The sequence below is a fragment of the bacterium genome, from assembly GCA_036524115.1.
Classification (GTDB): Bacteria; JAUVQV01; JAUVQV01; order JAUVQV01; family DATDCY01; genus DATDCY01.
The window spans coordinates 1-41,513 of the sequence record DATDCY010000077.1 but is presented as its reverse complement, the minus strand read 5'-3'; the positions used below and the strand labels follow the sequence as shown (position 1 = coordinate 41,513).

The 41,513-nt window shown below is 70.6% G+C and carries 39 protein-coding genes; 20 read left to right on the top strand and 19 right to left on the bottom strand.

The features are described from left to right. On the bottom strand, positions 1-635 hold a 635-nt coding region (locus VI078_03815; GenBank protein ID HEY5998412.1), incomplete at its 3' end, for a QueT transporter family protein. Between the two features lie 145 nt (positions 636-780). Between VI078_03815 and VI078_03810 the strand changes: the two genes are divergently transcribed. The 3 genes from VI078_03810 to VI078_03800 are packed head-to-tail and all read left to right on the top strand — an operon-like array spanning position 781 to position 3,889. Continuing rightward, positions 781-1,353, top strand: coding sequence for a rubrerythrin family protein (locus tag VI078_03810; GenBank protein HEY5998411.1), 573 nt, complete (start codon positions 781-783; stop codon positions 1,351-1,353). Further along, a complete protein-coding gene (locus VI078_03805) occupies positions 1,338-3,038 on the top strand; it encodes a 2-oxoacid:acceptor oxidoreductase subunit alpha (GenBank protein HEY5998410.1) in 1,701 nt (566 codons plus the stop codon). Before VI078_03810 ends, VI078_03805 begins: the two co-directional genes overlap by 16 nt. Further along, entirely contained in the window at positions 3,038-3,889 is an 852-nt protein-coding gene (locus tag VI078_03800; protein ID HEY5998409.1) for a thiamine pyrophosphate-dependent enzyme, read from the top strand. Before VI078_03805 ends, VI078_03800 begins: the two co-directional genes overlap by 1 nt. On the opposite strand, the gene VI078_03795 is transcribed toward VI078_03800, so the two are convergent. After that, entirely contained in the window at positions 3,886-5,583 is a 1,698-nt protein-coding gene (locus VI078_03795) for a tetratricopeptide repeat protein (protein HEY5998408.1), read from the bottom strand. The two genes, VI078_03800 and VI078_03795, sit on opposite strands and share 4 nt — an antisense overlap. Positions 5,584-5,663: 80 nt before the next feature. Between VI078_03795 and VI078_03790 the strand changes: the two genes are divergently transcribed. Continuing rightward, on the top strand, positions 5,664-5,825 hold the full coding sequence (locus VI078_03790; GenBank protein HEY5998407.1) for a rubredoxin: 162 nt from the start codon (positions 5,664-5,666) through the stop codon (positions 5,823-5,825). A gap of 164 nt (positions 5,826-5,989) precedes the next feature. Here VI078_03790 and VI078_03785 read toward each other — a convergent pair whose 3' ends face one another. Continuing rightward, positions 5,990-6,997: an NrpR regulatory domain-containing protein gene (locus VI078_03785; protein HEY5998406.1), complete on the bottom strand. Its 1,008-nt coding sequence runs from the start codon at positions 6,995-6,997 to the stop codon at positions 5,990-5,992. A gap of 431 nt (positions 6,998-7,428) precedes the next feature. Between VI078_03785 and VI078_03780 the strand changes: the two genes are divergently transcribed. From VI078_03780 to VI078_03770, 3 genes are all read left to right on the top strand, one after another. After that, positions 7,429-9,018 carry a glutamate synthase-related protein gene (locus VI078_03780; GenBank protein HEY5998405.1) on the top strand — a complete coding sequence of 530 codons (1,590 nt, stop codon included), beginning with the start codon at positions 7,429-7,431 and terminating at the stop codon, positions 9,016-9,018. A gap of 216 nt (positions 9,019-9,234) precedes the next feature. Continuing rightward, a complete protein-coding gene (locus tag VI078_03775) occupies positions 9,235-10,641 on the top strand; it encodes an MFS transporter (GenBank protein ID HEY5998404.1) in 1,407 nt (468 codons plus the stop codon). A gap of 167 nt (positions 10,642-10,808) precedes the next feature. Next, positions 10,809-12,431 (top strand): tetratricopeptide repeat protein, encoded by a 1,623-nt coding sequence (locus tag VI078_03770; GenBank protein ID HEY5998403.1) that lies wholly within the window; start codon positions 10,809-10,811, stop codon positions 12,429-12,431. Positions 12,432-12,542: 111 nt separating this feature from the next. Here VI078_03770 and VI078_03765 read toward each other — a convergent pair whose 3' ends face one another. Beyond that, positions 12,543-13,889, bottom strand: coding sequence for a hypothetical protein (locus tag VI078_03765; protein HEY5998402.1), 1,347 nt, complete (start codon positions 13,887-13,889; stop codon positions 12,543-12,545). Between the two features lie 305 nt (positions 13,890-14,194). Between VI078_03765 and VI078_03760 the strand changes: the two genes are divergently transcribed. Genes VI078_03760 through VI078_03750 form a run of 3 tightly spaced genes read left to right on the top strand, consistent with a single transcriptional unit; the run spans position 14,195 to position 15,789 of the window. After that, positions 14,195-14,509: a YbjQ family protein gene (locus tag VI078_03760; GenBank protein HEY5998401.1), complete on the top strand. Its 315-nt coding sequence runs from the start codon at positions 14,195-14,197 to the stop codon at positions 14,507-14,509. Between the two features lie 3 nt (positions 14,510-14,512). After that, the gene (locus tag VI078_03755; GenBank protein HEY5998400.1) at positions 14,513-14,962 is read left to right on the top strand and encodes a YbjQ family protein; all 450 of its coding nucleotides are present in this window, start codon (positions 14,513-14,515) and stop codon (positions 14,960-14,962) included. Then, positions 14,959-15,789 (top strand): M48 family metallopeptidase, encoded by an 831-nt coding sequence (locus VI078_03750; GenBank protein ID HEY5998399.1) that lies wholly within the window; start codon positions 14,959-14,961, stop codon positions 15,787-15,789. Before VI078_03755 ends, VI078_03750 begins: the two co-directional genes overlap by 4 nt. A gap of 98 nt (positions 15,790-15,887) precedes the next feature. Here the strand turns inward: VI078_03750 and VI078_03745 are convergent, their stop codons facing one another. Both VI078_03745 and VI078_03740 read right to left on the bottom strand, forming a co-directional pair. Further along, a complete protein-coding gene (locus VI078_03745; protein HEY5998398.1) occupies positions 15,888-16,448 on the bottom strand; it encodes a YMGG-like glycine zipper-containing protein in 561 nt (186 codons plus the stop codon). Further along, positions 16,445-17,080 carry a hypothetical protein gene (locus VI078_03740; protein HEY5998397.1) on the bottom strand — a complete coding sequence of 212 codons (636 nt, stop codon included), beginning with the start codon at positions 17,078-17,080 and terminating at the stop codon, positions 16,445-16,447. The genes VI078_03745 and VI078_03740 overlap by 4 nt, the downstream gene beginning before the upstream one ends. A gap of 226 nt (positions 17,081-17,306) precedes the next feature. Between VI078_03740 and VI078_03735 the strand changes: the two genes are divergently transcribed. Beyond that, positions 17,307-17,873, top strand: coding sequence for an NAD(P)H-dependent oxidoreductase (locus tag VI078_03735; protein HEY5998396.1), 567 nt, complete (start codon positions 17,307-17,309; stop codon positions 17,871-17,873). On the opposite strand, the gene VI078_03730 is transcribed toward VI078_03735, so the two are convergent. Beyond that, positions 17,818-18,447, bottom strand: a complete 630-nt coding sequence (locus tag VI078_03730) for a DUF523 domain-containing protein (GenBank protein ID HEY5998395.1) — start codon at positions 18,445-18,447, stop codon at positions 17,818-17,820. The genes VI078_03735 and VI078_03730 overlap by 56 nt on opposite strands. Positions 18,448-18,549: 102 nt before the next feature. Here VI078_03730 and VI078_03725 point away from each other — a divergent pair, with 102 nt between their 5' ends. The 3 genes from VI078_03725 to VI078_03715 are packed head-to-tail and all read left to right on the top strand — an operon-like array spanning position 18,550 to position 22,329. Further along, the gene (locus VI078_03725) at positions 18,550-19,323 is read left to right on the top strand and encodes a glycosyltransferase family 2 protein (protein HEY5998394.1); all 774 of its coding nucleotides are present in this window, start codon (positions 18,550-18,552) and stop codon (positions 19,321-19,323) included. Positions 19,324-19,340: 17 nt separating this feature from the next. Next, entirely contained in the window at positions 19,341-20,396 is a 1,056-nt protein-coding gene (locus VI078_03720) for an NAD-dependent epimerase/dehydratase family protein (protein HEY5998393.1), read from the top strand. Positions 20,397-20,439: 43 nt separating this feature from the next. Further along, complete coding sequence (locus VI078_03715; GenBank protein ID HEY5998392.1) at positions 20,440-22,329, top strand: hypothetical protein; 1,890 nt, start codon at positions 20,440-20,442, stop codon at positions 22,327-22,329. A 9-nt stretch (positions 22,330-22,338) separates the two neighbouring features. Here VI078_03715 and VI078_03710 read toward each other — a convergent pair whose 3' ends face one another. Continuing rightward, positions 22,339-23,382: a radical SAM protein gene (locus tag VI078_03710; GenBank protein ID HEY5998391.1), complete on the bottom strand. Its 1,044-nt coding sequence runs from the start codon at positions 23,380-23,382 to the stop codon at positions 22,339-22,341. Positions 23,383-23,655: 273 nt separating this feature from the next. Next, complete coding sequence (locus VI078_03705) at positions 23,656-25,020, bottom strand: dihydrolipoyl dehydrogenase (protein HEY5998390.1); 1,365 nt, start codon at positions 25,018-25,020, stop codon at positions 23,656-23,658. A 283-nt stretch (positions 25,021-25,303) separates the two neighbouring features. On the opposite strand from VI078_03705, the gene VI078_03700 reads away from it, so the two are divergent. Continuing rightward, on the top strand, positions 25,304-26,599 hold the full coding sequence (locus VI078_03700; GenBank protein ID HEY5998389.1) for a hypothetical protein: 1,296 nt from the start codon (positions 25,304-25,306) through the stop codon (positions 26,597-26,599). 47 nt (positions 26,600-26,646) lie between these two features. Here VI078_03700 and VI078_03695 read toward each other — a convergent pair whose 3' ends face one another. Genes VI078_03695 through VI078_03660 form a run of 8 tightly spaced genes read right to left on the bottom strand, consistent with a single transcriptional unit; the run spans position 26,647 to position 34,951 of the window. Beyond that, on the bottom strand, positions 26,647-27,495 hold the full coding sequence (locus VI078_03695) for a transaldolase family protein (protein HEY5998388.1): 849 nt from the start codon (positions 27,493-27,495) through the stop codon (positions 26,647-26,649). Next, on the bottom strand, positions 27,492-28,478 hold the full coding sequence (locus VI078_03690) for a formate dehydrogenase subunit gamma (protein HEY5998387.1): 987 nt from the start codon (positions 28,476-28,478) through the stop codon (positions 27,492-27,494). The genes VI078_03695 and VI078_03690 overlap by 4 nt, the downstream gene beginning before the upstream one ends. Positions 28,479-28,488: 10 nt before the next feature. Beyond that, entirely contained in the window at positions 28,489-28,677 is a 189-nt protein-coding gene (locus VI078_03685; GenBank protein ID HEY5998386.1) for a hypothetical protein, read from the bottom strand. Between the two features lie 37 nt (positions 28,678-28,714). Then, the gene (gene fdh3B / locus VI078_03680) at positions 28,715-29,314 is read right to left on the bottom strand and encodes a formate dehydrogenase FDH3 subunit beta (protein ID HEY5998385.1); all 600 of its coding nucleotides are present in this window, start codon (positions 29,312-29,314) and stop codon (positions 28,715-28,717) included. A gap of 14 nt (positions 29,315-29,328) precedes the next feature. Continuing rightward, positions 29,329-32,217: a formate dehydrogenase subunit alpha gene (locus tag VI078_03675; protein HEY5998384.1), complete on the bottom strand. Its 2,889-nt coding sequence runs from the start codon at positions 32,215-32,217 to the stop codon at positions 29,329-29,331. A 31-nt stretch (positions 32,218-32,248) separates the two neighbouring features. Further along, complete coding sequence (locus VI078_03670; GenBank protein ID HEY5998383.1) at positions 32,249-32,446, bottom strand: formate dehydrogenase; 198 nt, start codon at positions 32,444-32,446, stop codon at positions 32,249-32,251. A 4-nt stretch (positions 32,447-32,450) separates the two neighbouring features. After that, positions 32,451-33,098 (bottom strand): molecular chaperone TorD family protein, encoded by a 648-nt coding sequence (locus VI078_03665; GenBank protein ID HEY5998382.1) that lies wholly within the window; start codon positions 33,096-33,098, stop codon positions 32,451-32,453. Continuing rightward, positions 33,086-34,951: a 4Fe-4S binding protein gene (locus VI078_03660; GenBank protein HEY5998381.1), complete on the bottom strand. Its 1,866-nt coding sequence runs from the start codon at positions 34,949-34,951 to the stop codon at positions 33,086-33,088. The genes VI078_03665 and VI078_03660 overlap by 13 nt, the downstream gene beginning before the upstream one ends. Positions 34,952-35,165: 214 nt before the next feature. Between VI078_03660 and ubiE the strand changes: the two genes are divergently transcribed. Genes ubiE through VI078_03645 form a run of 3 tightly spaced genes read left to right on the top strand, consistent with a single transcriptional unit; the run spans position 35,166 to position 37,128 of the window. Beyond that, positions 35,166-35,948 carry a bifunctional demethylmenaquinone methyltransferase/2-methoxy-6-polyprenyl-1,4-benzoquinol methylase UbiE gene (gene ubiE, locus VI078_03655; GenBank protein HEY5998380.1) on the top strand — a complete coding sequence of 261 codons (783 nt, stop codon included), beginning with the start codon at positions 35,166-35,168 and terminating at the stop codon, positions 35,946-35,948. Continuing rightward, positions 35,945-36,547: a methyltransferase domain-containing protein gene (locus VI078_03650; GenBank protein ID HEY5998379.1), complete on the top strand. Its 603-nt coding sequence runs from the start codon at positions 35,945-35,947 to the stop codon at positions 36,545-36,547. The genes ubiE and VI078_03650 overlap by 4 nt, the downstream gene beginning before the upstream one ends. Beyond that, positions 36,547-37,128: a DUF488 domain-containing protein gene (locus VI078_03645; protein HEY5998378.1), complete on the top strand. Its 582-nt coding sequence runs from the start codon at positions 36,547-36,549 to the stop codon at positions 37,126-37,128. Before VI078_03650 ends, VI078_03645 begins: the two co-directional genes overlap by 1 nt. Here VI078_03645 and eboE read toward each other — a convergent pair. Together eboE and VI078_03635 are read right to left on the bottom strand one after the other, a co-directional pair. After that, a complete protein-coding gene (gene eboE, locus VI078_03640) occupies positions 37,037-38,167 on the bottom strand; it encodes a metabolite traffic protein EboE (GenBank protein ID HEY5998377.1) in 1,131 nt (376 codons plus the stop codon). The two genes, VI078_03645 and eboE, sit on opposite strands and share 92 nt — an antisense overlap. Continuing rightward, entirely contained in the window at positions 38,164-39,372 is a 1,209-nt protein-coding gene (locus tag VI078_03635; protein ID HEY5998376.1) for a 3-dehydroquinate synthase, read from the bottom strand. Before VI078_03635 ends, eboE begins: the two co-directional genes overlap by 4 nt. A 310-nt stretch (positions 39,373-39,682) precedes the next feature. Here VI078_03635 and petA point away from each other — a divergent pair, with 310 nt between their 5' ends. Next, positions 39,683-40,285: a ubiquinol-cytochrome c reductase iron-sulfur subunit gene (petA, locus tag VI078_03630; protein HEY5998375.1), complete on the top strand. Its 603-nt coding sequence runs from the start codon at positions 39,683-39,685 to the stop codon at positions 40,283-40,285. Beyond that, on the top strand, positions 40,285-41,463 hold the full coding sequence (locus VI078_03625) for a cytochrome b N-terminal domain-containing protein (GenBank protein ID HEY5998374.1): 1,179 nt from the start codon (positions 40,285-40,287) through the stop codon (positions 41,461-41,463). The genes petA and VI078_03625 overlap by 1 nt, the downstream gene beginning before the upstream one ends. Positions 41,464-41,513 lie beyond the last annotated feature (50 nt).

Here is a 41,513-nt window from a genome sequence, read left to right as displayed (position 1 = left end):
ACCGCGCCGGCCCAGATCAGCGCGGCGCCGACGCGGCTGCGCCCAGCGGGCGGGGGCGGGGCGTCCATCACGTCCCGCCAGAGCAGGTGCCACGCGCCGACGCGGGGCGCGAGCAGGCGCAGGAGCACCGGTCCGAGCACGAGGCCGACCAGGATGTTGTTGAGGAAGATCGCCGTGCCGAGGACGTTGAAGGGGACGAAGCCGAGCAGGTCCACGCCCCAGGCGATGATCGCCGCGCAGGCGGCGCTCGCCGGGACGACGGCGGCGGCGAACAGGAGCGTCTCGCGCCAGGGCGAGGCGGGCGCTGCGCCCGGGGGGGCGGCCGCGGTCCGGAGGAGCTTGCAGGGCACGAGCGCGAAGAAGAAGTTCCCCGCGAAGCCGAAGGCGCTCCCGAGCGAGAGCGTGCCGCCGAGGAAGTCGCCGATGACATTGCCGATGCCGCTGCCCCAGGCGCCGGCCGGCCCGAAGAGGTAGCCGAGGACCAGCGGCACCACCGCTCCGGGCCGCACCTCGGTGAAGCCGGGGATGATCGTGGCGATCTTGAATGGGATGAGCACCGCCGCGTAGAGCGCCGCGGTCAGCGCCACCAGGACGACCATCCGGGTGTTGGTCCACATCGTGACGATCTCGCGCATCGGCCTTTCGCACCTCCTCGCGGGGGGATTGTACCGCGAACGCCTCCACGGCGGGCCGGTTGCAAAAACGGCAGGCGGGACAGATAGTATCTCCGCGACTGCATTCATCGACCGGGTTGGGAATCCGCACGACAAGGGGGGCGCCATGGAGCTGAAGGGTTCGCGGACCGAGAAGAACATCCTCACTGCCTTCGCCGGCGAGTCGCAGGCGCGCAACCGCTACACCTACTTCGCCTCGCAGGCGAAGAAGGAGGGTTTCCTGCAGATCCAGGCGATCTTCGAGGAGACCGCCAGCCAGGAGAAGGAGCACGCCAAGCGCCTCTTCAAGCTGTTGCAGGGTGGGATGGTGACCGTGCAGGCGGAGTTTCCGGCCGGCGTCATCGGCACCACCGCGCAGAACCTGACGGAGGCCGCCGGCGGGGAGCGCTTCGAGTGGGCGCAGATGTACCCCGGCTTCGCGAAGGTCGCCCGCGAGGAGGGCTTCCCGGAGATCGCGCAGATCTTCGAGTCCATCGCGGTCGCGGAGAAACAGCACGAGAGGCGCTACCGCGGTTTCCTGGCGAACGTCGAGGGGCAGCGGGTTTTCAAGCGCGAGAAGCCCGTGAAATGGGTCTGCCGCAACTGCGGCTACATCCACGAGGGGGCCGAGGCGCCCGACACCTGTCCGGCCTGCGCGCACCCCCGCGAGTACTACGAGGCCCTGTGCGAGAACTGGTAGATACAAGGACGGTCCTGATCGGCGGCGAGGCCGGCCAGGGACTGGTCACCGTCGGCCAGCTGCTCTCGCAGGCGCTCGTGCGCGCCGGCTGGCGCATCTGCGTGACGCAGACGTACCACTCGCGCGTGCGCGGCGGGCACAACACCTGGGCGATCCGCTTCGGCGCGGGGGAGATCGGCGCGCCGGCGGAGACGATCGACCTGCTCGTCGCCCTGGACCAGGAGTCGATCGCGCTGCACCGGGGCGAGCTGGCCGCCGGCGCGTTGCTGATCGCCGACGAGGGGCTCGACCCGCAGGGAACCGCGGGGCTGCGCGTGCCGTTCGCGAAGCTCGCGGCGGCCCGGCAGGCCAACGTCGCCGCGCTGGGGGTCGCCGGGACGCTCCTCGGCCTCCTCGAGGAGCTGCTGGCCGCCGGCGTCGAGGAGATGTTCGGCAAGAAGGCGCCGGATGCGGCGGCCGAGAACCGGCGCGCGCTCGCCGAGGCCTGCCGCTGGACGGCCGAGGCGGGCGCTTCGTTCGCGCTGCCGGAACGTCCGGCCGCCGGCGGCGCCTCGCGGGCGATGGTCAACGGCAACGAGGCGCTCGCGCTCGGCGCGCTCTCGGCGGGGTTGCGGTTCTACGCCTTCTACCCGATGACGCCTTCGACCTCGGTCTCGCTGACGGTGGCGGCGCATGCCGCCGCGCTCGGGGTCGTCGCCGAGCAGGCGGAGGACGAGATCGCGGCCGTGAACATGGCGATCGGCGCCTCGTTCGCGGGCGCCCCGGCGATGGTCGCGACTTCCGGCGGCGGCTTCGCGCTCATGGTCGAGGGCGTGAGCCTGGCCGCGATGACCGAGACGCCGCTCGTCGTGGTGGTCGCGCAGCGCCCCGGGCCGGCCACCGGCCTGCCGACGCGCACCGAGCAGGCGGACCTCGAGTTCGTGCTCCACGCCGGCCACGGCGAGTTCCCCCGCGCGCTCCTCGCCCCCGGAAACCCCGAGGAGTGCTTCCTGCTCGCGCGCAAGGCGCTCTTTCTCGCGGAGATGTCCCAGGGGCCCATCTTCATCCTGACCGACCAGTTCCTCGCGGACTCCTACCGCGCGGTCGAGCCTTTCGAGGTGCGCGCGCTGCCGGCCGTGCGCGCCGGTCACGAGGGCGACGTCGCCGCGCCGTACCGGCGCTACGCCTTCGTCGAGGGCGGCGTCTCGCCGCGGCTGCTTCCGGGGCGGACGCAGCACCTGGTCGTCGCCGACAGCGACGAGCACACCGAGGACGGTCACATCACCGAGGACCTCGCCGTGCGCGACCGCATGGTCGCCAAGCGGCTCGCAAAGCTGGACGTGCTGCGCTGGGAGGTGCTGCCACCGCGGCTCGAGGGCGCGGCGGAAGGCGCCCTGCTGCTGGTCGCGTGGGGCTCGGCGGGCGCCGCCGCGGCGGAGGCGGCGGCGGAACTGCGCGCGCGCGGCGTCGCGGCGGCCACGCTGCACTTCACGCAGCTCTGGCCGCTCGATCCGCAGCAGTTTCTCGCGACCCTGCGCGCCGCGGGGCGCGTGATCTTCGTCGAGGGCAACGCGACCGGCCAGTTCGAGCGCCTCGTCCGCCGCGAGACCGGCTTCGAGGCGACCGGGCACGTGCGCCGCTGCGACGGCCTGCCCATCACGCCGGCGTACGTATTGCGGGCGCTCGCCGCACAGGGGATGGCCTGATGGTGACGATCGCGGACTACGGCAAGTACGAAACCGCGTGGTGCCCCGGGTGCGGCAACTTCGGGATCCTCGGGGCGATGAAGGCGGCCCTCGCCGCCGCCGGGCTGGCGCCGCACCAGGTCCTCTTCGTCTCGGGGATCGGCCAGGCCGCGAAGGCGCCGCACTACCTCAACGCCAACGTCTTCAACGGCCTCCACGGCCGCGCGCTGCCGGCGGCGACCGGCGCCAAGCTCGCCAACCCCGCCCTCAAGGTGATCGTCGAGAGCGGCGACGGCTGCACCTACGGCGAGGGCGGCAACCACTTTCTCGCCGCCGTGAGGCGCAACATCGGCCTGACCGTCGTCGTGCACGACAACCAGGTCTACGGGCTCACCAAGGGGCAGGCGAGCCCCACTTCCGACGCCGGCTTCGTCACGAAGGCGCAGCCCGAGGGCGTGCACGCCGAGCCGTTCAACCCGGTCGAGACCGCCGTCGCGCTCAAGGCCAACTTCGTCGCGCGCGGCTTCGCCGGGATGCCCGAGCACCTCGCGGCGCTGATCGGCCAGGCGCTGGCCGCGCCGGGGTTCGCGCTCGTGGACGTGCTGCAGCCGTGCGTGTCGTTCAACAAGATCAACACCTACGCCTGGTACCGCCAGCGGGTGCGCGAGCTGCCCGCCGGGCACGACCCGACGGACTGGACGGCGGCGCTCGCGGCGGCGGCGCGCTGGGGCGATGAGATCCCGGTCGGCGTGATCTGGCGCGGCAGCCGCCCCGCGTACGAAGAGCACGTCCCGGCACTCGCGGCCGGGCCGCTCGTCGGGCGCGAGATGGACCGCGAGCGGCTCGCGGCGATCATCGAGCACCTGCGCTAGCGGGCCGGCTCGACGCGGGGGATCGCCTCCCGCACGCGACCGCTGCGGGCGATCTCCTCTGCCTGTCGCAGGCGCTGCTGAGCCTCCGCGTTGCGCCCCAGGAGCGCCAGCGCACGGGCGAGATTGTAGTAGGCGTCCAGCAATCCCGACAGGGCCTTCTCGAAGTGCGGGGTTGCCTCCGAGATGCGGCCGGTGCGCGCGAGCGCCACCCCGAGGTTGTTCTGGGTGACCGCGTCGTCGGGGCGCAGCCGGACGGACTCGCGGTAGGCCAGGATGGCGTCGTCGTCCCTCCCGGCTCTCTGATAGTCGACCCCCAGGTTGTAGAACGAGTTGGCGGCGATCTCCTGCTTGTAGCGCGGCAGCCCGAGCAGGTGCGTGTAGGCGTCGGTGTAGGTGAACGCGCCAAGTACGAACAGGATGGTGCAGGACACTGCCAGGCTGCGCCATGAGCGCGCGCGGAGATCCCCGGCGAGGGCCACGCCTGCGTGGCCGGCGTACAGGCACAGGATGGGCACGGCGGGGAAGCGGTACTCCGACGCGCTGAAGAACACCACGTTGGCGACGAGGACGGACGCCAGGTAGCCCAGCAGCAGGACATTCGGCGCCGCGCGCGCGGCCCCGAGGACGGCCAGGGGCAGCAGCGCCGCGAACGACGGCAGCGGCAGCGCCAGCAGCGAGCCGAACTTCGAGCGGAAGAGGTTGAAGTCCACGTTGATCGGCGCCTCGTACCCGTTGGCGAAGACGACGGCTTTCTTCAGCAGCAGCCCCGCCTCGCGCAGCGGCTGTTCGCGGATGAAGCGCCAGCTTTCTGCGTACCAGAAGTCGGAGGCCTGCGCCGGCGTCAGCTCACGCCCCGCCCGCCTGCGCGCCTCCTCGAGGAAGGCCTGCTGCTCCTCTGCAACGTCAGTCCGGGCGAACGGGAGCATCTGGTAGGGGCCGCGGCACTCCGGCCCGTTCCCCGTGTAGAAGTTCATGCCGCCGTGAGCGGTCGTCCAGATCCATTCGCCGCCGACGCGGTAGTTGCGCGCGGCCACGGGCAGGAGCGCCGCGAGCAGCCCCGACGCGAAGAGCGCCGCCGCCGGCGCCTTCCGTGGCGCGCGCCGCCACAGCCAGAGGGCGAGGACCGGCGCGAGCAGGAGGGCCGAGGGGCGCAGGTGCGCGGAGACGCCCGTGAGCAGCCCGGCCAGCAACGCCCCCGCCGGTCCCGCAGTCGACGCGGCCAGCAGCGTCGCGAGGTTCACGGCGTTGATCAGCGCCGCCTTCAGCAGCGTGCTCTCGTAGAAGAGCGCCGGCGGGTACGCCAGGTAGACCGCCGCGCCGATGAGACCCGCCGTGCGCGAGAGGTGCCGCGTCCCGAGCAGGTAGATCATCCAGCCGGAGACCAGGCCGAGCGCGAACTGCGCGAGGACAGCCGTCTCGACGCGCGCGCCGAAGAGCGAGTAGAGGACCGCCAGGAAGTACGGATAGCCGGGGCTCATCGTGAAGACGCCGCGCGCCACGCCCGCCCAGTCGCCGCCGGCGATCTCGAGGGCCCAGCGATGGTAGTAGCCGGCGTCGAGGAACGGGCGCTGGAAGAGGAAGGTTTGGCGGACCTGCAGGAAGAAGACGGCGCGCAGGGCGATCCCGCCCGCGAGGACCGCGAGCAGGGCGCCGCCCCGGTGGTGGGTCCGGGCCGCGACCGTCTGCGTCGTCATCGTGCACCTTGCGCGGGGTTCGCGCATCAACTATATACCGTGTGAAGGGCTCGTCCCAACCATCACCGAGGGAGGCTGGAATGACGAAGTACAAGTGCAACGTCTGCGGCTACGTCTACGACCCCAACCAGGGCGACCCGATGAGCGGCGTCCCCCCGAAGACCCCCTTCGAGAACCTCCCGGCGGACTGGGTCTGCCCCGTCTGCGGCGCCAGCAAGGACGAATTCTCGCCCACCAAGTAGTCAGGGGCCGATAAGGGCCCGTCTGCGGCGTTGCGCTCCTCGCGCCTGCCTGCGACGGGCGCTAGCCCGTCTCGGCATTCGCCTCGTCGCGCGGCTTGCATCCGGACCCTTCTCGGCCCCCTCCAGCTTCGTTCCGGGGCGGGCCGATAAGGGCCCGTCTGCGGCTACAGCCTCGCGGCGCGGTCCGCCAGGCTGCCGTAGGGGATGAGGTCGCGGTAGTCGACGAGGCCGGCGAGCGCGCCGGTCTGGCGCACGCGCATCCCCGTCTCCTCGAGGATCGCGACGGGGTTGAGGCCGCCCATGACGACGACCCCGAGCCGCCCCTCGCTCACCGGGATGTCGAAGAGCGGGCGCCCCGGCCAGCCGACCTCGATCACGACGCCGAGGCCCGCCTCCTCCATGGCGCGCGCGATGCCGAGCACGCGCTCGCGGCTGTTGCCGGGCACCTCGCGGAAGCTGGCGCCGACGAGGCCGTTGCCCGTCTCGACCGCCCCCTTGTAGTCGGTCATGCCGCTGCGGATGAAGACCTCGAGCGGGTCGAGCGTCGTGCCCTCGTAGTGGATCAGCTCGACGAAACGCGTGGGCTTGAGCGCCCGCAGCTCGAGCAGGCCGCCGAAGCGCGACGTGACCGGCACGCCGTGCGCGAGCAGCACGCCGTTGAACGTGATCGAGCAGACGGTGCCGACGCCGACCTTCCCCTCGGGGACCGCGACGTCCCCGACGCGCTCGCCGGGTCCGAACAGCGCCGCCAGGCGGCCGACGCCGAGCTTCGCCGCGAAGACCTTCGCCATCTTCGGGATCGCCTCGCCGATCTGGCCGCGCTCGAGCAGGCTGACGTTGACGACGACACGGCCCTCGCGCCGCTCGAGGTCGAAGTCCATCGTGTAGGTGAGCTGGTCGATCTTCGCGGCGAGGTAGCCGACCTTCTCGAAGGCGCGCGCGCTGGAGAGCTCGCGGGCGCCCAGCTCCGTGATGCGCCGGCCCTGCTTGCCGAGGTTCTCCGTGAGGCCGTCGCCGTCGAGCGCCTGCAGGTGGAAGCGGACCGTGCGCTCGCTCAGGTCATGGCCGGCGGCCATCAGCCGGGCGGTGAGGTCGCCGCTGCCGTGGGGCCGGCCGTCCTCGTGCAGGATCTTGAGGATCGCCAGCCGCTTCTTCTCGACCTTGTCGCGCATCGCGCGGCGATTCTACCAGAAAGATGCCGCAGCAGCCGCCACCATCGGCAATGTTGCCGGATCGTTGCCGGTCTCGGCGGTGTCAGCCGCTGAGGCGGAGACCATCGCGACGCCCCGGATTCGAGGACAAAAACATGGTCCACACAAGAAGTTCAACTGCTGAACGGCCGGTGGCGCCCGACCGCCTGCACAATGGAACGCACGACTTCGTCCGGCAATCCGGCAGGCTCGCACGGCCTGGTTGCCGCACGAGTCCGGCAATATTGCCGCCAGCCGTGCAGTATAATGCCAATAAATACGGGCACTTAGCGCGCATTCTTCTTGACTTCGCCTCCTGCGGCTTCCTATAGTGGCAAGACATTGCCGATGATGCCGGAGCTAGGTTCCGGCAAGTGGCTACCGGGTCGAGGACCAACAAGGAGGAGAAGGGAATGAACCTGAGGAGGCCGAACGCCAGCACCGCGACCGACACGTTCAACCGCTCGCGCAACGTGGTCCCGATGTCGGGGATCTGCGTCGAGTGCCTCGACGGCTGCAAGGGCGGCTGCGAGCTGTGGCTCTCGTCGTTCCGCGGCCGCGAGGTGATCTACCCCGGGCCGTTCGGGCAGATCACGGCCGGCGCCGACAAGAACTACCCGCTGGATTACTCGCACCTGAACATCCAGGGCTACGCCTGCGGCGCGAAGGGGATGCCCAAGGGCGTGAAGCCCGGCCCCGACACGGCGACGTTCCCGTCGGTCGACACGGAGACCGAGTACGGCTGGACCAAGAAGGTGAAGATGAAGGTGCCGATCTTCACCGGCGCGCTCGGCTCGACCGAGATCGCCCGCAAGAACTGGGAGCACTTCGCGATCGGCACGGCGATCTCGGGCATCACGCTGGTCTGCGGCGAGAACGTCTGCGGCATCGACCCGAAGCTGGAGCTGGACGCCAACGGCAAGGTGAAGAACTCGCCGGAGATGGACCGGCGCATCGAGACCTACAAGCGCTTCCACCAGGGCTACGGCGAGATCCTCGTGCAGATGAACGTCGAGGACACGCGCTTCGGCGTGGCCGAGTACGTGCTGAACAAGCATGGGCTGGACACGATCGAGCTGAAGTGGGGGCAGGGCGCCAAGTGCATCGGCGGCGAGATCCGCGTCGGTGATCTGGCGCGCGCACAGGAGCTCAAGCGCCGCGGCTACATCGTGACGCCGGACCCGACGCTGCCGGAGTCGATCGAGGCCTTCAAGAAGGGCGAAATCAAGGAGTTCGAGCGCCACTCGCGCCTGGGCTTCGTGGACCACGAGGGCTTCCTCAAGGAAGTGGCGCGCCTGCGCAAGGTCGGCTTCAAGCGGATCACGCTCAAGACCGGCGCCTACTCGATGCAGGAGCTGGCGATGGCGCTGCGCTGGGGCGCCGAGGCGAAGATCGACCTGCTGACGACCGACGGCGCCCCCGGCGGCACCGGCATGAGCCCCTGGAACATGATGAACGAGTGGGGCATCCCGACGATCTACATGCAGTCGCTGGTCAACGAGTTCGTGGCGAAGCTCGCCAAGCGCAAGATCCGGGTGCCGGACCTGGCGATGGCCGGCGGCTTCTCGGACGAGGCGGGCATCTTCAAGGCCCTCGCGCTGGGTGCGCCGCACTACAAGGCGGTGTGCATGGGCCGCGCGCTGATGATCCCGGGCATGGTCGGCAAGAACATCGGCGAGTGGATCAAGAACAACGAGCTGCCCAAGACGGTCTCCAAGTACGGCACGAAGGTCGAGGAGATCTTCCTGACCTACGAGGAGCTCAAGGCGAAGTTCGGCAAGGACGTCGAGAAGCTCCCGCTGGGCGCGGTCGGCATCTACACCGCCACCCAGAAGATCCGCACCGGGCTGCAGCAGCTGATGGCCGGCAGCCGCAACTTCAACCTCTCGACGATCTCGCGCAACGACCTGATGAGCCTGACCGAGGAGTGCGAGAAGGTCACCGGCATCCCGTACGTGATGCGCGCCTACCGCAAGGAGGCCGAGAAGATCCTCGCGCAGTAACCGCGGACGAGACGCGGGCGGGGCGTCGTCCCCGCCCGCGCAGTGCATCGGGGCGCCGGTTCCCGGAAAGGTCGGGGGCCGGCGCCTTCCTGTTCTTGTACCGGCCATGATCAAGTCGCCTCACCTATATTTGTTCAGTACGACTTTGCCGACATGACAGTGTCTCTTCCGAATCGGGGTCCCTCCGCGGAATCGCGGCGGGAAAGGAGCCTTCTGGTGACCGATGTCCTGGGAAGCGCCCGGCGGCCCGACCCAGGCCTCACCCTGGCCGTCGCTTCGGCGGGCACGCTCCTCGTCCTGGCGACGTTCACCGTCCCGCTGGTGACACTGCCCGGCACGGCGGGCGATCTGGGCGCGGGCCCCGGCGGCCAGGCGTGGATCCTGAGCGGGATGAGCGTCGGGGCGGCGGCCGGGTTGCTCGGCAGCGGCGTGATCGGCGACGACTACGGGCGGCGGCGGATGTTTCTGGCCGGGATGCTCATGCTGGCCGGCTCCTCGGTGCTCGGCGCGCTCGCGCCCACAGTGGTGCTCCTCGTGATCGCCCGGCTCCTGCAAGGCCTCGGCGCCGCGGCGATCGTGTCCTGCGCCCTTGGCATGGTCGGCCACGCGTTCCCGACCGCCGCCGAGCGGTCGCGGGCCACCGGCGTGTGGGCGGCCGCGCTCGGCGCCGGCGTCGCCGCTGGCCCGGTCCTCTCCGCCTGGCTCGGAATGCTTGGGGGCTGGCGGCTGCCGTATCTGGTCACGGCGCTCGGCGCGGCGGTGCTCGCCGTCGTCGGCCGTGCCCTGCCGGAGTCGCGGGCGGCCGAGCCGCGGCGGATCGACGTCGCCGGCACCGTGCTGCTCGGGCTGGGGATCGCATCCATGCTGGCTGGGTTGACCGAGGGGCGGGTGGGCTGGGTTCGCCCGGCGACCATCGTGCTCCTGATCGCCGGAGTGGTCCTGTTGACGGGGTTCTTCGCCGTCCAATGCCGGATCCAGGACCCGATGCTCGCCCTCGGTCTGTTCCGGCGGGGCGACTTCGTGGAAGCGACGGCGGCGGCATTGGCGACGGGGTCGGGTGTCCTGTCCCTCATCTCCCTTGTGCCGACGTTGCTCGAGCGGGCCATGGGGGCGAGCGCGCTCGCTTCCGCGGTCGTGCTCCTCGCGTGGTCGGGGATGACCGTCCTGACGGCGTACGCGGCGCGCTGGGTCCCGGCTCGGGTCCCGCCGCGTGCGCTGCTGATCGCCGGACTGACGGGGTGCGCCGCCGGCCAGCTCGCGCTGGGCTGGATCGACCCCGGCAGCTCGATGGGGCGCCTGCTGCCGGGTCTTTTCGTGGCCGGCGTCGCGGGCGGCGTCCTCAACGCGGTCCTCGGCCGCCAGGCGGTGGCCAGCGTGCCTGCCGACCGATCCGCGATGGGGAGCGGCGCCAACAATACGGCCCGCTATCTCGGGGCCGCCGTCGGGGTCACGATCGTCACGGAGATCCTCACGCCGGCAGGTCCTGCCGGCGGGGCTGCCGCGCTCATGAACCGCTGGAACGTTGCGGTGCTGGTCACGACGGCCTTCTCGCTTCTCGGCGCCCTGGCCGTGTACCTCGCGCGCGACGCCGCGGGACCCGGGCAAGGGGGATGCCGGGGCTGAAGCCTGCTCCCGGCGGGTCGGCGCTCCTGCTCATCGCGGATGCGCCCCACTGAACATTGACTCCGTCCCCCCGCCGACGTCACAATCCGCGGACAACGCCCGGGGGGCGTGACATCGACAGGGTTGGCAATCGGTTATCCGGCCTCGAGCAGAGGAAGAAGATTCCGTTGGGTGCTGAACAGGCCGCCGTCGAGGGCGCCCCGCCAAGATCGGCCACCGCGGCCTGGCGTCAGCACCTCTGGCCGATCCTTCTGGTTGTGACGACGGTCGCGCTGGCGTACGCCCGGGCGCTCACTCACGGCTTCCTCAGCAACTGGGATGACACCGCCTACGTCGTGGGCAATCCGGCGGTTCGCGGCATCACCCTCGACCACGTGCGCAGCGCCTTCACCTCGCTGTTCGTCGGCAACTACGCCCCGCTCCAGATCGTCTCCTACATGCTCGACTACGAGCTGTGGGGGTTGCAGGCCGGCGGCTTCATTCTGACCAACCTGCTTTGCCACGCGGCAAGCGCCGTCCTCGTCTATCTTCTGCTGGCCAGGCTGCACGGCGGGCGCGCCGGGGCCCTGGTCGGTGCGCTGGTGTTTGCGCTCCATCCGGTGCAGGTGGAATCGGTCGCCTGGGTTTCGCAGCGCAAGAACGTCCTCGCCATGCTCCTCTTCCTGGCCGCCCTCCACGCCTATGTCCGGTACCGGGAGCGTGACGCGTCGCGGGCCGGCGCCTGGTACGCCGCATCGCTGGCCGCCTTCATCCTCGCGCTGCTCACCAAGTCGGTGACCGTGGTGCTGCCATTGGTGCTGGTGGCGCTGGATTTCTGCTTTCCGACCCGGGCCGGCTGGCGCCGGCGCGTGGGGGACAAGGTGCCCTTCTGTCTGGCTGCAGCGGGGATCGCCGTGCTGGCGCTGATCAGCCAGTCGCCGGGGCTCGGTGGCGGCCGCGCCGGGTACTGGGGCGGCTCGCTCGGCAGCACGCTGCTGACCATGGCGGCGGTGCTGGTCCGGTATGCCACCATGATTGTCTGGCCGCTGCACTTCAGCGCCGGCTATGCGCAGGGGTTCAAGGAGGGCATCGACGGCGAGGTCGCCCTGTCCGCCGCCCTGCTGCTGGCCACGGCCCTCGCCGCCTTGCACTTGTTGCGCCGACAGAGGGCCCTCGGCTTCTGGGTGCTTGTCGTTATCATCGGGCTGGCGCCAGTTTCCCAGCTCGTGCCGCTGGTGACCCTGATGAACGACCGCTACCTCTACTTCCCGATGCTCGGTGTCGCCGGGCTGGCCGGCGGTGGCCTGCAGGCCATCGCGGTCGCCGCCCGGCCGCGCTGGCGGACAGCGGCGCTCGGCGGCTCGGGCCTTGCCTTGACACTCCTGGCGGCGCTCAGTTTCCAGCAGGTCGGTGTATGGCGGGACACGGTCACGCTCTGGCGGCACGCGACCGTCAAGGAACCCGACTGCAGTCTCGCCTGGCTGGGTTTGGGCGCCGCCCTGCTGGACCGTGGGCAGGTCGACGAGGCGCTGGCAGCGCTCCAACATTCCTACATGTTGTTTCCCGGCGACCAGGACACGCTGTACCAACTCGGATTCATCTATACGCAGCGGTTGCGCCAGCCCCTCCGGGGCCGGCCGTACCTCCTGGCGCTGACCAGGCTCAACCCCCGCCACGCGGCGGGGCTCACGCTGCTGGGCGATTCGTATCTGATGACCGGCGAGCGGGAAGCGGCCGCCGAGGCGTTCCGCCGCGCCCGGGCGATTCCGCCGCCCGCGGCGGCTCCGTTTCCATTGCGGCCTGCAGCCTGACCGAGGACTTACCGCGCTCGCCGCAGCGCGGGCAGGTCCAGCCGCGCCATGGGGCGGGGCGCCGGTCCCGGAAGTCGGGAGACCGGCGCCCTCTTGTCGCCGGGTTTCCCGCTACCTGGTGAACGCAACCCCGATGGGAATCGCCTCGTGGGGGAGGGTGATGGAGACCTTGGCCCCCGTCATGAGGTTCACGCCGGTGAGGATGTTCGTCGCGTCCGAAAAAGTCGGATTGCCGACGATCGCCCACCTCCCCGTGCCGTCGACGGCGAGGGTCTCGACGCCGAAGAGCTGCGAGGCGCCCCGCGAGGAGAGGGCCTTGTACTTGGCACTCACGAGCGCCGCCCGGCCGGGGCCCGTGACCCTGAGCTGGGCGAGCATGTTGATGCGGTTGATCTTCACGAGCGGGTCGTCCGAGTTCGGGTCGTCGACCTCGCCGATGGGCTGCGTGAGCACGAAGGCCCGCGCGCCGTCGGGGGTGATCGCGACGCTCTGGTTGCCCCCGGGGCCGCTCGGCAGGGGCGGCGTGAGGGAGTCCCTCGCCGGGATGCCGGCCACCCAGAAGGGCGCACCCTTGAAGATCCTCCCTGTGGCGGGGTCGATCCTCAGCACCGCGACCCGGCCCGACACCGGCGTGTTGACGCCCGTGGGGTCCTTGGAGGCCGAGGCGAGCGCCACAAGCGCCGTCATGCCGTCGGGAGAGATGGTGACGTTGACGGGTCGGCCCATGGTGCCGAGGCACTTGGTACGGTCGATCGGGTCGACGTTGTCGCAGAGGAACAGGCTGCGGAAGTTGGTGAGGCCGTCCTTCGTCGCGTTCACGCGGGCGGAGTAGACCTTGCCGGCGAAGTAGTCGACCGTGAGGACCGTCTTGCCGTCGGGGCTGATCGCGACCGCGTTGGAGTTGATCGTGATCGCGCCGGACACGGTCTTCTGGATCTTCTTGAGCCTGAAGGTCGTCGGGTTGACGAAGCCGAGGTACGGCGAGAAGCCGCCGTCGCTGACGATCGCGAAGCTGCCGTCCCGCGCGACGGCGATGTCCTCGGCGTAGAACGAGTAGATGATCGGCTCGCTGGTGATCGGGTCGACGGTGCCCGTGTCCCACCTCATCCGGAGTTCGCCGCCGTATGCCGGGTTCTTCGGGTCGCTGAAGCTGATCTTGTAGATCTTCTGGTCGCCGAAGTTCGAGAGGAGGGCGTCACGGCCGTTCGGCAGCATGGCAACGTCGAGGACCTGCGAGCCCGCCGTGTCGGTGAGCACGCCCTGGAGGAAGGGGCCGTAGACGTGCGGGGGGCTCGTCCCGAGGTCGACGGTGAAGATCCCTTCCCGTTCGTCGTAGTACGGGCCCGCGGCGTCCGCCGGATTGAAGTTCGCGGCGACGATTGCCCACGGTGCGGCCGGGGCCATCGCCGGCAGAACCAGGACCGCGGCCATCACCAACGCGCACACAGCTCTCTTCATGGCATCCTCCTTGCGGTTGACCCCTTACCCTCGGGCGGCGAGGCCGCCCAACCTCCGTGACGCACGAACCGGCTGATGCTCGCGAAGACGCTGCACGTAAGCATATGCCCGGAGCTCCGCAAAGACAACGCAGCGAACTCAGTCGCCGAGACATTCCGCAGCATGTGACAGCGAGGCATTGACATTTCCGAGAGTCACGCAAATGATCGCGCGCAGTGCTCCGCGAGACCGACGGGGGGGGGCGCGTCCCGCGCGGGTCGGTCCAGCGGTGGGCATCGGGGGTTCTCTCGCCAAAGGAGGACTGCGTGATCCTGACGAATGTGGAAAGCGTGCCCGGAAGGAAGATCGTCGAACACTACGGCCTGGTCTCTGGCAGCACGGTGCGCTCCAAGCACTTCGGCCGCGACTTCATGGCGGGCCTGAAGAACATCGTCGGCGGCGAGCTCAAAGGGTACACCGAGCTGCTCGAGGAGTCGCGCAAGGAGGCGATGGACCGGATGGTCAAGATGGCAAAGGCGCTGGGGGCGAACGCCGTCGTCAACGTCCGCTTCTCGACCTCGTCGGTGGCGGCGGGCGCGGCGGAACTCTACGCCTACGGCACGGCCGTGCGGCTGGAGTAGGCCGTGTTCGATCTCATCGTCTTCCTGACCCTCGTGCTCACGGGCTATGTCTTCGGCCGCGTGAACGAGGCCGCGCACTACCGCTCGATCCGCAACCGCGAACGCGCGTCGCGGCGGATGGCCGTCCATTGCGCCAAGACCGTCGATCCGGCCTGGGACGTCGCCGGCGCGCGGCTGGTCACCGGCAGCACCGCCGTCTCGGTGGACTACTTCAAGCGCGTGGCCGCCGGCCTGCGCAACTTCTTCGGGGGCCGCGTCAGCGCCTACGAGACCCTCCTCGACCGCGCTCGCCGCGAGGCGGTCCTGCGGATGAAGGAGGAGGCGCGCAGGTTCGGCGCGGCCGCGATCGTCAACGTCCGCATCGATACCTCGTCCATCAGCGGGGCGAAAGGGGGCAGCAAGATCGCGTGCGTCGAGGTCCTCGCCTCGGGCACCGCAGTGAAGCTCAAGTGAAGTACGAGTACCGGGAGGCCCCCGAGGGGATCAACAACCCCCCGGTGAGCCACCTCAAGGAGGCGTTCGTCCTCGCCGGCGGGCTGACCCTCCTCGTCGTCGGGCTCTTCCTCGTTCTTGGCTGGGCGGCCGACCGGCTCGTCGGCCGGCTCTCGCCGCAGGGAGAGAAGCGCCTGGCCGACATGCTTCGGGTTCCCGGATACCCGGGCGGGAAGTCAAAGGGGGCGGAGGATCTGCAGCAGGTGCTCGATCGGCTCTCGCGTCGACAGCCCGCCGCCTACCCGCTGCAGGTCACGGTCGCCTGCTCGGAACAGGTGAACGCCCTGGCACTGCCGGGCGGGACCATCGTCGTCTTCTCCGGACTGCTCTCACGCATGCGCAGCGAGAACGAACTGGCGATGGTGCTGGGACACGAGATCGGCCACTTCGCGGCCAGGGATCACCTCAAGGGGCTTGGGCGCACCCTCGTATTCCTCGCGCTCACGACGGCCCTCTTCGGGGGCGGCGACGGGGTCCCGTCCTTCCTGCAACACGTCGTCGGCGTCACCTCCTACCGTTTCAGCCGCGCGCAGGAGGAGGCCGCGGACCAGGCCGGAGCACGCCTCGTGAATGAGGAGTACGGGCACGCCGGGGGGATCGTGGACTTCTTCCGGTCGCTGGAGGCGGAGGGCCATCAGAGCGAGGCGGGCGCCTGGTTCTCCACCCATCCCGCGCACCACAAGCGCATCGAGGAACTGGAAGGGCTCATCGCGCGGGAAGCATGGCAGGTGCGCGAGGTGAAACCCCTTAACGGCAGGGAGTGGGCCGAGCGCAGCTGCGGGAAGTGAACCTGGGGCCGGCCAGAGCGCCTGCCGCGCTCAACCTCTGATCGCCGGCCATCGCCTTCTTCTCACCCGTCGCCGTCTCGCAGTGCGGTCAGGCGTCCCTATCGCGGTGGCGGCGGCTGGCCCGGCGGCGGTGGCGGCGGCTGCCGCCCCGGCGGCGGCGGATAGGCGGTCCCCGGCGGAGGCGGCGGTATTGCGCCCCAGACGCGCCGGCGCATCCCCGGCAGCAGGTTCCCCTTGGCGTACATGCACTGCTGGTAGGCCATGTCGTAGCGCCGCTGCGCCTCCCCGCCGTAGACCGCTCCCGCCTCCGCCCCGGAGGCCGCCCCCAGCAGCATCCCGGCGCCGGCGCCGATGACCGCCCCTTCGCCGGCATCGCCTGACGCCGCGCCGAGGGCCGCGCCGGTCGTCGCGCCGACGATCGCGCCGACGACTCCCGAGTTCGCCGCGTTCTGGTTGGCCACGTCCTGCGGGCTCATGCCGATCTGCTGGTGCGCCCACTGCCTGCACGCAAAGTCCTCGGCCTGGAAGAGGTCAAACGGTTTCCCCGGCGGCGGCAGCACCATGACGCTGGGTCCCGCCGGCATCGTCACGCACGCCCCGAGCGACAACGCCAGCGCCGCCGCAGTCAGGACACGCAATCCCCGCTTCACGGCGTTCACCGGGCCGGAGCCGGCTGGGGGGCGACTTCCCGCCAGCCCCTGGGGCAGTCGCGGACGTAGGGGTAATAGCCCGGGGGATCCTCGCAGTAGTACCAGAAGTACTCCGGCGGCGGGTTGCCCGGGCTCGATGCGGGCGGCGTCTGCGAACCTTCCGCAGGGGCAGACTCGGTCTGCGGGCTGGGAGCCACCTTGGTCCAGCCGGATGGGCACTCCCGGACGTACGGGTAATAGCCCGCGGGGTCCTGGCAGTAGTACCAGGAGTACGTCTCCTGCTGCGGCGCCGGAGCCTCTTCCTCCTGGGCCGGCGGCTCCACGACGACGGGGGGCTCGGCGTAGTAGGGGTAATAGTAGGGATATGAATACCGATACGAATAAGGGTAGTAGTACGGATACCCGAACGGCCCCCACCACCACGGGTCCCAACCGGGACCGACCCAGAAGCTGAAGCTGGTGCCGACGTGCCGGCGGTCGTGGTCGCCCCCGAAATGGCCCCGACCGAAACCGCCGCCGTGCCTGCCCGAGCCCCCGAAGTGCCGTGCGCCCTCGCGCGATTGCCCGAGAACCGCCGCCGGCGCCAGCAGTCCGGCGGCCGCGAAGAGGGCGACGACCGTCCACGTAACGCTGCTCTTCATCGCTGGTACCTCCTTGGAGCGTTTCAAGTCATTGCGTTCCATTCCTAAAATATAGACCCCGCCGGGACAAATGGCCCGCCGCAACGGGCCGGCGGTTGCGAATTCGCGCCGACGTCCTACATTCTGCCCATGGCTTGCCGGAGCGCCGCGGGCCACGGAACCGGAACTGCGTGTGACGCACTTCGCGTTGCCGGGGCGCGTCCACTCCAGCGAAAGGAACGAGATCATGGCGCAGCGCAAGGTTGCAGTGATCGTGGGGAGCCTGCGGGAGGGCTCGTACAACCGAAAGATGGCGCGGGCGCTCATCGGGCTCGCGCCCGCCGCGCTGGCGTCGGAGATCGTCGAGATCGGCCAGCTCCCGCTCTACAACCAGGACCTGGAGGAGCGCCCGCCGGCTCTGTGGACCGACTTCCGCGCCCGCATCAGGAGCTTCGACGCGGTGCTTTTCGTGACGCCCGAGTACAACCGCTCGATGCCGGGCGTCCTCAAGAACGCCATCGACGTCGGCTCGCGGCCGTACGGCAAGAGTGTCTGGGCGCGAAAGCCGGCCGCCGTCGTGAGCGTGTCGCCGGGCGCGATCGGCGGCTTCGGCGCGAATCACCACCTGCGCCAGTCGCTCGTCTTCCTGGACATGCCGGCGCTGCAGCAGCCCGAGGCCTACATCGGCGGGGCCGCGGGCCTCTTCGACGACGCGGGTCGGCTGGTCAACGACGAGACACGCGAGTTCGCCGTCGGGTTCATGACGGCGTTCGCGGCCTGGATCGAGACCGTCCACCCCGACGCGCGCGACTAGAACCCGGCGGCTGCAGCAGCTCGTCGCCTGCGACGGCGTTCGGTCGCGAGCGGCGCCCGCGCTGGAAGGCCAGCAGCCGCTCGACGAAGCCGTCGCGGATGCGCGGATGGGCCAGCCGCATCTCGTCCTCGACCGGCAACAGCGGGAAGCGCGCCATGACTGCCCGGGCGAAGATGCCCGCGCCGGCCTGCGGAAGGCTTCCCCCGGGCGGGAGGATGGCGATCCGGCGCAGCCCGCAGCTGGGCGAGCGGCTCTTGAACACGAAGCCGCAGAGGTCCTGCTCCGCCAGTTCCTCCAGCCGCCGTGCCGCCCAGGCGCCGATGCGGTCGGTGTGGTCGATGCCGGTGCGCACGGTGAGCAGGCGCGGGGAGGCCGGGGCGCCGATCAGATGCAGCGACTCGCGCGGGACGGGCAGGCCGCACTCGACCTCCGGGCACACCGGCACCCATCGCACGAGGCGTCCGAGCGCGTCGCACAGGACCCGGTCCAGCTTGTGCCCGCCGTCATAGCGGACGGGGTTTCCCAGCAGGCACGAGCTGATTCCCACGCGGATCACTCTCTTGTCCCCGGCCACGCCGCCGATATACCACAGGCCCCTGGTCCGCGGCTGTCCTTTCCTCTTGGACTCCGGTTGGAGTGGCTGCTATCCTGATGATGTGCCGGACCGAGGGTCGGTTTGACCGCGTGGGCTCCCGCTTCGCCAGCCCTGCCGCCGCTCACGCTGCTGAGCGTCGTCATCCCTGCGCGCGACGAGGAGGAATCGTTGCCGAGCACCCTTGAGCACCTCGGCGCAGAGCTGCAGGCGGCGCAGATCCCGCACGAGATCGTGGTGGTGGACGACGGCAGCAGTGACGGTACCTGGGCGGCGCTCCAGAGCATCCGGGATCGCATTCCTGCGCTGCGGCCGGTGCAGAACCGCGCGGAGCACGGTTTTGGGCGGGCGGTCAGGCACGGGCTCCGGCATTCCAGGGGCGACGCTGTTGTGATCGTGATGGCCGACGGCTCTGACGATGCCCGGGACGTGGCACGGTACTGGCGGGCGCTGGGCGCGGGCTGGGAGTGTGTGTTCGGCAGTCGCTTCGTCGAAGGCGCTTCCCTGGCGGATTATCCCCGCGCCAAGCTGGTGCTCAACCGCGTGGCCAATGCCGCGATCGCGTTCCTCTTCGGAATTCCACTCGACGATACCACCAACGCCTTCAAGGGCTACCGTCGGTCGGTGATCAGCGGCTGCGAACCGCTCGTCTCGTCCGGCTTCGAGCTCACCGTGGAACTGCCCCTCAAGGCCATCGTCCGCGGGTACTCCTGGACGGTGGTGCCGGTCTCCTGGCGGAATCGGCGCCACGGCGTCCCGAAGCTGAAGCTCAGGAACGTCGCCTGCCGGTATGCCGCGCGCGTGCTCTCCGTGTGGGTGGAGAGGCTTCGGACTCGCCGCGCACCCGGGTGCGCGTGACAGGCGAGGAGCGTGCGGTGTCTCTCGCGGTGGTAACGGGATCCTCGGGACTTGTCGGCAGCGAGACGGTGAAGTTCCTGGCCGAGCAGGGACTCGAAGTTGTCGGCATCGACAACAACCTGCGCCGCTATTTCTTCGGCCCGGATGGGTCGACCGAACGGCGGACCGGCGAGCTTCAGCGGACGCTCAGAGGGTTCACCCACCACGACCTCGACATACGCGACGAATGCCGCATCTCCGGCCTCTTCGGACGTCTGGGGCGCGCGACGTCGCTCGTCGTCCATGCCGCGGCTCAGCCCAGCCACGATTGGGCGGCCCGCGAGCCGCTGACGGACTTTTCCGTGAACGCGGACGGGACCCTGGTGCTGCTCGATGCGGCGCGCCGGCATTGTCCGGAGGCGGTGTTCGTCCTCCTGTCCACGAACAAGGTGTACGGCGACACCCCCAATCGTCTGCCCCTCGTGGAGCAGCAGTTGCGCTGGGAGCTGGACGTCGCACACCCCTTCTCCCCGCACGGCATCGACGAGAGCATGAGCATCGACTGCTCGATGCACAGTCTCTTCGGGGCGAGCAAGCTGTCGGCGGACATTCTCACCCAGGAGTACGGGCGCTACTTCGGCATGCGCACCGGGACCTTCCGGTGCGGATGCGTGACCGGGCCGGCGCATGCCGCGGTCGAGCAGCACGGGTTTCTCGCGTACCTCGTCAAGTGCGCCTTGTCCGGGCGGACCTACACCATATTCGGTCACAAGGGCAAGCAGGTGCGCGATAACATCCATGCCCGCGACCTCGTTCGGGCGCTCTGGCAGTTCTTTCTGGCGCCGCGGTCCGCCGCGGTATACAACATGGGAGGCTCGCGGCACAGCAACTGCTCGATTCTCGAAGCGATCGGCAAGATCGAGGCACTGTGCGGGCGACGCGTTCAGACGGCCCTCGGCGAGGCGCGCGCGGGCGACCACGTCTGGTATATCAGCGACGTGCGGAGGTTTCGGAAGGATTACCCGGATTGGGCCCACGCATACGACCTCGACCGGATCCTCGCAGAGTTGACGGAGGCCGCGCGGGCGGTGTGATCATCACCGTTCGCTCGCGCGTGCCGGGTCTCCGGTTCCTGCCGTGAACAAGCCCAGCTGGCTGCCGTCTTCTCCAGCGCCGGCCGTTCTCTCGCTGCTGTGCGCGGTCCTTGCCGCTTCCCTGGCGCTGCGTCATCCTTCGGCGCTGGTCCTGAGGACCAGGACGTTGCAGGGGGGCGCGGCGCGCGTTCTCGTCGAAGGTGCCGGGCCGCACGACAATTCGACCATCACTCTTGCGGTGCCGGATTCGCGCGGGGCGGCAGCGACCTCGGTGATCCAGCTGCCGGCGGTTGCCCTGAAGTCCCTGAGGATCGCGCCGCTGGCGGGCACGGGAAGCTACGGCATCGACTCGCTGGTGCTCCTGAACGGCACCCGCCGCTACGCGTGGGACGATTCCGGTGCCTGCCGGCAGAGATACTGGAACCAGGGACGGGCGCGGACGGAGCCGTGCGGGCCCGGATCTCCCGGGTTGGCGGTGGCCGCGGACGGCTCGGTGCTCATTTCGTCCATCCCGGATGCCGGGACGCGGTACGGCATCGGCACGAGGCTTGCCGCCGGTTTGTGCGTCGCTCTCGGTGTGCTCGTGTGCGCTGCGTGGCTGCTGGCTCCCTCGAACGGGGGCGCAGTGGTCGTCTCAGCGAGGCTGATCTGGCTGGCGGTCGCGGCGCTCTATGCGTACCAGCTCTCGCTCATCCTGCGGTATGCCGTCGATGTCCCCTGCTACGAAGAGTGGGACTACTTCCAGGCGAGCGGCCTGCCGAGTGGCCTCACCCTGGAGTGGTTGTTCAGTTTTCGCAACGGGCACAGGATCGTGCCGACACACCTGATGGCCTGGTTGAATCTGAAGCTCTTCGGACTGGACTTTGCCCTGCAGAAGCTTCTGAATCACGTCTTTTTCGGCGGCCTGCTTGTCGCCATCGTCGCGTTCAAACGTCGGATCACCGGGGCTGGGGGCGCGTTTCCTCTCTTTCCGGCGTTCCTGATCTTCCTGGTGTCAAGCATCGCCAGTGAGAACCACCTCTGGTCTTACCAGTCCCAGATCCACTTGGTACTTCTGTTCTCGCTCCTTGCGCTCCTGGCCTCGTACCAGGACGACATGACCCTGGGAACGGAACTGATCTTCAGCGGCCTGTGTGTTCTGTCCATGTTCACCATGTCGGCGGGGATCGGGCTGTCCCTCGTGTTCGTCAGCGGCAAGATCATCTACGCGGTTGCCGGCATCGTCCACGGCCGCATGCCGCGCAGGCGAACGTCAGGCCTCCTGGTGATGGATGGCACCATCATTGGCGTGGCTCTTGTGCTGTGGTTCCGTGGATTTTCCGGGGGGGAAGCACCGATCTCTGCCAGCAGCCTCTTTGGCACCGCCTTCTGGGACTTCTTCCTGAACGTCGTCGGCCTCGGTTTCGGCGCAAGAGTCGAAGACCCGTTGCCAGGCGCTGTCTGGTTGGCCGCGGCTCTGCTGCCGGTGCTGCTGTTGGTTGCGAGACGCGAGACGCGCTGGCGGTCTTCGACGTGGCTTGTCATGACGCTGACCATCGGAATCCTCGCCGTGCTGGCCATGATCGCACTGGGTCGGACGGCGAATCCGGCGCTCTGCGTCGGCCCCAAGACGTCGCGGTACGCCGAGTTTGGGTTCCTCCTGATACCGGCGATGTCTCTGGCCTGGTGGCTTGCGGTCAAGTCGAGAATCAGGCGGGTGACGGTACTGTCGCTCGTCTGGGGCGGTCTCTTCATCGGTTACCGTGGCGATTGGTCTCCGGTCGCCTATCAGGCGATCTGGAGGGACGACGTTCTCACCCTCGAGTGCGTCGAGCCCGTGCTTTCGGGCGACAGGTGCGAGGCATATGAGCCGGCCGAGGAACTCGAGCGGGCGATGCAGGTGCACGCGAGATTCACACGGCAGTTCGCGCCGGACCCCCGGCGCGGACCCTGAGCCGCGACCTCACAGGAAGCACTGGGGATCGTCGGCGCAGAGGTCCGCGGCGCCGGCCGCCTGGGAGGCCGCCCAGGCGATCGCGCGGCAGCCGCGACAGGCAGCCCAGCGGGGGCAGGCGCCGCACCGCCCCCGGTAGGCGGCCCGGTCGCGCAGGCGCGCGAGCACCGGAGAGGCGGCCCACACCTCGCGGAGCGAGTCGGCGCGGATGTTGCCAATCGGCACGGGAAGCCGGCGGCAGGGCAGCAGCGTCCCGTCCTCGAGCACGGTGATGCCGGCGAGCCCGGCCGCGCACCCGCCGGCGGGCACGGCCAGCGCGGGGTCGACGGCGGGCGGCCACAGCAGGCAGGAGGCGACCGGGTCGCCCGTCACGAACTCCAGGCCGGGAACGGTGGTCGCGGCGATCTCGCGGTAGAGCGTCCCGGTCTCTTCGGCGGTGAGCGCCGCCTCGCGCAGCTCGCACCCGCGGCCGGCGGGGACGATCCGCGCAAAGCCGAGACGCGGCACGCCGCGCGCCGCGACGAACCGGGCCAGGGGCAGCACCTGCGAGACGTTGAGGCGCGAGAGCGTCATGTTCGCCGTGACCGGGAGACCGGCCGCGACGAGCGCATCGACGCCGCGCAGCGCGGCCGCGAAGCTCCCCGGTCCCCGGATCCCGTCGTGCACGTCACCGAGCCCTTCGAGACTCACCTGCACGGCGCGCACGCCGAGGTCCGCGAACCGCCGCGCCTCCTCGCGGGCCACGAGCGTCCCGTTGGTCAGCACCGACACGGCGAACCCGGCGTCGCGGAAGGCGGCGGCGATGTCGAAGAGGTCCGGCCGCAGGAGGGGCTCCCCCCCCGTGAGGCTGACGGCGGGCTGGAAGGACAGGCCGTAGCCGGCAGCCCAGGCGGCGAGGGTCTCGCGGCACTCCTCGAGCAGGTCGAGGACCTCGGCGGTCGCGAGCTCGCCGCCGCCCGCCGCCTGCGACTGGTAGCAATGGCGGCAGCGCAGATTGCAGCGCGCCGTGAGGTGGAGCTGCACGAAGAACGAGAGCGGATCGGTCAGGGCCATGCGGGTGCCGCCTCCCGGGGGTGAAGGTGCCCGGGCGCGGCCCCCTCGCGCTTCGCACGCGAGGGCGGTCGCGCCCGGATTTTTGCGTCGCCGACCGGCGACGTCACGACTTTCAGCTGCTTCACTTGCGGCAGACCTTGACGGTCTTCTCGGTCAGGGCCTTCTTCAGGGCCGTCCAGTGCGCCGCCTCGAGTTCCCTCGCCGCGGGGGTGAGAGATTTCTTCATCCGTTGTCACCTCCTTCCCGTGTGGTGGCTCCGGGCACCCGCCCGTGCTACGCGAGATTCGCGAACGCCTCGGTCACGAGGTCCGAGAGCGCCGGAAAGACGTGCATGCTCCCCGTGATGGTGTCGACCTGCTGGCGGTTGGCGACCGCGGTGGCGACCTCGGCGATCAGCAGCGACGCCTGCGGTCCGATCACGTGGAAGCCGAGGATGCGCCGGGTCTCCCGATCGACGATCGCCTTCGCGAAGCCGTCGCGCTCCCCCATCGCCCTGCCGAGGACGGTGTCCATGTAGCGGGCCCTGCCCACGAGCGGCGTGCGCCCCCCGGCCGCGGCCTGCGCCTCGGTGAGCCCCACCGAGGCGATCTGCGGCGAGGTGAAGACCGCGTGCGGGACGGCGGCGAAGTCCATGGCGATCTGCCGGCGGTGCGACGCGTTGTGCCAGGCCACCTCGGCCTCCCGGTCGCCGGCGTGCGTGAACATCGCCCGGCCGATGGCGTCGCCGAGCGCCCAGACGCCGGGCTTGTTCGTCCGCAGGCGGTCGTCGACGCGGAAGTAGCCGCGCTCGTCGAGATCAAACCCGGCCGCCTGAGCGCGAAGCTCGTCCGCGTTGGAACGGCGGCCCGCGGCGACGAGGACCTGCTCGGCCGCCAGCTCCGCCGTGCTGTCGCCCGCTCCCCGCACGACGACGGCGCAGCCCCCGGCCGCCGGCCTGACCTCGGTGACGGTCGTGCCGAGGTGCAGCTGCACCCGCTGTGCGAGCCGCGCGCGGAGGAGCTCGGAGACCTCCGGCTCCTCGAACGGCAGGAGGCGCTCGCCGCGCTCGACGATCGTGACCTTCGTGCCGAGCGCCGCGAAGAAGTGGCCGTACTCCAGCCCGATGTACCCTCCCCCGAGGATGATGAGGCTCTCCGGCCGGCGCCGGAGCGCGAGCAGCGTCTCGTTCGTGAGGTGCGGCGTCGCGTCGAGCCCGGGGATCGGCGGCATGGCGGGCCGGGAGCCCGAGGCGACGAACACCTTCTTCCCGGCGAGCCTCGTCCCCGCGACTTCGAGCGTGCGCGGTGCGAGGAAGCGACACGCGCCGGGGATCAGCTCGATGTTCGCCGTCTGCTCGACGGCGCGGTGCAGGGCACTGCGGCCGTTCGCGACCGTCTCCCGCATCCGCGCCATGATCCCCTCGAAGTCGGCGCCCGCCAGCTCGACGCGGATGCCGAGCGCCGGCGCCTCCGCGATCTCCAGGACCCGGTCCGCCACGTGGATGAGCGTCTTCGAGGGGACGCAGCCGTTGTTCAGGCACGTCCCCCCGATTGCGCCCTTCTCGACCAGCGCAACCGAAAGACCGGCGCCGGCGGCCTTGAACGCAACCGCGCAGCCGACGTCGCCCGCGCCGATGACCACGGCGTCGTAGGTCTTCACGATCCTCCTTCGCAGCGGATTCGAACCCTGGTGGCAATATAGGCTCCGTCCGCCCGCCGGCAACCACGCGCCCTTTCAAGCCGTCGCCTCCTGACGGAATCCAGGGCTGATCCCCGGGGTGTCAAGGAGGCGATCCGGCGCGGAATTGAGGTCATCCCTGCATTGCCCGCATTCGGCCGGCCGTTACATTTCCAGCAGCGGCTGCGCTGCTTCCGAGCAGCGAGGTGGCAGCACGTAAGGAGAGCGGCGAAGAGACCGGGTGAAACAAGAGAGGAGACAGGCCATGGCGCACGTGCAATTGAAGGCTCTGGCCAGCGCGCTGGCGATCGCTTCGCTGCTGGTGCTTCCGCGTCCGGGAGCAGCCGCCGGCGCGGCAGCGTCGGGATCCGACACCGGCGACGAATACGTCGTCGTCGGCTGGAACGACCTCGGGATGCACTGCATCAACCCCAGCTACAAGACACTTGCGCTGCTGCCGCCGTTCAACAACCTCTGGGTCCAGGTCGTCAAGCGGGGAGAGCCCCCGCAACTGGTGACAAGCGGCGTCACGCTCACCTACTCGATCGCGAACAACACCACGGTGAAGGGCAAGAGCGACTTCTGGCAGTATGCGCCACAACTCTTCGGTGTGAACCTGCCCGAGGGCATCGGGCTCACCGGAAACGGTCTCTCGGGAGAGATGAAGCTCGTGGGCGACCACTTCGAGGCCACCGGGATCCCGGTGCTGCCGCGCAACGACGACATGACGTGGAACCCCTACCAGAGCGCGCTCGTCAAGCTTGCCGCCGCGGACGGCGCGACCCGTTGGACGAAGGTGGTCCTCCCCGTCTCCGACGAGATCCACTGCGAGATGTGCCACATGCAGGGCGGCGACGGGACGACGCACCTTCCGGTTGACCCGATGAACGGCCTTACCGGCACGATGGACGTCGACCTGAACATCCTGATGACCCACGACTATTACCAGGGACAGAGCGGGGTCGCGGGGATCGGCCAGAATCTGGTCGGGGCGGAGCCCGTGCTCTGCGCGAAGTGCCACTCCAGCAATGCCCTCCAGGCGCCGGGCGTCCCCGGCGTCAAGTCCGTTTCCCTGGCGATGCACGGCTGGCACAACGGCGTGGACCGAGCGGCGGACGGGACCTGCTACTCCTGCCACCCCGGCGCGGACACGCGGTGCCTCAGGACGCGGATCGGCGGCATGGGCTACGAGGGCGACGTCCCGGCCTGCCAGGACGGCGCCTGCCATGGCGGCATCGCGGGCATGGGCGACCCAACGAGGGAACCGTGGGCCACGGAGCCGACCTGCGAGCAGTGCCACGGGAAGAACTACACGACGGGCGGCGCCCTCTACCGGCGCTCGACCGGCCACGGCGGGCTCGCCTGTGCGTTCTGCCACAACAGCCCGCACGCCTGGTACCCCTCGAAGCGTGCGGCGGACAACCTGCAGCCGGCGCGGCTGCAGGGCGCGGGCACGTCGCTCGGAAGGTGCAGCATCTGCCACACCCGCAAGCTGGAGGGGGACAACCCGCACGTGACATATCTCCCGACGTACGGGAAGGCGCAGCAGCCCGTCAGGTAATGCGCCTCCCTTCGCGAGGCCACGCGCCGCGCCCCGCGCGCGTGGCTTCAGCGGATGAGCGCGTTCCAGTCCGCGGAGAACTTCTCCATGCCCTGGGCCGTCAGGTCGTGCGCGACGTCAAACTGCCGCCACGGGAGCGCCAGGTCCAGTTCCTTGTACGGGATCGGCCGGAGCGTGCCCCGCGGGTAGCGGTAGTCGGCCCCCGGCTGCGGCACTCCCCTGTCGGCCCACTCCCTGAGGATCTTGTACGGGGCCGTCACGATGTCCGAGCCGAGGGCGAGCGCGAAGAGCAGATGGTCCAGCGTCCGCACGCTTGCCGTGAGCACCTCCACATGGCCGTCGCCGGCCCGGTACATGCGCAGGATGTTGGCGATCAGGTCCATGCCGTCCTCGCCGCGGTCGTCGAGGCGGCCGACGAACGGCGAGACGAAGACCTGGCCGCGCGCGGCCCCTCGCGTCGCGGCGTAGGTCGCGGCGGCCTGCTCCTGGCTGAAGCACAGGGTCATGTTGACGCGCATGCCGGCGGCGGCGGCCGTCTCGGCGGCCGCGAGGCCCGCCGCATTCGACGGGAACTTGATGTGCGCGTTTGGGATCCAGGGGTACATCTCGGCCGCCTGCTCGAGCATGCGCTCGGGCCCGGTCGCCGGGTCGGCGTAGACCTCGACCGAGACCGACCCCGCCGGCAGCAGTCCCGAGATCTCGTGGACGACGCCCCGGTAGAACGCGAGCACCTCGGCCTCCGGCAGCCGCTCGCCGCGATCGAGGCGTGCGCGCGCCGCAGGGTTCCTGGCGATCAGCGTCGGGTTGGTCGTCTGGCCGTCAAGGAAGCCGAGGCGGCCGAGCAGATCGCGCGTCTCCGCCGGGTCGCCCCCGTCGAGGAAGATGCGGGTCTTCACGGGTCTTCCGCGGGGATGCCCCGCGCGCGCACCTGCTCCTCGTACCAGAGGTCCTGGTGCTGCTTCGCCCAGACCGAGTCGACCGTGCCACGCCACATCCCCTCGAAGGTTCCCTCCGCGCCGAGGGTGCCCATGTAGATATGGCCGAACGAGGCGGTCACGAAGATCACGGCGAAGGCGACGTGCACCACGTGCGCAAACTGCATCACGAATCTGGTCTGCCCCCAGACCGGGAAGTCCAGGAGGACGCCCGTCACGCCGACCGCGGCGCCGCAGATCGCGACGAGCCAGAACCAGCCCTTTTCGCCGCCGTTGATCTTGCCGGCGTGCGGCCGCGGGCCCCTGCCGAACATTCCGCCCAGCGTCTTGAGCCACTCGACGTCCATCCGCGTCGGGATGTTGAAGCGCACCCAGCGCAGGAACTCCAGCACAATCCCGACGAGCAGCAACGGCCCGCAGTAGTTGTGCACGGCCTTCGCGCCCAGGAGGTACGCGGCGACGGCGCGGTGGCCGAGCACGGGGATCAGCGCAACGCGGCCGAGCAGCAGGCTCAGCCCGGTAAGGGCCATCACGACGAAGAGCGTCGCCGTGTACCAGTGCAGCGCGCGCTCGCCCTTCGTGTAGCGCTCGAGCAGCACGCCGGAGCGGGGCCGCTCGAGTTTGTCCTTGCCGACGACGGCGTAGAAGAGGCCCGCGCCCGCCAGCGCCGCCGCGAGGACCCAGGGGGAGAGGCGGATGAGCACGCCGTTGCGCAGCTCGCGCCAGTTCTCCCCGCTGTTCTGGATCAGGACGCGGTGACCCTCGGCGGGGGCGGTCATGAAGCCCGCGATCCCCTGCCGCACGGCGCGCCAGAGGTTCGCGTGGGGGTTGGAGAGATCCTCTTTGGCCCCCGCCGGCCATCCGGTGAGCAGGCCCGCGAGGGCCAGCAGCAGCAGTCCGCCCGCCAGGGTGCGCCCGGCCAGGCTTCGCGAATGCGTCTTCACGGCGCCCTCCTCAGCGGTCCCGCTGCGCCAGGTTCAGCCGGTCGACCAGCTCCTGCTGCTTCTGCTGCGCGAGCAGGGGATCCTTCGCGCCTTTGTAGACCCCCGGCTCGTGCATGGTCGTGGAACGTGGCTCGGGCCGGCACCCCAGCCCGACTGCCAGGAAGACGAGGACCGTCACCGCACGTGCCGTCTGTCGCATGGTCGCACTCCTCCCCAAGGCCGCCGACGCGTCGGCGTCAGTCCTTTCTTCCCTTGAAGGCGTAGGCGGTCTCCCAGCCCCAGGTGACGGGCCGGCCCCCCCGCTTCGTCACGCGCTCGATGTAGATCTTCGAGACGGCATCCCCGTCGCCGCCGAGCAGCGCCTTGGTCGCGCACATCTCCGCGCACAGCGGCAGCTTGCCCTGCGCGATCCGGTTGCTCCCGTACTTCTGGTACTCCTCCACCGACCCGTCCGCCGGCGGCCCGCCCGCGCAGAAGGTGCACTTGTCCATCTTGCTGCGGGCGGCGAACATCCCCTGCTCCGGGAACTGCGGCGCGCCGAAGGGGCACGCGTAGAAGCAGTAGCCGCAGCCGATGCACAGGTCCTTGTCGTGGAGGACGATCCCGTCGGGCGTGGTGTAGAAGCAGTCCACCGGGCAGACCGCCGCGCACGGCGCGTCCGTGCAGTGCATGCAGGCCACCGAGATCGACTTCTCGCCCTCCTCGCCGTCCTTGAGGGTGATGACGTGCCGCCGGTTGATCCCGTACGGCACGTCGTGCGCGTTGTTGCAGGCGACGACGCAGGCGTTGCAGCCGATGCAGCGCTCGGCGTCGCAGAGGAACTTCATCCGCGCCATGGATCCCCTCCTCCCTACGCCGGGGTGATCCGGCAGAGCGTGGCCTTCGTTTCCTGCATCATCGTCACCGAGTCGTAGCCGTACGTCGTGGCGGTGTTGCAGGCCTCGCCCCTGACGAAGGGAGCGGTCCCCTCCGGGTACTTGTCGTGCAGGTCCTTGCCCTCGAACCAGCCGCCGAAGTGGAAGGGCGTCCACACGGTCCCGGGGCCGACACGCTCGGTGACGAGCGCGCGGACCTTGATGCGTCCGCCCTCCGCGCCCTCGAGCCACATGTACATCCCGTTGGTGATGCCGGCGTTGTTGGCGTCCTTCGGGTTGACCTCGGCGAACATCTCGGGCCGCAGCTTCGCGAGCCAGGCGTTGGAGCGCGACTTCTCGCCACCGCCCTGGTACTCGACGAGGCGCCCGCTGGTGAACACGAGGGGATACTTCGCGCTGTGGTCCACGGACTGGATCGACTGGTAGCGGGTGGGGAGCCGCATGAAGGCCTTGCGGTCGGCATAGGTCGGGTACTTCTTCACCAGATCGAAGCGCGGCGTGTAGAGCGGCTCGCGGTGGATCGGGATCGGGTCGGGGTACTCCCAGACCTGGCAGCGGGCCCGCGCGTTTCCAAACGGCGCGCAGCCGTGCTTGATCGCGACGCGCTGGATGCCGCCGGAGAGGTCGGTCTTCCAGTTCCTGCCCTCGGCCTCTTTCTGCTCCTCCGCCGTCAGGTCGCCCCACCAGCCGAGCTGCTTGAGCAGGTCCGCCGTGAACTCGGGGTACCCGTCCTTGATCTCCGAATCCTTCGAGAAGACCTTGTCCGCCAGCAGGCTCTGCCCGTTGCGCTCCGTGCCGAAGTTGGCGCGGAAGACCAGCCCGCCTTCGGCGACGGACTTGCTCGGATCGTAGAGCAGCGGGGTCCCCGGGTGCTTCATCGCGGGGGTCCCCCAGCACGGCCAGGGCAGGCCGTAGTAGTCGCCGTCGCAGGGCCCGCCGCGCGCCCGCAGCGTGGTCGTGTCGAAGGCGCGCCGGTGCTGGGCGTGGAGCTTGAGCCGCTCGGGGCTCTGGCCGGTGTAGCCGATCGTCCACGAGCCGCGGTTGATCTCGCGCAGGATGTCCTCGGTGAGCGGCTCGCCGTTGACGACCTGGATGCGCTTGACCAGTTCCTTGCCAAAGCCGAGCTTCGTCGCCAACCGGTAGAGGATGACGTGGTCCGGCAGCGACTCGAAGTACGGGTCGACGAGCTTCTCGCGCCACTGGAGCGAGCGGTTCGAGGCGGTGCAGGAGCCGGAGGTCTCCAGCTGCGTGCAGCTCGGCAGCAGATAGGTGTCGTTCCTGCGGTCGCTCAACACCGCCATGTGCGTCGGGTAGGGGTCGGAGATGACGAGCAGGTCGAGCTTCTCGAGCGCCTTCTTCATCTCCGGGCCGCGCGTCTGGCTGTTGCAGGCGTGCCCCTGGAAGATGACGGCGCGCACGTTCGTGCGCTGCGAGAGGTTGGCCTTGTCCTCGAGCACGGCGTCGATCCAGCGCGAGACGGGGATGCCGGGCATGTTCATCGTGAAGGCCATGTTCCCGCCGCCGGCATCGTATTTCTGGGTCATGTCGAAGCGGGTCTTGAGCCACTCGTAGTCCAGATCCCAGACGCGGCACCAGTGCTTCCAGGCGCCTTCGGCAAGGCCGTAGTAGGCGGGGAGGGTGTGGGCGTTCGGTCCGATGTCGGTCGCGCCCTGCACATTGTCGTGGCCGCGGAAGATGTTCGTCCCGCCGCCGGCCACGCCAACGTTTCCGAGCGCCAGCTGCAGGATGCAGCAGAGGCGCGTGTTGTTGTTGCCGACGTGGTGCTGCGTGATCCCCATGCACCAGACGACCGTCCCGGGGCGGTTTTCCGCCATGGTCCTGGCGATCTCGTAGACCTTCTCCTTGGGGACGCCCGTCACGTCCGCGACGACCTCGGGAGGCCAGTGCTCGGCCTCCTTGCGCACGTCGTCCATCGCCCAGACGCGGCGGGCGATGTACTCCTTGTCCTCCCAGCCGTTCTTGAAAATGTGCCAGAGCAGCCCGTAGATGAAGGGGATGTCGGTGCCCGAGCGGATCCGGGCGTAGATGTCGGCGTGCGCGGCCGTGCGCGTGTGGCGCGGGTCGACCACGATCATCTTGGCGCCGTTCTCCTTGCCCCGCAGGATGTGCTGCATCGCCACGGGGTGCGCCTCGGCCGCGTTCGAGCCGATGAACAGCATTGCCTTGGAGTTGTGCATGTCGTTGTAGGAGTTGGTCATCGCGCCGTAGCCCCAGGTGCTCGCCACCCCGTTGACGGTCGTGGAGTGGCAGATGCGGGCCTGGTTGTCGGCGTTGTTCGTGCCCCAGAGGGCCGCGAACTTGGCCTGCAGGTGCGCGCCCTCGTTGCTGGCCTTGGACGAGCCGCAGAAGAACAGGGCGTCCGGCCCCGACTCCTCGCGGATCTTCAGGAGCCTGTCGCCGATCTCGTTGATCGCCTGGTCCCAGGAGAGGCGCTTCCAGGTGCCGTTCTCGAGCTTCATCGGGTATTTCGTGCGCTTGTGACCGAAGACGATGTTGCGCTCCGCGGCGCCCTTCGGGCAGTTCGCCCCGAGGTTGATCGGCGAGTCGAAGTCCGGCTCCTGCCCGACCCAGACGCCGTTCTGGATCTCGGCGATGATGCCGCACCCCACGGAGCAGTTCGTGCAGATCGAGCGCCGTGTCTCGCTCTTTGTCCCCGGGTGCGGGAAGTTCGTCTTCTCCTGCGCCGTGGCCTTGCGCACCACCGACAGCGGCAGCAGGCCCAGGAGAGCGCCGCCGCCCAGCGCCACCGCGCCGCGTTCGAGAAAGGTCCGCCGGTCCATCCCGGCGGGGCAAGGTGCCTCCGTTGCCGTGCGCCGCAGCCACTTCCTGCCGATCTGCCTCATCTCCGTTTCCCTCTGTCGTCGGCTGCGGGGCTCAGCCTCGCGCCTTCTCGTAGTACTTCGCGATGTGCTCCGTGAGGCGGTAGCCGCTGGTGCCGCCGCTGCGTGGCGGCGCAGGCGCGCTTTTCGCGGTCTTCCTGTCGCCTCCGAGGGCGAGCGCGGCCGCGGCCCCCCCGAGCGCCGCGGCGCTCCTGAAGAACGAACGACGGCTGGCGGAGAACGGTCTGACCATGGCGCTATGCTCCTTCCGTGAAGGGCTCCCATTCAGGTGCGAAGGCGAAATAGCGGCTCTCGGCCTCGAGAAAGCGGGCCCCGAAGTCGCCCACGGCGCGGTAGAAGCTGGCACCGCGGGCGCCATGGAGGTCGCCGAAGAACGCACCCATCCAGGGGGCGAGGTGGTCCCCGAACACCTGAGCCTGGTGCGCAAGCGGGACCTCGGACGAGGGCCCGGAGAGCAGCGCCATGATCTCGCAGAGGGCGCCGGCGTGGTCCTCCGGCTCGGGACAGCCGGCCTGCCGCACGAGGCCGAGCCGCAGGAGGTCGGAGCGCAGCGCCGCGAGTGGGAGGGACTGGAGCGTCCGCTCCCGGTACCAGGAGGCGTAGGGGACCACCTCGCCGCTCCCGAGGCCGACGAAGAGCACGCGGTGCTCGTCCTCGACCACGGGGAGGGGATGCTCGGCGCCGGCGCGCCGCAGGCCCGCCAGCGAACGCTCGAGTGTTCCGGGGAGCGGGCCGTCCCACGCGAGGTTCCGCACGATGTGCAGGAGCCCCTCCGTGGGCGGCGGCCCGAGGAGCGCGGCGAGGAGCACGTAGGCGTCCGAGCGCAGGTCCCCGAAGGTCGGGCACCAGCCCGGGATCGTGCGGCCGGTCGCTACCGGGCCCATCGCGCTGCGTCCTCGGAGAGAAGGACGTCCCGGGCCCGGCAGGTGCCGCACTGCCGGAGGCGCCGCAGCTGCCGCTCCTCGACGAACATCCAGTGGCCCTTCAGCCTGGCGGTCATGCGGTCGACCATCGCCCGGGAAGCGAACGGCGCGCCGCAGGAGACGCACCGGGCCGCCTCCTGCTCGTGCAGCACCACCGGCCGCGCCGCGCCCTCGGGATCGCAGAGCAGCCGCGGCTGCAGGTGCAGCGCCTGCTCGGGGCAGACCTGCGCGCACAGGCCGCACTGGTGGCATCGCGCTTCGCGGAACTCGAGCCGCGGCGCGTCGCCGGACCCCGCCAGGGCGCCGGCGGGACAGGCCGCCGCGCAGGCCATGCACAGCGTGCACCGCTCAGCCGCGATCCCGAGCGTGCCGAACGGCGCCCCCTCGGGCAGCGGCAGGGCGGGATCGCGGGCGCCCGAGCGCTCGTGGAGCACGTGTGCCGCCGCGCGGACGAGGGACGCCGAGTCCTGCGGCGGCCAGGGATCGCGCGCGTCCGGTGCGTCCGGCGCCTCGGCCCCCGACATCTCCGAGGTCTCCGGGGCGGCGGCCGTCCCCGCCACCTGCCCGGCCGGCGGGCACTCCGGTGCAATCGCGAAGGTCACGGTGTCCGGCCGCAGGCCCAGCCCGCCGACGATGGCCGAGGCCAGCTCCACCTGGCGGCGCACCGCCGCCGCGATCGCCGGTGCCGTCCCCGGGCAGACGACGGCCACCGAGCGCGCGCCGTGGCGGACGGCGGCCAGCAGCGTCTCGAGCCGCACGAGCCCGATCTGCTCGAGCGCGAAGACGACGCGCGGTGCGCCGGGCGCGGTCCCGGCGTCCGGCGCCAGGGCCGCACCGGGGGCGGGACCCGCGGCGTCGGCCTCGCAGATCGTCAGCTTCGGAGCGACGCCGTCCCGCGCGGCGCGCTCGAGTGCGCCCCGCAACCGCGCGATGGTCCCGGCCGAGGAGGGGACGACCATCCGCATGGCGTCCGCCGGACAGACGAGCGCACAGGCGCCGCAGCCCTCGCACAGGGTGTGGTCGACGGCGACGCCGCGGTCCGCGGCTGCGATCGCCCCGAAAGGACAGATCCCGGCGCAGCGGTCGCAGGCCGCTTCCCGGCCGCGGCCCCGAAGGCAGCGCTCCGCGAGGAACAGCGTGAACTGGGGCTTCTCGAAACGGCCGCGCATCTCCGGCAGCTCGGCCAGCGCCTGCGCGAGCCGGCCCGCGTCGCCGCCCGGCGCGTAGTAGCCGGGGGGCAGCAATGGCCCCGCGTACGAGGGCGCCGGCTGCAGGTCGAGCACGCAGTCGAAGGCGGCCGTGGGCACGGGACCGGGCTCAACGACGGGCCGGCCGGCGTCGACCGCGGGCTCTCTCGCGGCGGAAAAGCCGCCGAAGCCCCCCCGCACCTTCACGGATCGCCCTTCGCCCGTCACGATCTCGGTGCACGTCAACCCATGCCGGCCGAGAACCCGCGCCAACGCGCCGGCGCGGACGGCGTCCGTGTCGAGCACGAGGACCCGACCGCGCGAGACGATGGTCACCGGCGCCGGCGGCGCGGGCCCCTGCTCCCGGTCCCCGATGGCGTCCGCCACCGCAACCGCGCTCGCACCCGCGGGTTCGCCGCCGGACCCGCGCCGGCCCCGACGCTCCCGCTCGAATCGATGGCGCATGTCCGCGGTGACGATACCCTCGAGGGTCTCGAAGGAACGGTAGTTCCCGGCGCAATCCTGGAGCTCATCGATCCGGTTGTACGCGGGCGAAGAGAAGTCGATGGCCGTCAGGTCCGCCGGGCGTCCGCCCGACCCCGCCGCCTCGTCGCGTGATCGCGCCAAGAGCCGATCCCCCCCCAAAGGCCGCCGTCCCGCCCGACGCGGGCCTATCCCTGCGAACCTGGAACGAAATATGTCGCTCCGGGACAGCCGGCTGCCATGGGGTTGTCGCCCCATTTCGCGATAGACCGATGGGATTTCGAACGCCGGGCCGGTATATTTCATGGCGATCGGAGGCCCGGACCTTCCAACCCGCGGCAGGCGAACGGACGGACGTATGAAAAGCCCCGCCCCACCCGTACCAACCCCCGGCGGAACCGATCCCGCCCGGCACTACTTCGGCTACCAGCCGGTCGGCGAGGCGGAGAAGGCGCGGCTGGTGCACCGGCACTTCTCGACGATCGCGCGACGCTACGACCTGACGAACACGGTCCTGAGCCTCGGCCTCCACCACCCCTGGAAGCGCACGGCGGTGCGCCTGCTGGCCCTGAAGCCCGGCGAGCGGGTCATCGACGTCTGCGGCGGCACCGGGGACCTCGCGCTGCTCGCCGCGCGTGCGGTCGGCCCCGCCGGACGGGTGGTGGTCTACGACATCAACCGCGACATGCTGGCCGCCGGCCGCCGGAAGCTCACCGCGGCGCGCGGGGCGGCGATCGACCTCGTCGAGGGGGACGCCGAGTGCATCGCCGCCGCGAGCGGCGCGTTCGACGCCGCCATGGTCGGCTTCGGCATCCGCAACGTGACGCACATGCACCGGGCCTTCGGCGAGATGCACCGGGTCCTGAGGCCCGGCGGCAGGTTCCTGTGCCTGGAGTTCTCCCAGCCGGTCAACCCGCTGTTCCGCAGCCTCTACGATTGGTACTCGTTCTCGGTCATGCCGGCCGTCGGCCGGGTCCTCGCGCGGTCGCCGAACGGCTACCGCTACCTCTCGGAGTCGATCCGGATGTTCCCGACCCCCGATGAGCTCTCCGCGCAGCTTGCGGCGATCGGCTTCCGCGACATCGCCTACCGGCGGCTCTCCAACGGCATCGCGGTCATCCACACGGGGAGGAGGCCGTGAAGCTCAACTGGGCCGAGCGCTGGGTGGTGAACAACCCGCTGCGGGTGCTCGAGCAGCGCCTGGAAATCGCATGGCTGCGGCGCGGACATGGCCTGGCCCCCGGCGGCGAAATCCTCGAGATCGGCTGCGGCCGGGCCGCCGGGGCCGCGCTCATCGAGGCGGCGTTCCGGCCCGCGACGCTCCTCGCCTCGGACTACGACCCGGCCATGCTCGAGCGTGCCGGGCGCTATCTCGGCGGGAGGGGCCGCTCGAGAATCAGGCTGCTCGCGGCCGACGCGGCCGAGTTGCCCTTCGCCGACGCGAGCCTGGACGCCGTCTTCGACTTCGGCGCGCTGCACCACGTGCCGGATTGGCGCCGTGCGCTCGCCGAGACCGCGCGGGTCCTGCGGCCCGGCGGGGCTTTCTACTTCGAGGAGCTGTACCCCTCGCTCTACCAGAACGTCATCACCCGGCACATCCTCCTGCACCCGGCGCACGACCGCTTCCGGAGCGCGGAGCTGCGCGAGGGGCTGCGGCGGGCGGGCCTGCGGCTGAGCCGCTCCCTCGAGCTTCCCCGGATCGGCATCCTCGGCGTCTCGCTCAGGGCGGCCGCGGCGTGATCCTGACGATCGGCCACTCCAACCGCCCCCTCGAGGTGTTCCTCGAGCTGCTGCGGGTCCACGCCGTCGCGCTGGTCGCGGACGTCCGCACCGTGCCGCGCTCGCGGCACAACCCGCAGTTCAACCGCGAGACGCTGCCGGGCAGCCTCGCGGCGGCCGGCATCGGGTACCGCCACCTCGCGGCCCTCGGGGGGCTGCGCCATCCCCGCGCCGATTCTCCGAACGCGGGCTGGCGCAACGAGTCGTTCCGCGGCTTCGCGGACTACATGCAGACGCCCGCCTTCGATGCCGCGCTCGCGGAGCTGATCGGGATCGCCCGGGAGACGAGGACGGCGCTGCTCTGCGCCGAGGCGCTGCCGTGGCGCTGCCACCGCTCGCTGATCGCGGACGCGCTGCTTGCGCACGGCGTCCCGGTGGCCCACATCATGAGCGGCGCGTCGCCGCGGGAGCACTCCCTGACGCCGTTTGCCCGGGTGCGCGGTACGCAGGTCACCTATCCGGAAGAGGCTCCGGGCGGGCAGCCGCAGGAGCCGCAACGCGGCGGGCGACCCACTCGAGCTCGCGGACGATCGACTCCGTGACCGTCGGCGTCCGCATCCGGGGCGGCAGGACGCCCCAGGTGTAGGTCTCGACCTCCAGGGGCGTCGCCGGTTCGAGCAGCGGCAGGATCCCCGCGAGAAAGTCGTTCGTCGTCCGGAACGTGCCCGAGCCCTCGTGGAAGACCGGCACGTGAAAGTGCACGCGCCACTCGGCGCAGCCGGTGGACGGTGCCGCGGCCAGCGCCTCGGGCAGATCGTCGAAGCGGACCAGCGAGCCGTCCGGCCGACGCCCGACGCACTGGTGCAGGTAGGTCGGCTCCGCGAAGGAGGCGACCGGCGCGAGGTCCGGGCCCTCGACCCGCAGCGCGGACGAGACCTGGACGTGCGCGATGGGGATTCCGGCACGGCGCAGCGTTTCGAGCGAGGTGGCGGGGTCCTCGAACTGGAGGGCCTGGTGGCAGCAGTCGTAGCAGACGCCCAGGTGCCGCGAGAGGCGCGGAGGCGATTCCAGGCGCTCGAAGATGCGCACCACGTCCTCCGTCGTCTCGATCAGGCAGCCGGGCTCGGGCTCCAGTGCGAGCAGGATCTCCCGCCCCGTCTCGCCGGCGAGCCGCTCGAGGTGCTCGAGCGCGCCGCGGAGGTTCCTGCGCGCCGCCGCCACCGCCTCCGGCGTCAGGGAACGGCGGAAGCCGATGGGCACACTGGAGATCGAGCCACGGCCGTCTTCGGGGAGCCAGGATGCGAGCAGGTCCGCGAGCCGCGACGTGTACCGCAGCCGCTCGGGGTCCCGCCAGTCGGGGAGGTAGACCTGTTCCTTGACGGGGACGCCGTGGAAGCGGCCGTGCGGGAAGCCGTTGAGCGTCACGACGCGGCACCGCTCGCGGCGGCACCATTCGGCGAAGCGCGCGGCTTCGGGTCCGTCGATCTCCATCGCGGCGCGCCCCGAGAGCCTCAGGGCGACCGGAAACGTCCCGCCGGGGGCGAACCGGCCCCGCACCGCCGGCACGTACTCCCGCACGTGTGCGAAGATCTCGGCCCAGCTCTCGCCGGGGTGGATGTTCGTGCAGTAGGTGAGGGTCATCGCGCGCGGAGTGCGTCGCGCTGCGCTGCGCCGTCGCCCGGCCGCGCCGCCGCTGGCGCGCGGGCGGCGGCCGCCCCGTGCCGGCGCGCCAGCTCGGCGACGCAGCCGCGCATGCGCCGCGCGTCGATCGCCCGCACGTCCAGGACTTCGCCGGGCCGGCGCAACAGCGGGATGGCGCGCTCGCCGCCGAGGTGCTCCTGGAACCGCGCGAGCGCGGCCTGGACGTCCAGCGACTCGAGCGCCCAGTCGAAGAGCGCGAAGCCGAGGTCCTCCAGCAGCGCGAGGACGCGATGGCCGTCGGGCTCGCCGAGCAGGCCGCTGCGCACGGAATACAGCGCGTCGAGGGCGATGCCGATCGCCACGGCCTCGCCGTGGCGCAGCGCGCCGGCGCTGAGCTCCTCGAGGGCGTGCGCCGACCAGTGGCCGAAGTCCAGCGGGCGCGAGGAGCCGCGCTCGAAGGGGTCGCCGCGCGAGACGATGTGGTCGAGGTGCAGCTCGGCGCAGCGCACGACCGTCTCCTCCAGCGGCCCGGTTGCGCCCGCCGCCAGCCGCCGTCGCTCGCGCCAGAGCAGATCGAAGAATTCCCGGTCCCGCACGAGCGCCACCTTCACCGCCTCGGCGAGGCCGGCGCGGCGATCGCGCGCGTCGAGGGTCCTGAGGAACTCCAGGTCGTTGACCACCGCAAAGGGCGGCGCGAACGTGCCGAGGAAGTTCTTGCGGCCGAAGGCGTTGATGCCGTTCTTCACGCCGACGCCGGCGTCGTTCTGGGCAAGCACCGTCGTGGGCATCCTGATCAGCCGCACGCCCCGGTGCGCGAGCGCGGCCGCGAGTCCCGCGGCATCGAGGACCGCCCCTCCGCCGATGGCGAGCAGGAACGACTGGCGACAGAGCCCGTGCCGCTCGATCTGCGCGCAGACGGCCTCGACGGCGCGCGGATCGCTCTTGCAGGCCTCCCCGCCGGGGACGACGAACGGGGGCGCGACCAGCTGCATCCGGCCGCGGTGGCGCTGCGCGTAGCGGGCGATGTGACCCGGGAGCCGCGGCGTGCAGGCGAGCACGCCCGCGTCGATGACCGCGAGCACGCGGTGGCGCCGCTCCCCGGCGCCGTCGAGGACCCGCGCGAGCACGGTGTTGCCGGCGGCGAACGTCTCGCGGGTGAAGTGCACCTGCAGCTCCCACGTCAGGGTGCAGCTGCGGCGCAGCACGCGCCCGGCACCTCGCCCCGCGCCTCGGGCGGCGGGCCGGCCCGGCTGCCCGGCAGGACTGCGCATGGCTGTGATCTCCAGGGGTTACGTTGCCGCCGGCCGCCCCCGGCGCCCCGTGGAGCCTGCGGAGACCGGCTTCACCCGGCAAGCTAAGCGCGCCTCTGCGCGGTGTCAACACGGCTCGAAGTGCGCACGTCGTTTCCGCCCGCCTTGACGGCTCCGGGGTGCCCGCCTATCTTTTGGATATCGCGCTGCGGGTTGCAGGCGGCAACCCGTGTCCCGCAGGTCCGGATGCATCGCAGGAGGGTCAATGGCGGCAGGCCAGGCGGATCGGGGGCTCACGCGGCGGAGCTTCCTCACGATCGCCGCGTCCGCGGTCGGGGCGTGCGGCGCCGGCCTGGCGGCGATCCCCTTCGTGCGCTCGATGAGCCCCTCGAGCGACGTCATCGCGGCCGGCGTCGTCGAGGTCGACGTGTCGAAGATCGCCGCGGGCGCCCTGGAGGTCGTCCTCTGGCGCCGCCAGCCGGTCTTCATCCTGCGGCGAACGCCGGCCATGATCGAGGCCGCCGGCCGGATCGACGGCGCGTCCCTGCGCGACCCGGCGTCGCCCGCCGAGCGCGTCAAGCGCCCCGAGTGGCTGGTCTGCCTCGGCGTGTGCACGCACCTCGGGTGCATCCCGATGCTCGAGCCGGGGCGCGTCCCGGGCCTCGACCAGCCGGGCTTCTTCTGTCCCTGCCACGGCGGCAAGTACGACACGCTCGGCCGGCGCCTCGACGGCCCGCCGCCGGAGAACCTGCACCTGCTGCCCTACGAGTTCACCGGCGCGAGCACGCTGAGGATCGGCTCGGGGAGCTTCAGCGGCTTCGACGCCGGGGTCCGCAAGCTCGCCGACCTCCCCGCGGGTCCGGCCTGATGGCGATCCCGGCCTGGATCGAGCGGCGCCTGCCGCTGACCGAGGCGCTCGAGCGGCACGTCACGCGGCACCTCGAGCCGCCCAACCTGAACTCGTGGTGGAACTTCGGCTCGCTCGCCGGTCTCTTCCTCGTCCTGCAGATCGTGACCGGGGTCTTCCTCGCCATGCACTACAAGCCGGACACCGGCCTCGCCTTCGACAGCGTGCAGCACATCATGCGCGAGGTGAACTACGGCTGGCTGCTGCGCTACCTGCACGCGCTCGGGGCCAGCGGCTTCTTCCTCGCGGTCTACCTGCACGTCGGGCGCGCCCTCTACTACGGCTCGTACAAGTCGCCGCGCGAGCTGGTCTGGCTGGTCGGCTTCGCCATCTTCCTCTGCCTCATGGCCGAGGCCTTCATGGGATATCTGCTGCCGTGGGGACAGATGTCCTTCTGGAGCGCCACCGTCATCACCAACATCTTCGGGACGATTCCCCTCGTCGGCCCCGGCCTCGTGGTCTGGCTGCGCGGGGACTTCGCCGTCGGGGATGCGACGCTCGGGAGGTTCTTCGCGTTGCACACTGCGGTGCTGCCGGTCGCGCTCATCGGCGGGCTGGTCCTGCTGCACGTGATGGCGCTGCATCGCGTCGGCAGCGGCAACCCGGACGGTGTCGACCTCGACGAGGGGGACCCGCGGCGCATCCCCTTCTGGCCGTACTACGTCACCCGCGACCTCTGGTTCGACGCGCTGGCGCTGCTGCCATTTGCGGCCGTGGTGTTCTTCGCGCCGACGCTCCTGCTCGAGCCCGCCAACTGGGAGCCGGCCAACCCGCTCGCCACGCCCGCGCACCTGGTGCCCGAGTGGTATTTCGTCCCCTTCTACGCGATCCTGCGCTCCATCCCGAGCAAGCTCGGCGGGGCGGTTGCGATGGCGGCCGCGATCTTCCTGGTGCCGGCGCTGCCCTGGCTCGACCGCTCCCCCGTCCGCAGCGCGCGCTATCGGCCCCTCAAGCGCGCGCTGACGCTGGCGTTCTTCGCGAACTTCCTCATCCTCGGCTACCTCGGGTCGCAGCTGCCGGTCGGCGCCGTGCTCACGCTGGAGCGGATCTCGACGGCCGTCTATTTCCTGTACTTCGCCGCGCTGCCGCTGCTGCCCCGTTTCGAGCGGGCGCGGCCGCTGCCCGGGGGGACGCCATGACGCGCGCGCGGCTGCGGGCCGCGGTCCTCGTGGCGGCCGCGTTGGCCGCG

Coding starts and splice junctions, on each gene's coding strand:
- VI078_03810 (HEY5998411.1), top strand. CDS start 781: ATGGAGCTGAAGGGTTCGCGGACCGAGAAGAACATCCTCACTGCCTTC.
- VI078_03675 (HEY5998384.1), bottom strand. CDS start 32,217: ATGAGGCAGATCGGCAGGAAGTGGCTGCGGCGCACGGCAACGGAGGCA.
- VI078_03685 (HEY5998386.1), bottom strand. CDS start 28,677: ATGCGACAGACGGCACGTGCGGTGACGGTCCTCGTCTTCCTGGCAGTC.
- ubiE (HEY5998380.1), top strand. CDS start 35,166: ATGAAAAGCCCCGCCCCACCCGTACCAACCCCCGGCGGAACCGATCCC.
- VI078_03800 (HEY5998409.1), top strand. CDS start 3,038: ATGGTGACGATCGCGGACTACGGCAAGTACGAAACCGCGTGGTGCCCC.
- fdh3B (HEY5998385.1), bottom strand. CDS start 29,314: ATGGCGCGGATGAAGTTCCTCTGCGACGCCGAGCGCTGCATCGGCTGC.
- VI078_03700 (HEY5998389.1), top strand. CDS start 25,304: ATGGCGCACGTGCAATTGAAGGCTCTGGCCAGCGCGCTGGCGATCGCT.
- VI078_03785 (HEY5998406.1), bottom strand. CDS start 6,997: ATGCGCGACAAGGTCGAGAAGAAGCGGCTGGCGATCCTCAAGATCCTG.
- VI078_03665 (HEY5998382.1), bottom strand. CDS start 33,098: ATGGGCCCGGTAGCGACCGGCCGCACGATCCCGGGCTGGTGCCCGACC.
- VI078_03795 (HEY5998408.1), bottom strand. CDS start 5,583: ATGACGACGCAGACGGTCGCGGCCCGGACCCACCACCGGGGCGGCGCC.
- VI078_03780 (HEY5998405.1), top strand. CDS start 7,429: ATGAACCTGAGGAGGCCGAACGCCAGCACCGCGACCGACACGTTCAAC.
- VI078_03735 (HEY5998396.1), top strand. CDS start 17,307: ATGGCGCAGCGCAAGGTTGCAGTGATCGTGGGGAGCCTGCGGGAGGGC.
- VI078_03710 (HEY5998391.1), bottom strand. CDS start 23,382: ATGGCCCTGACCGATCCGCTCTCGTTCTTCGTGCAGCTCCACCTCACG.
- VI078_03765 (HEY5998402.1), bottom strand. CDS start 13,889: ATGAAGAGAGCTGTGTGCGCGTTGGTGATGGCCGCGGTCCTGGTTCTG.
- eboE (HEY5998377.1), bottom strand. CDS start 38,167: ATGACCCTCACCTACTGCACGAACATCCACCCCGGCGAGAGCTGGGCC.
- petA (HEY5998375.1), top strand. CDS start 39,683: ATGGCGGCAGGCCAGGCGGATCGGGGGCTCACGCGGCGGAGCTTCCTC.
- VI078_03790 (HEY5998407.1), top strand. CDS start 5,664: ATGACGAAGTACAAGTGCAACGTCTGCGGCTACGTCTACGACCCCAAC.
- VI078_03625 (HEY5998374.1), top strand. CDS start 40,285: ATGGCGATCCCGGCCTGGATCGAGCGGCGCCTGCCGCTGACCGAGGCG.
- VI078_03670 (HEY5998383.1), bottom strand. CDS start 32,446: ATGGTCAGACCGTTCTCCGCCAGCCGTCGTTCGTTCTTCAGGAGCGCC.
- VI078_03740 (HEY5998397.1), bottom strand. CDS start 17,080: ATGAAGAGCAGCGTTACGTGGACGGTCGTCGCCCTCTTCGCGGCCGCC.